Genomic DNA, 56,018 nt, shown 5'->3' on the forward strand with positions numbered 1-56,018 from the left:
CGCATCGACGCTTTCGAACAGTTCGTCAAACTGAACCCGGCCTACCAGAACAAGGTCACCTATCTTCAGGTCACGCCAAAATCACGCTCGGAAGTGCCGGAATACGAGCAGATGCAGCGCACCGTGGCCGAACAGGCCGGCCGCGTGAACGGCGAACTCGGACAGGTAGATTGGACACCGATCCGTTACGTCAACCGCTCGGTGGCACGGCCGCTGCTGGCCGGTCTCTACCGGCTTGCCAAGATTGGCCTCGTAACGCCGCTGCGCGACGGCATGAATCTCGTCGCCAAGGAATATGTGGCGGCACAGGACCCGGAAGATCCGGGCGTGCTGGTGCTGTCCCGCTTTGCCGGTGCGGCACGTGAGCTGAAGGGCGCACTGCTGGTGAACCCCTACGATATCGAGGGCACGGCGCATGCCATCGCACGCGGCCTCAGCATGTCGCTGGAGGAGCGCAAGCAGCGCTGGAGCGAGATGATGGACCATCTGCTGGAATATGACATCAACCGCTGGTGCGACGACTTTTTGAAAGACCTGACGGCGGATTGAGATATCCGGAATGCTTGACACCCACTTTTCGCGGGGCATTGTCTGGCAGCTTCAGACCATTTCGAGGAGAACATCATGAAGATCAGCGCACGCAACCGCTTCAAGGGCAAGGTCGTCGAAGTCACCAAGGGCGCCACCACGGCTCATGTCCGCATCGATCTCGGCAACGGCCTTGTCGTCACTTCCTCGATCACCAACGAGGCGGTCGACGAACTCCAGCTGACGGTTGGCTCGGACGCTTATGCCGTGATCAAGGCGTCCGACGTGATGGTCGCGATCGACTGAAACGGACGACGGGACTGGAGATGACCGTCCCGTCGAAATTTTCAATCGTTACGGATAGACCTTCAGCTGATGCAGCTTGAGCGGCTCGGCAAGGATTTCCTTGTGCAGTTCCACGAGGTCCCGCAGATAGGGCTCCGCAAAATGCGCGTCGAGCGCCGCCTGGTCGCGCCAGCTTTCACGAATAAAAAACGTGCCCGGTGCATCGGTATCTTCCAGAACGACAAACTGGATACATCCGGCCTCGCGACGGGTGGGCTCGACAATGGCCAGGGTTGCCGCACGCAATTGTTCTTCCTTGCCGGGCTTGGCCCGAAAAGCTGCAATAACTTCGATCATGACATTGTTCCTGATTGGGAGGGTGGACCTGCCGAAAAGGCTGGCCGGACATGCCGGGAGACGCGATGTCCAAGCTGAAAAGACGCCAAAAAACATTGGCATTCCAGAGATGTAGGGTTGCAATCACACCCTATTGAGAATGGACGCGGATGCCAGATCAGAGAGACAGGCCGGCAACGCGGTTGAGCACTCTTCCCTTCTCGCCACATCGGCGATAGTGCTCATGCATGTTCCAGCTCGTGCAAGCCGTCATATTCGAACAGACCTTCAAGAACAGTCGGTTTGCGGCCATCGCCCTTCCCGTTTCCAGCGAGGATGAGGCAAAAGCTGCCTTGGCTGAACACAGCTTTGCGGATGCCAACCACAATTGCTGGGCCTGGCGGATCGGTTCCGCCTATCGTTTTTCCGACGATGGCGAGCCGAGCGGTACGGCGGGCAAACCGATCCTTGCCGCAATCGATGGGCAATCGCTGGATCAGGTAATGGTGATCGTCACACGCTGGTTCGGCGGTGTTCTGCTCGGCAGTGGCGGGTTGGTGCGCGCTTATGGCGGCACGGCAGCGGCATGTTTGCGCGCTGCATCGCTTGTCGAGGTGAAACCCACCGTTCAGGGTTTTGTGGGGATCGAGTTTTCCGATCTCGCCCGCGTGAAGGCAAAACTTCTGGCGATCACCGATCTGAGCATTTTCGACGAACAGTTTTCGGCAACCGGCGCCGACCTTATTCTGCGCATACCGGAGGGGGAGATCGAAACCGTTTCACGGCTGATCTCCGACCTCACCAGCGGACGCGCCGAGCTGAAACTCGACGAGCCTTGAAAATCACGCCGCCTTGGCGACGTGATATTCCTTGATGGCGGCCATCTTGATGGCCGGATAACGTTCAGATTCATACCGCAGCGAAAATGAGTCCTGCGCCAGAAATACCGGATCGCCATCGAGATCGCGGGCGATATCGCCGCGCTTGACGGTGACGAATTTTTCCAGCTCCGCCTTGTCATCACACGACACCCAGCGGCAGACGGAGAAGCGTGACATTTCGAACGAGACCGGCAGCGAATATTCCGCCGACAGACGCTCCTTCAACACGTCGAGCTGCAGCGCGCCGACGACACCAACGATGGCGGGCGAGCCGTCTTCCGGCGAAAACAGCTGCACGACGCCTTCTTCAGCCATCTGCTGCAGCGCTTCCTTCAGCTTCTTTGCCTTCATTGCATCTTCGAGACGCACGCGGCGCAGAATTTCCGGCGAGAAGTTCGGGACGCCCTGGAAAACCAGGTTTTCGCCTTCGGTGAGCGTATCGCCGATACGCAGCGTGCCGTGGTTCGGGATGCCGACAACGTCGCCGGCGAAGGCCGTATCAGCGATATGACGCTGCGAGGCAAAGAAGAACTGCGGCGCGGTGAGGCCGAGCTGCTTGCCGGTGCGGGCCAGACGCGCCTTCATGCCGCGTTCAAGCTTGCCGGAGCAGATGCGCGCAAAGGCGATACGGTCGCGGTGGTTGGGGTCCATGTTCGCCTGGATCTTGAAGACGAAGGCGGTCATTTTCTCCTCGGCGGCATGCACCGTGCGGATATCGGCCACTTGGTCGCGCGGCGGAGGCGCGAAGTCGGCAAGCGCATTGATCAGATCGCGTACACCGAAATTGCGCAGAGCCGACCCAAAGAAGACCGGCGTCATATGGCCTTCGAGGAACGCCTGTCTGTCGAAAGGACGGCAGGCTTCCCTGGCCAGTTCCACTTCATCCACGAATGCAGCGCGTTCGTTTTCCGGCAGGCGATCCGCCACGGCCTGCGGGCCGTTGACAGTCACAGCCTCTTCGCTGTCCGGACCGCGCACCTTGTTTTCAGCGAGCTGATAAGATCCGCAAAAACTCTTGGAGCGGCCGATCGGCCAGGTGACCGGAGCCGTATCCAGCGCCAGCTTCTCTTCCACTTCGTCGAGAATCTCGAAAATGTCGCGGCTTTCACGGTCCATCTTGTTGATGAAGGTGATGATCGGAATGTCGCGCATGCGGCAGACTTCGAACAGTTTTAGCGTTCGCGGCTCGATACCCTTGGCGGCATCGATGACCATGATCGCCGCATCCACCGCCGTCAGCGTGCGATAGGTGTCATCGGCAAAATCTTCGTGGCCGGGCGTATCGAGAATGTTGAAGACCTTGTCGGCATATTCGAAGGTCATCACCGAGGTGACGACCGAGATGCCGCGCTCGCGTTCGATCTTCATCCAGTCGGACCGCGTCTGGATACGATCCTTCTTGGCCTTGACCTCACCGGCAAGCTGAATGGCGCCGCCGAACAGCAGCAGCTTTTCGGTCAGCGTGGTCTTGCCGGCATCCGGGTGGGCGATGATCGCAAAAGTGCGGCGGCGGGAAACCGCCTCTGCCAATGTTTCGGCCATTTTTGTCAAATCCTTTGAGTTGCCGCCTTCTAGCGGCTTAGTGGATAACTTTCAATTCGTGTTTGACCCCAGCAGTCGACGGCCTGCTAATAGACAGATGAATATTCACGCCCCCTCCTCGCCCGAACTGAAGCTCCTTCGCCTGCCGCATGGCGATGGACTGGAACTTCCATCCTACGAAACATCCGGTGCCGCTGGCATGGACCTGCGCGCAGCCATGGCCGAAGACGAGCCGATGACGCTCGCGCCCGGCAAGCGCACGCTTGTGCCGACCGGCTTCGTGTTCGAGATCCCGCATGGCTTTGAAGCGCAAATCCGTCCGCGTTCCGGCCTTGCCCTCAAGAACGGCATCACCTGCCTCAACACGCCCGGCACGATCGACAGCGATTACCGTGGTGAAGTGAAGGTCATTCTGGCCAATCTCGGCGACGAGGACTTTGTCATCACACGCGGCATGCGGATCGCGCAGGTGGTTATCGCGCCGGTGACGCAGGTTCGTGTGACCGAGATTTCCGAAACAACCGAGACCGCTCGCGGCGCCGGCGGTTTCGGTTCGACCGGCGTGTAATGGCCGAGCGCGCGGCTGGCCTTCAGGCGAATGGCCTGACGTTTCGGCAATACGACCTTGATGATGCTGCCCGCCGGGCAGAACTGGCCGCGCTTCTCAGCGATATTTTTGGCATCGACATTACCCCGCTCAACCATCTGGGTGGCCACGATGCCAGTAGCATGGCCTTCGGCTGGTTCGATGACGACGACCGGCTGATTGCCAATCTTTCCGCCTTCACCCTGGCGATGATGATCGATGGCCGGTCGGTGCGTGCCGCCGGGCTGCAATCCGGCGCAGTGCGGCCGGAATTTCGCGGACGCGGACTGTTTCGCGACGTGACGGAAAAGGCCCTGGCGTGGTGTGATGCACAGGCTTTCGAGACCGTGTTGCTCTATACGGAAAAACCGACGCTTTATGAAAAGCACGGTTTTGTGGTTCTGCCGCAAGCCAGGTTTCTTGCGGAGATGCCGACAGCCGGCGGGACAACCTCCTCTGTCCGCAGACTTGATCTCCACCAACCCGACGATCTTTCTCTTACCCGAAAGAAACTGGCGACGAGAACGCCCGTCTCCAACCAGTTTGCCGTGACAAGGCAGAGTGAAATGTTTCTCCTCAACGCCTGGCTGTCGGACGATGCCCACCTCGATTACCTGGAAAAGCTGGATGCGATCATTGCCTGGAGGTTCAACCGCGAGAACATGTTCGAATTGCTGGACATCGTGGCGCAAGACATGCCGACACTCGGCGCTGTCCTGTCCGCGATGGGTCGAACCCCGAGCCGTGTGCTGATCGATTTCGTGCCCGACCATCTCGGATGCGAATTCCTGACAGCGGCGGACGATGATCCGCTGGTGCTGATGATGCGCGGCCCCAAAACTCTCCGTCCCGCTGAACCAATCCGGCTGCCTGAACTGGCGCATTTCTAATTGTTAGAAATGGATGTCTGCGGCCGGTCGAATTACACGGTTAGGGTCGCTTCACAAGGCGGGTCAAGTTGCTGTTTATCAACACGCTTTGTGCCGGCGAAAGATTTAACCCGGAATGGCGGAAAAACAGAGTTTTTTTCTTCACCGGACAGAAGGTTCCGTCAGACTGTTCTCGCATAGGCGGACAAGAACACCTATTTTCCGATCACACGCCTGAACGGAGAAAAACAATGTCCGACAAGAAGCCCGGCCGCGGCCGCATCTATTCCTCCATCACCGACACGATCGGCGACACACCGCTGGTGCGGCTGGACAAGCTGGCGCGCGAAAAGGGTGTGAAGGCCAACATTCTGGCCAAGCTGGAATTTTTCAACCCGATCGCTTCGGTGAAGGACCGTATCGGGGTTGCCATGCTGGAAGCGGCGGAAGCGGCCGGCCGCATTGCGCCGGGCAAGACCACGCTGATCGAGCCGACGTCCGGCAATACCGGTATCGCACTTGCCTTTGCCGCCGCCGCCAAGGGTTACAAGCTGATCCTGACCATGCCGGAAACGATGTCGATCGAGCGCCGCAAGATGCTGGCGCTTCTCGGCGCCGAACTGGTGCTGACGGAAGGCGCCAAGGGCATGAAGGGTGCGATCGCCAAGGCCGAGGAACTGGCTGCTTCGACCCCGGATTCCATCATTCCGCAGCAGTTCGAAAACCCGGCCAACCCGGAAATCCACCGCAAGACGACCGCCGAAGAGATCTGGAACGACACCGATGGCAAGGTCGATATTTTTGTTGCCGGCATCGGCACCGGTGGCACGATCACCGGCGTCGGCCAAGTGCTGAAGGCCCGCAATCCGAACGTCAAGGTGATTGCTGTCGAGCCAAAGGAATCGCCGGTTCTTTCCGGTGGCGAACCCGGTCCGCACAAGATCCAGGGTATCGGCGCCGGTTTTGCGCCAAAGATTCTCGACACGGAGATCTATGACGAGATCGTCACCGTCGCCAGTGCCGACGCGCTGGAGGCCGCCCGCCATGTGGCGCGGCTGGAAGGCGTCCCAGTCGGCATCTCTTCCGGTGCGGCGCTGAAGGCGGCGATCGAAATCGGCAGCCGTCCTGAAAATGCGGGCAAGAATATCGTTGTGATCATTCCGTCTTTTGCGGAGCGTTATCTTTCGACGGCACTGTTCGAAGGACTGGGCGGTTAACACCCCAGAACGAATGCCGGGCTGTGCGAACGGCCCGGCTGTTGCGCACCATCACGCGGACGCCATCGCCATTCTTTCCCCGGCCATTCGGTAGGAAATTGCCTCGGCCAGATGGATACGCCCCACCGTTTCCTTGTCATCCAGATCGGCCAGTGTTCGGGCCACTTTCAGGACACGGTGATAACCACGCGCTGAAAATTTGAGTTTTTCGGCAGCATCGCGCAGCAATTGCAGGCCGGCCTGATCCGGCGCTGCGAATGTTTCAATCATCGAGGTCGAGCACCGGGCATTGGTGGTGATGCTCCCCTGCCCCGCAGCCTCGAACCGCTCCTGCTGCCGCGCACGGGCGCGGGCAACACGGCGGGCGACATCGGCGCTGCTTTCGGCGGCCACCGGGCGGATGAGATCCACGGCTGAAACCGCCGGCACATCAATGCGGATATCGATACGGTCCATCAGCGGGCCGGAAATGCGGGCCTGATAATCGGCAGCACAACGTGGGCCGCGGGCGCAGGTGTGGCCCGGTTCCCCCGCCATGCCGCAACGGCACGGGTTCATGGCGGCGACCAGCTGGATGCCTGCCGGATAGGAGACGCGATGATTGGCGCGGGCGATCACGCATTCGGCCGTTTCCAACGGTTGGCGAAGCGCATCAAGAACCTGCGGCGAAAACTCGGGAAACTCGTCGAGAAACAAAACGCCGTGATGGGCAAGCGACGCCTCTCCCGGCTTGGCCCGCAACCCGCCGCCGACCAAGGCTGCCATCGTGGCCGAGTGGTGTGGCGCTCGATAAGGGCGGCGATCCGACAGCTTGCCGCCCGACAACTGGCCGGCAATGGAATGGATCATCGACACTTCCAACAATTCAGGCGCAGACAGCGGCGGCAGGATGGAGGGAAGGCGCGCGGCGAGCATGGATTTGCCGGAGCCCGGCGGGCCGATCATCAGCAGATTATGGCCACCGGCAGCTGCCACTTCCAGCGCCCGTTTGGCGCTTTCCTGGCCCTTGATATCGGCAAGATCCGGCAGGTCGGTGGCAGGCGCACGAATGGCCGGTTGCGGGCGGGACAGAACCTGCGTGCCTCTAAAATGATTGGCGAGTGCGATCAGGCTGCGCGGTGCGAGAATATCGATCTCATTGCCGGCCCAGGCGGCTTCGGCACCGCTGTCCGCCGGGCAGATCAGCCCCTTGCCGAGCGCATTGGCGCCAATCGCGGCCGGCAATGCGCCGGCTACGGGCGCCAGCGTGCCATCAAGATTGAGTTCGCCAAGAACGACGTAGCCGGAAAGGGCATCCGCCGGGATGGCGCCGAGCACCGCCATCAGCCCAAGCGCAATCGGCAGGTCGAAATGCGAGCCTTCCTTGGGCAAATCGGCCGGCGCCAGATTGATGGTGATCTTCTTCGGCGGCAATGCCAGACCGGAAGCATGCAAAGCCGCCTGCACCCGCTCGCGACTTTCGGCCACCGCCTTATCCGGCAGACCGACGATATGCATATTGATCTTGCCCGGTCCGATCATGACCTGAACATCGACCGGAACGCCCTCTATGCCCTGAAACGCAACCGTACCGACACGCGCCACCATGACCATTGCCCCCAATACGCCAGTGCGAGGCCGCTACACGCCAGACACGACCCCGGATTGCAATCAAGCACAGAAGCTCACGCAAAACAAGAACAATCAGAGAACAATTTCCCGCATAACGTTTATTTCGATTGAAACAGGTTGTACTCGCAGAACAAAGGCGAAAAAGGACAGGAACGAACGGGAACGGCCCGCCCCTTTCGAAGCAGGCCGTTGATCAGTTTCAGTGATGGATCAGGCGCTACGCTTGGCTTCGATCGCGTCCCACAACAGGCTGGCGACATCGGCGCCGCCGAATTTTTTCACTTCGCGGATGCCGGTCGGCGAGGTGACGTTGATCTCCGTCATGTAGTCACCGATGACATCGATACCGACGAAGAGGAAACCGCGTTCGCGAAGCGCAGGCCCGATACGGGCGCAGATTTCACGCTCGCGCGCCGTCAGTTCGGTCGGTTCGGCGCGGCCGCCGACATGCATGTTGGAGCGGCTGTCGGTTTCGGCGGGTACGCGGTTGATGGCGCCCACCGGTTCGCCGTCGACCAGCAGGATGCGCTTGTCGCCCTTGCGAACCTCCTTGAGGTAGCCTTGAGCGATATAGGGTTCGCCGCGATAGAGCTGGCCGAACATTTCCAAAAGCGAGGTGAAATTGCGATCGTCGCGTGCCGAATGGAACACGCCAGCGCCACCATTGCCGTAAAGCGGCTTGAGGATGATGTCGCCTAATTCCTGCCGGAACGCGGCAATTTCCGTCGGGTCGCGCGAAATCAGCGTCGGCGGCATCAGGTCTGCGAATTCGGTGACAAAGATCTTTTCCGGCGAGTTGCGCACCCAGGCCGGATCATTGACGACCAGCGTCTTCGGATGGATGCGCTCCAAGAGATGCGTCGAGGTGATGTAGCCCATGTCGAAGGGCGGGTCCTGGCGCAGATGCACCACGTCGATGGTCGACAGGTCCACCCGCTCCTTTTCGCCAAGCGTATAGTGATCGCCCTTGACGTCGCGCAGTTGCATCGGCTCTACGGCGGCAAAAACCCTGCCGTCGCGCATGGTCAGCCGGTCAGGCGTGTAATGGAACAGCTGATAACCGCGGGTCTGGGCTTCCAGCGCCATGGCAAAGGTTGAATCTCCAGCAATGTTGATGCCGGAGACATGGTCCATCTGGAACGCGACTGTTTTGATCTTCGCCATAAGCCACCCTTTAAAAATGCCCGCCAGATGTAAGGCGGCACAGGCGGGATGGCAACTGCTTCGGGAGCCTTATTGTCCCAGGGTTTCAAGCCGCAAGCCCGGCCTTTTTCTTCGGCATGAGTTTTGCCCAGGCACGGAAAGCATAAGACAGCGGCATGGGCAGCGGCTTGCGCACGAAGGCAATCTTTTTCACGTAATTGTCGATATGCCAGGTCGCCCAGGTGCCGCCCCGGAAATAACCGACGTCGCCGGCACGCAGCGTGCGCTCGCTGCCATCTTCCGCGCGGATGTGGACCTCACCTTCGAGGATGACCACCGTTTCATCCCAGCCGAAAAACCAGCGGAACGTGCCGGCCGTGCAATCCCACACACCGGTCGAGGCAAATTTGTCGGCTGCCTGGGAATGGGCGCAGAAGCGCGCCTGTGGATCTCCTGATATCACCCAGCTCGGTTCGATCGGCAGCGATTTCATTTCCGCGCTGGCGGAACAGCCGCCAACGAAGGGCGAAAGCGGGCTGGCGAAAGGCGCCTGCCCCCTGTAGCGAATGCCGACGGCTGCAATAGCAAGCCCGAGATAATGCAAGGCCATGACAATCCCCTGATCCGTAATCGGGCGAACCCTACCGGAAAAGGGTAAGACGACGGTTGCGACGATCGCTAAAATTGCAACAACCGTCCAACTTCGCGCCAAATCAGCCGATGGGTGCCGGGCTTGGCACATCGGTTGCCGCAACGGCATGGTCAGCCGCGGTCAGCCGCTTGCCATCTCCGGCCGCAAAAAAATGCAGTTTTGCCGGATCGATGCCGACACGCATGCTGGCCGGTATTTCGCTTTCGCCCGACAACGCGATCGTCAGCGCCTGATCGCCGACGACGCCATGAACGAGACGCTGCGAACCGAGTTCCTCGACATATTCGACGGTAAAGGGCATGCCTTCGTCACCCGAGACCACACGCAAGTCTTCGGCACGTAGGCCGACGGTAACCGCCCCTGATGTGGGCGCAAAGCCATTCAGCGAAATCAGCGCCGGGCCGATGGCCAGCTTATCCCCCTGCAACTCGGCCTTCACGAGGTTCATGGCCGGCGAACCGATGAAGCTGGCAACGAAGGTGGAGGCTGGCGCATGATAGACTTCGAGAGGCGAGCCGACCTGTTCGATCTTGCCGCCGTTGAGAACCACCAGACGATCAGCCAGCGTCATCGCTTCCAGCTGGTCATGGGTGACGTAGATCGAGGTGGTGCCAAGGCGGCGCTGCAGGCGCTTGATCTCGCCGCGCATGGACACACGCAGCTTGGCATCGAGGTTGGAAAGCGGCTCGTCGAACAGGAAGACGGCCGGCTTGCGCACAATGGCGCGGCCCATGGCGACACGCTGACGCTGACCACCTGACAGGGCGCGCGGCTTGCGATCGAGATACTGGGTGATTTCCAGCATACGGGCGGCTTCTGCCACCCGGGCATCGATTTCGGCTTTTGGTGTCTTGCGGTTCTTCAGTCCGTATTCGAGGTTCTGGCGTACGGTCATATGCGGATAGAGGGCATAATTCTGGAACACCATGGCAATGTCGCGATCAGCCGGCTCAACCTGGTTGACGACACGCGGACCGATCTTGACCGTACCCTCAGAAATGGTTTCCAAGCCGGCAAGCATGCGCAGCAGCGTGGATTTGCCACAACCCGAGGGGCCGACCAGAACGATGAATTCGCCGTCCCTGATGGCGAGGTTGATGTCGGTGACGGCACGCACATTACCGGTATAGACCTTACCGACGCTTTCGATATCGATCGAAGCCATGATCATTTCTCCGTTTCGGTCAGGCCTCGGATAAAGAGGCGCTGCATGAATATGACGATGGCGACCGGAGGCAACATGGCCAATACCGAGGCCGCCATAACGAGGTTCCACTGGACTTCACCATCCTGCACGGCGACCATGCGTTTCATGGCCATCATCAGGGTGTAATAACCGGGATCGGTCGTTACCAGAATGGGCCAGAGATACTGGACCCAGCCGTAGATGAAGAGGATGACGCAAAGCGCCGCGATATTGGTGCGCGACAGCGGCAGGAGGATATCCTTAAAAAATTTCATCGGACCGGCGCCATCGACACGGGCTGCCTCCATCATCTCTTCCGGCACGGTCATGAAAAACTGGCGGAAGAGGAAGGTGGCGGTCGCAGATGCGACCAAAGGTACGATAAGTCCCGCCCATGAGTTCAGCATGCCGAGATCGGCGACAATCTTGTAGGTGGGCATGATGCGCACCTCGACCGGCAACATCAGCGTGATGAAGATGATCCAGAAGGCAAGCAGGCGAAAGCGAAAGCGGAAATAGACGATCGCAAAGGCGGACAGGATCGATATGATGATTTTGCCGACGGTGATGGCGACGGCCATGATCATCGAATTCATGGCCATCAGCGGATAGGATGGCAGACCATGCGCTGCTGAAGCGCTGGTGAAGATCTGCCGGTAGTTTTCGAGAAAATGCGAGCCCGGCAGCAGCGGCATGGTGGTTGACATCAACGTCTGCGCATCATGCGTGGAGGCAATGATGGCGACATAGACGGGGAAAGCCACGACCACGAAACCGCAAAGCAGAAACGCGTGGGTGAGGAATGTCAGAAAGGGGCGATTTTCGACCATGTTACCGGCTCCTCAATACTGCACACGCCGCTCGACGAAGCGGAACTGGACGAAGGTGAGCACGATGACGATCAGCATCAGAAGCACCGACTGGGCCGAGGACGAACCGAGGTTGAGGCCGAGATAACCGTCCTGATAGACCTTGTAGACAAGGATATTGGTGGACTGCGCCGGGCCGCCACCGGTGGTCGCATCGACGATCGAGAACGTATCGAACATCGTGTAATTGACGTTGACGATGAAGAGGAAGAACGTCGTCGGCGACAGAAGCGGCAGCGAGATGTCGAAGAAGCGCTTGACCGGGCCGGAACCATCGATGGCGGCGGCTTCCATCAGCGTATGCGGCACCGATTGCAGGCCGGCCAGGAAGAACAGGAAATTGTAGGAAATCTGCTTCCAGGCGGCAGCGATGATGATCAGGATCATCGCATGCGTGCCGTTGAGATTGTGATCCCACCTGATGCCGAAGAAGGACAGGTAATAGGGCAGGATGCCGGTGGACGAGTTGAACAGGAAGAACCACAACACGCCGGCAACGACCGGGGCAACCGCATAGGGCCAGACCAGCAACGTCGTGTAGACGCGCGCCGAGCGCATCAGCCGATCGACGGCGACGGCAAAGAGCAGGCCGAGCAACATCGAGATGACAGTAACCGCCACCGCGAAGACTGCGGTGCGCAAAAAGCTGTCGAGATAGTTCGGATCCTGCATCAGCCGCGCATAATGCTGCATGCCGACGAAGACCGTGGAAAAACCGAACGGATCCTCACGCTCGAAGGAAGATTTTACCGCCTGACCGGCCGGCCAGATGAAAAAGACCAGAGTGATGAACAGCTGCGGTGCGAGAAGCACGTAAGGCAGCCATTTGTTCTGGAATGTCGTGCGTTTGGTATCCATGTGTCCGTCCGCCGTTGCTGCACCGCCTGGTTGCGGTACCCTGCAAACAAGGAAAGGACCGGCGAGCGCCGGTCCCCTCCCTCATTTCAAAGCCAATGATCAGTTGGCAGCCTGGAACTCGCGCAGGATGGCGTCGCCACGTTCGACGGCGCTGTCGAGAGCCTGCTTGGCGTCCTTCTTGCCGGCCAGCAGCGCCTGGAACTCTTCGTCCACGACGGTGCGAACCTGAGCAAAGTTGCCGAAGCGAACACCCTTGGAGTTCGGGGTCGGCGTGCCGCGCATGATCTGCTTGATCGAGACGTCGGCGCCCGGGTTCTTTTCGTAATAGCCTTGGCTCTGACCAAGCTCGTAGGCAGCGTTGGTGATCGGCAGGTAACCGGTGAACTGGTGCCAGTCAGCCTGGACTTCCGGCTTCGACAGGTAGGAGAAGAATTTTGCGACGCCCTTGTAGGTCGCATCGTCCTTGCCGTTCAGGACCCACAGCGTTGCGCCGCCGATGATGGAGTTTTTCGGCTCCTTGGTTTCATCGTCATAATAAGGCAGCGGAGCAAAGCCCGGGGTAAAGTTCTTGGCATTGTTGATGACGCCAGCGCGGCCGGCCGACGAGTTCATCGTGATGGCGCATTCCTGGCTGTAGAACATGGTGGCCGCCTGATCGCCGCCGACCGGACCGCCGTACTTGAAGAGGCCCTCGTCCTGCCACTTCTTCAGGTTGGCCCAATGCTTGACCTGAAGGTCGCCGTTAAATTCGAACTTGGTGTCGAAACCGCCAAAACCGTTCTCGAGCGAGCCGAACGGCTTGTCATGGATGGCCGAGAGGTTTTCGGTCTGAACCCAGGTGATCCAGGCAGAGGTGAAGCCGCACTTGGCAGCGCCCGAAGTGACGATCTTCTTGGAGAAGTCAGCAACTTCAGCCCAGGTCTTCGGGGCAACTTCCGGGTCAAGGCCAGCCTTTTTGAAGACGTCCTTGTTGTAATACATGATCGGCGTGGAGGAGTTGAAAGGCAGAGACAGGATATTGCCTTCGGTATCCGAATAATAGCCGGTGACCGGTGCAAGGAAGGACTTGGTGTCGAAAGCTTCGCCCTGGTCAGCCATCAGCTTGTAGACCGGATAAACGGCGCCCTTGGCAGCCATCATCGTGCCGGTGCCGACTTCGAAAACCTGAACGATGGCCGGCTGCTGCTTGGCGCGGAATGCAGCGATGGCGGCCGTCAGGGTTTCCGGATAGGTGCCCTTGTAAACCGGAACGACCTTGTATTCCGACTGGCTTTCGTTGAACTTCTGGGCAACTTCCTCGAGCTTCTTGCCAAGCTCGCCGCCCATGGCGTGCCACCAGGTGACTTCGGTCGCGGCAAGCGACGTGGTTGCAGACAATGCGACTGCGGCTGCAGCCAGAACAAGCTTCTTCATCATGGGAAAGACCCCTCTCCGCCAGTTAATGGTGAGGGAGGGATAGTGGCCTTATGTGACAACTACATAACAGACTCATGACGGAATGATTACAGCGACTTAACCGTCATGCACAGCATTGCAATTGTTTCAGAATACCTCTTGAAAATGTTTGGGAAAACGTCGCGGAAGGACGGCGACGACATCATATCGGAGGCTTAGAAGATGAGCATCACGCCTGCGTGACAACCACTGATCGGAGGCGGAACGGATACGTCTTTGTGTTTCATACCCGACGGCATCGATGGCCAGACCTTCTTCCCGCCGCGCCTTGACCTCCACAAATACAACCAGATCACGCTTGCGGACGATGAGATCGATCTCGCCACCCTTGGTCTTGTAGCGCATGGCGAGGATGCGGTAGCCTTTCAGCAACAGAAAGGCTGCCGCCAGGTATTCGGACCAATGGCCCCGGCGTTCAGCACGACGGCGTTTTTGCCGCCGATCAGCTTTCTGGCTGGCCGGGCTCATCCTCTCCCTTCAGGGCAATGAGGCGCTGATAAAGATCCTTCTTCGACAGACCGGTCAGACGCGCCGCCTCGGCTGCCGCCTTCGATGTCTGCATCGTGGCCGCGAGTTCGCGCAAAAGCACATCTACCTCGACCGCGCCCGGCACGTCATCATAATCCGGCGGACCGACGACAAGCACGATCTCGCCCTTCACCGTGATGTCGTCGCCATTATAATGGTCAGCCAGTTCACCGAGCGTGCCGCGCCGGAACTCTTCGAATGTCTTGGTCAATTCACGGCAGACGCAGGCTTCGCGTTCCCGGCCCAGCACATCCGCGGCCGAGGAAAGCGTCGCGGCAATACGGTGCGGGCTTTCGAAAAAGATCAACGTCGACGGGATTTTCGACAATTCCGCGAGACGGTCGCGGCGGCCCTTTTCTTTCACCGGCAAGAAACCGGCAAACAGAAAGGCATCGGACGGCTGGCCGGAACCGACCAGTGCGGCAAGCGGCGCCGAAGCACCCGGAATGGGCACAACGCGGAAACCGGCGGTGATGGCCAGCTGACCGAGACGGTAACCGGGATCGGAGACAAGTGGCGTGCCGGCATCGGAGACCAGCGCCACCGACTTGCCGCCTTCAAGTGCCGCCAGCAGCTTTGGCCCGACCTCATCGGCATTGTGCTCGTGATAGGCGTAAGGCTTGTTGACGATGCCGAAACGGTCGAGCAGCACGCGGGTGACGCGGGTATCCTCGCAGGCAAGAACATCGGCGCCGGACAGCGTTTCGAGGGCGCGAAGCGTGATATCCCCGAGATTGCCGATTGGGGTTGCGACCAGATAGAGCGCAGGTTCCAGCGGGCGGGCGGGCACGAATGTGTTCGCGACCCGATAACCGCGCATTGCCGTCTTTGTCTCTTCGGTCACTGCGTTCTCACTTTCATTCCGTCTTTTCGCCTTTATGATCGACACGTTGGGCTTCGGCAAGCCGCAGCAAGCTCCGCTTTTCTGTGCGCATCATCGGATGCAACGCCGAAATGGTGCAGCCGCAGACAGTCTCCCTCTTGCGCTTGCGAACAAAACTCTGCCATTTTGCCCGTCCACATCCATCCCCTCCTGGGCGGACGACAATAACATACGGCCCGGTCTCCGGTCCGGCACGGTCGAAAGCGATAGCGTCCATGCGTATTACTCTTGAGCGATCCAACCTTCTGAAATCGCTGAACCACGTTCACCGCGTGGTCGAGCGCCGGAACACGATCCCGATCCTGTCGAACGTTCTGATGCGCGCGTCCGGCGCGAACCTCGAACTGAAGGCAACCGACCTCGATCTGGAAATTACCGAGGGCGTTCCGGCCATGGTCGAGCAGGCAGGCGCCACCACCGTTCCGGCGCATCTGCTTTATGAAATCGTCCGCAAGCTGCCGGATGGTTCCGAAGTGATGCTGGCCACCACGCCTGATGGCGGCTCGATGACCGTGCAGTCCGGCCGTTCGAAATTTTCGCTGCAGTGCCTGCCGGAATCCGACTTCCCGGACCTGACCGCCGGCACGTTCAGCCATACGTTCAAGCTGAAGGCGACCGATCTCAAAATGCTGATCGAGCGCACGCAGTTTGCGATCTCGACGGAAGAAACCCGTTATTACCTCAACGGCATCTTCTTCCACACGATCGAAGCCGGTGGCGCGCTGAAGCTGCGCGCAGTGGCGACCGATGGTCATCGTCTGGCCCGCGCTGATGTGGAAGCGCCGTCCGGTTCGGAAGGCATGCCGGGCATCATCATTCCGCGCAAGACGGTCGGTGAGTTGCAGAAGCTGGTCGACAACCCCGACCTCACTGTCACGATCGAACTGTCGGACGCAAAGATCCGCCTGACGATCGGCGAGATCCTGATGACCTCCAAGCTGATCGACGGCACTTTCCCGGATTACCAACGCGTCATCCCGACCGGCAACGACAAGGAAATGCGCGTCGATTGCCAAAGCTTTACACGCGCGGTCGACCGCGTCTCGACCATTTCTTCGGAACGTGGTCGCGCCGTGAAGCTGGCGCTGACGGAAGGCCAGCTGACGCTGACCGTCAACAACCCGGATTCGGGTAGCGCGACCGAAGAAGTTGCCGTCGGTTACGAAAACGATCCGATGGAAATCGGCTTCAACGCCAAGTACTTGCTAGATATCACCGCCCAGCTTTCGGGTGACGACGCCATCTTCATGCTGGCGGATGCCGGTTCTCCAACGCTCGTGCGCGACACAGCGGGCGACGATGCGCTCTATGTCTTGATGCCGATGCGCGTCTAGGATTGCCCAGAGATTGGTAAAGGCGGTCAGAGATGACCGCCTTTTTTCATGGTAATTTCCAGAAGCGACATTTTGCCTTGTTTTGGCGACATTTGCGCCCACATAAAACGCTGCGAAACAACGAGGAGACTTCACGGATGGAACTACGTTTGAAGGAACGGCTCGGCCGCAAGTTTGACGAGGAAATCCGTTTCTTTAAAGGCTGGATGGACGGCCCGAAAAGCGTCGGCGCGATCTGCCCCACCTCCTCCGTTACCGCCAAGCGCATGGCGAGCGTCATCAATCCATCGTCCGGCCTGCCGGTTCTCGAACTCGGCCCGGGCACCGGCGTCATCACCAAGGCGATCCTCGAGCGCGGCATTGCGCCGGAAAATCTGGTTTCGATCGAGTTCTCGACGGATTTCTACCAGAGCCTGATCAAGACCTATGAAGGCGTTCACTTCATCAATGGCGACGCCTTCGATCTGGACAAGACGCTCGGTGACAAGAACAGCGTGATCTTCGACAGCGTCATTTCCGCCATTCCGCTGTTGAGCTTTCCAATGGAGCGCCGTATCGCGCTGATCGAGGACCTTCTGAACCGCATGCCGGTCGGCCGCCCGGTGATCCAGATCACCTACGGACCGGTGTCTCCCGTTATCGCCAAACCGAGCAGCTACAAGATCAAGCACTACGACTTTGTCGTTCGCAACATCCCGCCGGCCCAGCTTTGGGTTTACACCCGCGGCTGACGCGCGTGGGCTTCGCGCTCTACATCACCCATCCGCAGGTGCGGATCGACCCCACCGTGCCGGTGCCGCTGTGGGGGCTATCCGATATCGGGCGGGCACGGGCCGAACAGGCCGCCCGCTCCGACTGGGCAAAGCAGCTGGGGCGCATCGTTGCCAGCGACGAGACCAAGGCGATCGAGACGGCGGAGATCCTGGCGGCCGCCAACGACATCCCGATCATGATCGCGCCGGACACACATGAGAATGACCGCTCGGCAACCGGGTTTCTGACGCAACCGGAATTCGAAAAGGCTGCCGCCTGGTTTTTTGCCAACCCACAGGAGAGCTTTCGAGGCTGGGAGCGGGCGGTTGACGCACAAGCCCGTATCGTTTCGGCCGTCGAGCGCATCCTGTCGGATCACAACCCGGACATGCCGATCGCCTTTGTCGGCCATGGCGGCGTCGGCACGCTTCTGAAATGTCATCTCGCCGGCAAACCGATCGCACGCGATGGCGACCAGCCGGCCGGCGGCGGCAATCTCTTCTGCTTTGATCTTGCGAACCGCGCCATCTCATGCGACTGGACCCCTATCGATATCTGGCAGGGAGTTTGAACCATGAGCGCGCGTGACCGACTGATCGTAGGCCTGGACATTCCCACCATTTCCGAAGCCGAAGCGATGGTTGCGACGCTCGGCGACAGCGTTTCCTTCTACAAGATCGGCCACCAGCTGGCCTTTATCGGCGGCCTCGAACTGGCCCGTGATCTCGCGAAAGACGGCAAAAAGGTCTTTCTCGACATGAAGCTGCTGGATATCGACAACACGGTGGCAAAGGGCGTCGAGGCGATTGCCGGCATGGGCATGACCATGTTGACGCTGCATGCCTATCCGAAAGCGATGCGGGCTGCCGTGGAAGCAGCGAAGGGTTCCGACCTCTGCCTTCTCGGCGTAACGGTGCTGACCTCGATGGATGCCGCAGACCTGACCGAAGCCGGTTATGCCCACACGCCGGAAGAACTGGTGCGCATTCGCGCGACACAGGCACGCGAAGCCGGCATGGGCGGCATCGTCTGTTCGGCGGAAGAATCCTCGGTCGTTGCCGACATCCTCGGCAATTCCGGCATGGCGATCGTGACACCGGGCATTCGCCCCAAGGGCGCTGACGCCGGCGACCAGAAACGTGTGGTGACGCCTTATGACGCACTGAAGGCCGGCTCGACCCATCTTGTGGTTGCCCGCCCGATCGTGAAAGCTGAGGAACCGAAAGCGGCGGCGGACGCCATTCTGGAAGAGATGCGGCAGGCTCTGTGGCCTGCAAACGACGCCTGAGCGTCGAACAGGGGGAGAAGACGACAATGCCGAAGGGATACTGGATTGCCCGCGTCGATGTGCGCGATGCCGAGCGCTACAAGGATTACGTGGCGACGGCCAAACCGGCCTTCGAGCGGTTTGGCGCGAATTTTCTGGCCCGTGGCGGGCCGGTGAGCCACCTTGAAGGCGAGGCGCGCAGCCGCAATGTCGTGATCGAATTCCCATCCGTTCAGGCCGCGATCGATTGCTACAACTCGCCGGAATATCAGGCCGCCGCCAAAATCCGACAAGAAGTGGCGGATGCCGATATGCTCGTCGTCGAAGGCGTCTGACCGAAACAGCGCCTTGAGAGGACGCGATTGTTTTTGCGCAAGATCAAGGTGCAACTCGAACGATCCCGCATTCTTGAAGGCGATGCCGGACATTGCGTCCGCCAGCGCTACGCAACCACTTCACCTGCCGTCGCGTTTCGGCTAAGAGAGTGCGACAACCCGCCACAGGCCCATTCCCGGAGCATGCCATGACCGTGTCCAATCTTCCGCCACTCGTCACCGTCTTTGGAGGTTCGGGCTTTGTGGGGCGATATGTGGTGCGGGCACTGGCCAAGCGTGGTTACCGTATTCGCGTCGCGGTTCGCCGCCCGGACCTCGCCGGTTTCCTGCGGCCTGACGGTTATCCCGGCCAGATCGCGCTGATGCAGGCCAACCTGCGCAACCGGCAATCCGTGGAGCGCGCCGTTGCCGGTGCCTCGCATGTGGTCAACTGCGTCGGCATCCTGTTCGAAAGCGGCAAGAACAAGTTCGACGCCGTGCAGGATCTGGGTGTCAAGGCCATAGCCGAAGCCTCAGCTGCCGCCGGCGCCAAACTGACCCATATCTCCGCTATTGGCGCCGACCCGAAATCTGCGTCCACCTATGCAAGCTCCAAGGGACGCGCTGAAGTCGCCATTCTGGATGCCCTGCCCGACGCGGTGATCCTTCGCCCGTCGATCGTGTTCGGCAAGGAAGACAATTTCTTCAACAAGTTTGCCGCCATGGCCCGCAACCTGCCCTTCCTGCCGCTGATCGGCGGTGGCAAGACAAAATTCCAGCCGGTTTTCGTTGGTGATGTGGCGGAAGCTGTCGCGCGCTCCGTTGACGGCAAGGTAGCAACCGGCAAAACCTATGAACTGGGTGGCCCGGAAGTCATGACCTTCCGCAACTGTCTCGAGACCATTTTGCGCGTCACCTGTCGCAAACGCAGCTTCGTTTCACTGCCCTTCGGCATTGCCTCGCTGATCGGCAAGATCGCGCAGTCGGTTCCGTTGATAACCCCGCCGCTGACGGGTGATCAGGTCACGCTGCTGAAGACGGACACTGTCGTGTCGGACGCCGCCAAGACCGAAGACCGCACGCTTTCCGGCATCGGCATCCAGCCGACACTGCTGAGCAACGTGCTGCCGCATTACGTGGTGCATTACCGCCCGCAAGGTCAGTTCACCAATACTGGCAAGGCTGCCTGAGCTTTTCAAAATACGGCGAAACAATGAGCGCAGGCAGACAATGCCTGCGCTTTGCACATTTATGTTGCGGCACAGTGTGGCACAAACCACGCATTGCGAAATAGCATCGCGTTAACCGCAGATTCAGTAGAATCCCCTATTGTATCTTTGAAATCCGCCGAATAAATCCCGGGCTTCAGGATTTCAGGAAAGACATTCCCACCGTGACAGACGTACCTTCCTCCGAAAGGCCAAATTCCATGGGCAAGTCCATCGCACTGTTTTTTGCGTGTGCGGCACTGATCATCCTCGCAGGTTCATTCATGGCGCCCGGTACGGTTGCCGCCAACAAGGGTTCTTGCGCTCCGGCCTACGGCGTCGACCCCTGCAGCACCGGTTCAATTGCTCACTGAGCAGAGACATCTGTTTCAGAACATAAAGGGTGAGTGGCGTGCCGCTCGCCCTTTTTCTTTGGGCGGAAGCCGACGGGATCGGCACGGTTAACGGCACCGCCGCATTCTTGATCATTTGTTAGAAAAATTAACTTAAAATGATGAGAATTGCCGTTCTGGCCGCTTGGTCTGGTAATTAGGCGGCATCGCCTTATGTCAGCCACATTCGGGACTTGGAGGTCATCTCCGACTTCCGCTGATAATTGCAGTACCAACAATCGAGTACCGATGCCCACGCTCTATCATCACCCCATGTCGTCTGCCTCCCGGTTCGTGCGGCTTATCCTTGCCGAATACGGTTTCCAGACCGATCTCGTGGAAGAGCAAACCTGGGAAAAGCGTCGGGAATTTCTGGCCCTCAATCCGGCCGGCACACTGCCCGTTTATGTCGATGACAATATGCGGGTGCTGAGCGGCCCGAATGTGCTGCTCGAATTTCTCGACGAAACCCATGGCGTATTGAAGCGCGAGCGCCGACTGCTGGCCGAAGATCCATTTCAGCGCGCCGAAATCCGCCGTCTGACCGAATGGTTTCTTGTGAAGATGGAACGCGACGTGACGCTGCCCTTGACGCGCGAACGCGCCTACAAGCTGCAGATGACGGCGGCACAGGGCGGCGGCGCACCGGATTCGAAAGTGCTGCGCACCTCGCGCGCCAACATTCGCCAGCATATGAAATATCTGTCCTGGCTAGCGGGTTCGCGGCCATGGCTTGCCGGCGAACGGCTGTCCTATGCCGATCTCGCAGCTGCCGCCTCGATCTCAGTGCTCGACTATCTCGGCGAGATCGATTGGCAGGAGACACCGATCGCCAAGGAATGGTATCAGAGGCTGAAATCGCGGCCTTCCTTCCGGCCGCTTCTGGCGGAACGTGTCCGCGGCCTAACCCCGGTGTCCCATTATGCGGATCTCGACTTCTGAGACAAAGCCCGATGTTGCAGGGGCAGATGCCCCGGCGCAGCAGGACGGCCGCTCGGAAAAGGACCGCCTACGCGCTGGCAAGCTGACGGCGCTGATCAAGACGGAAGCTGAAGCCCTCGGCTTCGATCTCTGTCGCATCACTTCACCTGACAGCATTCCACACGCCCCTGCCCGCCTTGTCGAATTTGTTGAGGCCGGACGGCATGGCACGATGGCGTGGATGGAAGAAACGCGCGAACGCCGCGGTGATCCCAAAGTGCTGTGGAGCGATGTGCGCTCGATCGTGATGTTCGGCATGAACTATGGTCCGGACGAGGACCCTCGCAGCCTGCTCGCAAAACCCGACAAGGGCAACATCTCCGTTTACGCCCGCAATCGCGATTACCATGACGTCATCAAGGGGCGGCTGAAGGAAATCGCCACGCGCTTCGCTGCTCGCGCCGGGGTCGATGTCAAAGTGTTCGTTGATACCGCGCCGGTGATGGAAAAACCGCTGGCCGCTGCCGCCGGTCTCGGCTGGCAAGGCAAGCATACCAATCTCGTCAGCCGCACGCATGGCTCGTGGCTGTTTCTCGGCAGCCTTTTTACGACGGCCGATCTGGATTTCGACGAGGCCGAGCGCGACCATTGCGGCAAATGCCGCGCCTGTCTCGACGCCTGCCCTACCAACGCTTTTCCGGCACCCTACCAGATCGATGCGCGGCGCTGCATTTCCTACCTGACGATCGAGCACAAGGGACCGATCGCCCATGAATTTCGCCCACTGATCGGCAACCGCATCTATGGCTGCGACGACTGTCTGGCCGCCTGTCCGTGGAACAAGTTTGCGGCAAGTGCCAGCGAGATGAAACTGCAGGCCCGCGAAGACCTGAAGGAGCCGTCGCTCGCCTTCCTGCTGACACTGGACGACGCGCAGTTCCGCAGCTTTTTTAGTGGCTCGCCGGTGAAACGTATTGGTCGCGACCGGTTTGTGCGCAACGTGCTGATCGCTGCCGGCAACTCGGGCGACCGCAATTTTATCGAGACTTGCACGATTCTGTCGCGCGATGCTGCACCCACTGTGCGCGCCATGGCCATCTGGGCATTGTCGCAACTGATGACGAAAGACGAATTCGAACGGTTTGCGTCCGATCGCGTTATCGATGAGGATGCCGAGGTCGAAGCGGAATGGAAAATGGCAGGAGGGGCGTGATGCAGGTGCTGATCTTTGGTGCGGGTTATTCCGGGCAGGCTATTGGCACGGAAACCTTGGCCGGAGGCAAGGCCGCGTTCGGTACCACCCGCAGCGCCGATAAGCTCCCCGAACTCGGCAGCCGGGGCATCACTCCTTATATATATGGTGGTGAGAATTTTTCGCCCGAACTGCGCCGCTCCATGCGCACGGCCACGCATCTTGTGCAGTCCATTCCGCCCGGCGCCGAAGGTGACAGCCTGCTGCGATTGACCCATCGCGATCTTAAGGAATGGTTTCCGGCTTTGACCTGGGTCGGATACCTGTCGACCGTCGGCGTTTACGGCAATCACGACGGTGCTTGGGTGGACGAAACAACGCCGTGCCATCCGAAATCGGCGCGTGCGCTCGAACGTGTCGCCGCCGAACGCGCATGGCAGGAGGCAGGACAGGCGGCCGATATTCCGATCGCCATTCTGCGGCTGGCCGGCATCTATGGTCCCGGTCGCAATGCCTTCGTCAATCTGGCCCGCGGCACGGCACATCGCATCATCAAGAAGGATCAGGTTTTCAATCGTATCCGCGTCGAGGATATTGCAGCGGCAACGCTGTTCCTCGCATCATCGAATACCAACGGCATCTTCAACATCACTGATGACGAGCCTGCACCGCCGCAAGATGTTGTGACGGAAGCGGCGCGCCTGATGGGCGTGGAACCACCGCCGGAACAGGCCTTCGAAACCGCTGAAATGCGCCCCATGGCGCGGTCCTTTTATGGCGACAACAAACGAATTTCCAATGCCGCCATACGCAACCTTGGATTTCAATTTTCACACCGCGATTACCGCGCATCGCTGTCAGAACTGTGGTCATCCGGCCGCTGGAAAGGCTGATCTACCGTCCTGACGCCGCTCCGTAAAAGCCGCAAGAACGGATGAAATTTCCTTCCAAGGCCGCCTCTCAGGTCATAAATTCTTAAGAATATGGGCAGCGCCTCACAAAAATTCCGCAAATTGGGCAGCAAAAATCGCCGTCGCGCAAAATTTTTTTCGCGATTTTTGTGATCACTGTGACAACCGCATGACAATCGGAATGGTTTTGCGGTTTTTACTGATTTTACTGCGATTCTTGCGTGTCCGTTAACGATTTGGCAACCTGCAGATTCATCACGCATGTTAACGTGTGAAATATTCCGTGATCGAAAAGCCCACTTTTTCGCCTTTTTTGCCCCTGCCTTAGCGTCGCCCACCGCAAGTGCGGCTCTTCGACCACTGGGGATACTCCGATTTGAACTTCGTCCGACGCTCACTTTCCATCGCAGCTGCCGTGGCTGCTATCAGCTGTCTCGGTGCTGCGCAGGCAAATGCTGCGCCCGGTTGTGGACATGCCTCCTGGTATGCACTCACCTCCAAAACCGCATCCGGTGAACGGATGAACGCCAGCCTCATGACCGCCGCCCATCGTTCGCTGCCCTTCGGCACCAAGGTTCTGGTGACCAACAAGCGCAACGGCAAAAGCGTCGTCGTGCGCATCAACGACCGTGGCCCATTCATTCGTGGCCGCATCATCGACGTTTCCAAGGCCGCCGCCAGGAACATCGGCATGGTCTCTTCCGGCACCGCACAGGTCTGCTATCAGATCGTCGACGGCGGCAACCAGAAGGTCGCGGCTAAGGGCGCCAAGGAAGGCTGATCCATCAGCCGCTTTCCGGCCGCCCCTTGCCCTGTCTCTCAAACCCCGGTAGGACCCCGGCCATACGGGTTCAACCGATACGGAGTTTGATATGCGACTGGGCGGACGAGTAGCCGGGGCAATAGAAGTACTGGCCGACATCGAGGCGCGCAGGCGCCCTGTCGCCGATGCCCTCAAGGACTGGGGCCTTGCCCATCGGTTTGCCGGATCAGGCGACCGCGCCGCGATCGGCAATATCGTCTATGATGCGCTGCGCATGCGCCTGTCGCATGCTTGGCTGATGGAAGACGACAGCCCGACCGCACTTGCCTTCGCCGTTCTGATCCGCCAGTGGGGTTTTACACCCGAGACGCTGGCGGCCGAACTGGAAGACGACAAGTTCGCTCCCGCCCTGCCTTCCTTCGAGCCGCTTCTCTCCCGCGACCTTGCCGACGCCCCGCTCCACATTCAGGGCGATATTCCCGACTGGGTGCAGCCATCCTTCGAAGCCGGTTTCGGCGAGGAGTGGCTGAAGGAAGCCCAGGCGCTGGCCGGGCGCCCGACGCTTGATCTGCGCGCCAACACATTAAAGGCGTCGCGAGACAAGGTGGTGAAGGCGCTCGACCGCTCCGGCGCCAGTGCTTCGCCTATTGCCCGTAACGGCGTGCGCATCGCCGCCGGTGAAGGCCCGTCACGTCTACCCAACGTCACGGCCGAGCTTTCGTTCCAGAAAGGCTGGTTCGAGGTTCAGGACGAAGGTTCGCAGATCGTTGCCGATCTGGTCATGCCGGCCGAGGGCGCGCAGGTTCTGGACTATTGCGCCGGTGGTGGCGGCAAGACGCTCGCCATGTCGGCTGCCATGCATAACAAGGGGCAGATCCACGCCTATGATACCGACCGCAAGCGGCTGGCGCCGATCATCGAGCGCCTGAAGCGCGCCGGCGTGCGCAACGCACAAGTTCATGACGATGTGCGCCGCATGGAGAACCTCAAGGCAAAACTCGATACCGTGCTTGTCGATGCGCCCTGCACCGGCACCGGCACATGGCGCCGCCGCCCGGACACCAAATGGCGGCTGACCCAGAAGAATATCGAGGAGCGCACCGGCCAGCAGCAGGAAGCGCTTGCCGAGGCCGCCGTTTACGTCAAACCGGGTGGCACGCTGATCTATGTCACCTGCTCGGTCCTGCCGGAAGAAAACGATCTTCAAGCCAAGCGGTTTGCGGAAAACAATCCCGAGTTTTCGATCGAGCCCGCAGCACCGGCATGGGATGCGCTGTTCGGCGAAAATGCACCGCGCCCGCATTCGCGTGACACCGCCACGCTGACGCTCACGCCGGCTTCGACGGATACGGACGGCTTCTTCTTCTGCCGCATGCGTCGCAAGGGCTGATTTCTGCCTCTGAAACATGGCTTGAACGGCCGATAACACAGGCCGTTCAAGCACATGCTGCTGTTTGGAAATACTCCAAACTAGATTGTTTGACACAAGTTAACAAAAGCGCGATGAAAACCGTCTCGCAGCCTTGCGATCAACAGGCTGCATCAGGAGGGACGATGATCCGCAAAACCTTGCTCGGCGCCACGTTTGCGCTGCTTTCCGCCTCGGCGGCCTTTGCCGCAACCGAACCGGCGGCCGTGATCAAGCATTACGCCGATGTGGCGCATGCCAAATACGAAGATTCGCTGACGACGGCCAAGGCACTGGATGCCGCCATCGACGCATTGATCGCCAAACCAGGCGACGATACGCTGAAGGCTGCCCGCGCGGCCTGGATCGCCGCCCGCGTGCCCTACCAGCAGAGCGAAGTCTATCGTTTCGGCAATCCGATCGTCGACGACTGGGAAGGCAAGGTCAACGCCTGGCCGCTGGATGAGGGACTGATCGACTACGTCGATGCCTCCTACGGCACCGAAAGCGATTCCAACGCCTATTACACCGCCAATATCATCGGCCACCCGACACTGACGGTGAACGGCGAGACGATCGACGCCAAGAAGATTACGCCGGAACTGCTGGAGAGCCTGCAGGAAGCCGGCGAGGTCGAGGCCAATGTGGCGACCGGTTACCACGCCATCGAATTCCTGCTCTGGGGCCAGGATCTGCATGGCACGGAGGCTGGTGCCGGTGAGCGCCCTTACACCGACTATGACAAGGCCAATTGCACCAATGGCAATTGCGACCGCCGCGGCGACTATCTGAAGGCAGCATCGACGCTGCTGATCAAGGATCTGCAGGAAATGGTCGATGCCTGGGCCCCGGCTGGCGAAGCCACCAAGAACGTCGAGGCCGATCCGAAGGCCGGCCTGACCGCCATCCTGACCGGCATGGGTTCGCTCTCCTACGGCGAACTCGCCGGTGAACGCATGAAGCTCGGCCTGCTGCTGCACGATCCGGAAGAAGAGCATGATTGCTTCTCCGACAACACCCATGCCTCGCACCTGAACGACGCGGTCGGCATCGCAGCCGCTTATACTGGCAACTATACCCGCGTCGACGGCACCAAGATGACCGGCCCGTCGATCTCGGATCTGGTCAAGGCCAAGGACGCCAAGATCGACAGCGAGATGACGGCCAAGCTGAACGCGACGTTGGCGGCAATGAATGCCATGGCCGATCGCGCCAAAACCGAAGCCTATGACCAGATGATCGGCGACGGTAACAAAGACGGCAACGCCGTGGTGCAGAAGGCGATCGACGGCCTGATCGACCAGACCAAGACGATCGAACGGGTAATCACCACGCTCGATCTCGGCTCAGTTTCGCTCGAAGGCTCCGACAGCCTCGACAACCCGGACGCCGTCTTCAAGTAAGCAGTCCAAGCTCAGGCATCCGCGACAAGATGCTTGTCGCGGATGCCATGAAAATGTCGGATCGTGCCCGCATGAGGCGAATTGTTCGCTGCCATGCGCGTTGCGTCGCGATCCACCCCGTTATGTGAGTTCCGTTCCATGAAGACGTCGAGGGCATTGCTTCTGGTGCTGCCGGTTCTTGCCGGTGCGCCCGTTCTGTTGTCTCCGCTGGTGATCTCGGCCGTTTCAGCACAGGATGCGCCTTCGGGCGGCACCCCCGTCATGCCCCTGGAACGCACCGATCTCACGCCAAAGGATCGCAAACGCGTAGACAGCGTCACGCGTCCGACCGATGGTTTTTCCAGGCCCGAACAGTTCGAAACCATGCAGGGCGGAGCCGCGACCACCAAGGCCACCGTCAACGGCAATATCTTTTCGCATTTTTCCACCAACCTGACCTTTCAGGAGGAGGAAAAATTCAAGATCGGCAATGCGTTGTTCACCAAGCTCTGGGTGGCAGCACCGTCTTCGACACAGGCATCGGATGGGCTCGGCCCCCTGTTCAACGCACGCGGCTGTCAGAGCTGTCACCTCAAGGATGGTCGTGGCCATCCGCCGGAAGGTGCACCGGATGCCACCTCGATGTTTTTGCGGCTGGCGCGACCGGCCAGAACCGAGACCGAAAAGACAGCAGTCGCTGCCCGCAAGGTGCTGAATTTTCCCGACCCGGTCTATGGTGAGCAGTTGCAGGATCTCGCCGTGCAGGATCTCGCCATCGAAGGCCGGATGGTTGTCACTTACGAAGAGGTTCCGGTGGAGCTGGCGGGCGGTGAAACGATGTCGCTGCGCAAGCCGACCTATTCCGTCTCCGACCTCGGTTACGGGCCGATGTATCCCGACACGACGCTATCACCGCGCGTTTCGCCACCGATGATCGGGCTTGGACTGGTGCAGGCGATCCATGAAGCGGATATTCTGGCGAACGCCGACCCGGACGACAGAGATGAGGACGGCATTTCCGGCAAACCGGCTTTTGTGCGCGATCATCGCACCGGCGAATTGAAGCTTGGACGGTTCGGCTTCAAGGCCCAGAATGCCTCGATCCGCGACCAGAGTTCATCTGCCTTTGCCGGTGATCTCGGCATTTCAACGCCGGATGCACCGCGCGATTTCGGCGACTGCACGCAGGCGCAGACCAAATGCCTGTCACTGCCGACCGGCGTGCAGGAACGGCTGGGACCGACCGAGGCACCCGATCCGGTGATGGATCTCGTTACCTTCTACTCCGAAAATCTGGCCGTGCCAGCCCGCCGCGACATCGACAGCCCGGCCGTTCTGCGCGGCAAGGAAATGTTTTACACATCCGGCTGCACCAGCTGTCACACACCAAAATTCGTGACGCGGCGCGATGCCGGCAACAAGGCGCAGGCATTTCAGCTGATCTGGCCCTACTCAGACTTCCTGCTGCACGATATGGGCGAAGGCCTTGCCGATGGCCAGCAGGTGGGCGATGCCGATGGCCGCGAATGGCGCACCCAGCCGCTCTGGGGCATCGGCTTGACGAAAACCGTCAACAACCACACGTTCTTCCTGCACGATGGCCGCGCGAGAAACCTGACCGAAGCGGTGCTCTGGCACGGCGGCGAGGCGGAAGCGGCACGCAATGCCTTTGCCGCCCTGCCGAAAGACGATCGCCAAGCCCTCATCACCTTCCTGGAGTCGCTGTAAATGCGCAAAATTTTCGCCGCCAGCCTTGCCCTTCTGATGCCGGCCACCGTTTTGGCGCAGGAGGCCGCCCCGGCGGTGACCCTGCCCGAGGCCAAGGTGAAGGCGGTGATGACGGCGGCGGTCGATGGTTTTATCAAGCCGGGTTACGACGCCTTTGCTGCGTCTGCCGCATCCACGACAAAGGTCGTTGGCACGCTGTGTGCCGAACCTTCGGACGCTAATTACAAGGCGGCGCAGCAGGCGTTTCGCGATACGGCGAAAAGCTGGGCGCATATCGAGATTGTCCGCACCGGCCCGATTATCGAACAGAACCGCTTCGAGCGCATCCTGTTTTACCCCGACCGAAAAAGCACCGGTCTGAAACAGGTGCAGGCGGTACTTTCCAAATCCGACGAGACCGCCACCGATCCCAAAACGCTCGGCACCAAGAGCGTGGCCACCCAAGGTTTGGGCGCACTGGAATATCTGCTGTTCGGCACCGATGCACAGTCGCTGGCGACGGCAGAAGAGAACAGCTTTCGTTGCCGTTATGCTGCCGCCGTTGCCGGCAACATCGCCAATGTGGCGGAGGAAGTCTCCGGCATATGGGATGCGCCCGACGGCATCCAGAAAGCCTGGGAAGAGCCGGGACCGGACAATCCCGCCTTCCGCACCGGCGGCGAGGCGATGACGGCGCTGCTTGGCATTCTCGTGCATGGCGCGGAAGCCGTGCGCGACCAGCGTATCGAGACCTTTTACAAGGGACCAGACAAGGCAAAGTTTCCCAAGCAGGCGCTGTTCTGGCGTTCGCAGACCACGTGGCCTTCGGTCATCGCCAATATCGAAAGCCTGAAATCGCTTCTGGCAACTTCAAACATGGTCGATCTGCTGCCGGAGAAGGACAGGCCGGTCGTGGCTGCGATCGACGCGCAGCTGACAGCCATGGCGGCAACAGCCGGCAGCGTGACGCCGGACCTCGAAAAGGCCGTGGGTGATGAGGGCGAACGCCAAAAACTCGACACGCTTCTGGCCGAGGGCAAGGATATCATCTCCAAATTGAACGATGGTTATGGCGGCGCGATCGGCCTCAGCTCCGGTTTTTCCTTCGCTGACGGCGACTGAAGCCATGGTCTGGCGCGGCGAAGCGATCGATCGGCGCAGTTTTCTGAAAGCCGCCGGCGTAGCCTTCACCGCCACGCTGACGCCCGGCTCGTTGCGAGCGCTGGAGCGCACTGACGCCATCTATGCCTCCGGCTTTCGCGCACCCGACGGTTCCTTCGGCATCGCCACCGTTTCCGAACGCGGCGAGATCATCGACCGTGCTGCCCTGCCCGCCCGCGCGCATGGTCTGGCGCATAGTATCGCGACGGGCAGAACGGTCGCCTTTGCACGCCGCCCCGGCACTTTTGCGATGATCTTTGATGCCTCACGGCAAAGCGAACCGATCATCATCACCGCGCCGGATGGTCGGCACTTTTACGGCCACGGCCATTTTTCGCCGGATGGCTCGCGCCTCTACGCCAGCGAAAACGACTTTGACGGCAATCGCGGCATGATCGGCATCTATGACGCCACCGATCGTTTTCGACGTATCGGCGAGTTTGATGCGCATGGACTGGGCACACACGACATGACTGTCTCCGACGACGGGTCGATGCTGGTCATCGCCAATGGTGGCATCGAAACCCATCCGGATTTCGGCCGCACCAAACTCAATCTCGACCATATGGAACCGTCGCTGGTTCTGCTCGATGCCCGCACCGGCGCACTGATCCAGAAACACACCCTGCCGGCATCCCTTTCCCAGCTTTCCACCCGCCACCTCGATATCGCCGACAATGGCCGCATCTGGTTTGCCTGCCAGTGGGAGGGTGCCCGCAACGAATTGCCGCCGCTGGCCGGCTGGATGTCCAAGGGCGAGGATATCGCCTTTCTCGACCTGCCGGAGAAAACCACGATCCGGCTTGGCAACTATGTCGGCGCGATCGCCGTCAACCGTCGCGAAGGGCTGGTGGGCCTTACCTCACCTGTGGGTGGTGCCGCTGTGACACTGGATGCCAAGACTGGGGCGGTTCTACTCGAAGAGATCGTTCGCGAGGCGGCCGGCGTGGCTCCCGCCCGGTCCGGCATTGCCGTTTCCAGCTATGACGGCCGCTTCAACGGCACCCGCAACGATGTTGCCTGGGACCAACATATCATTTCGCTAAAATAAGCTTTACTCTCGCTTTTGGCAGCCCTATGTCAGGCTTATGCGAAAACTGACAACCTATATTTTATTTGTTGCAGCATGCGTTGCCATCGGCGTTCTGAGCGGCATCGCCAACATGCCGGGCGAGTGGTATCAGGCGCTGGAAAAACCGCCGCTCAACCCGCCAAACTGGATTTTCGGGCCGGTCTGGGCAGCGCTTTACGTGATGATCGGCACGGCTTTGGCCGAAACATGGTTTGATGAGAATAATCGGAAACGGCTGATCGTGTTCGGCCTGCAGGGTATTCTCAACATCTGCTGGTCACCGGCATTCTTTGGCATGCAGAACCCGCCTCTGGGGCTCGCCATCATCCTGCCGATGCTGTTTTTCATTCTTCTGTTCATCGCCATGAGCTGGAATCCCAACCGCAAGGCGGCGCTGCTGTTCGTGCCCTATGCGATCTGGGTCAGCTTCGCGACCTACCTCAACCTTGCCATCGTCCTGTTAAATCCCTGATCTACCTCCCGTGAGGCAAGCCGCCGCTTGCGATTGGCGCCCACCTCGTGCAAACCTCGCGGCGACCAACAGGAGCAGACATGACGGTGATCGACCCCGGCGATTTTCAGACACGCATCGAAAAAAGCTTTGCCAGCCAGCAGGCCATGGCCATGCTCGGTGCCGAGCTGACACGGGTGGAGCGGGCAAGTGTCGAGATCGAGATGCCGTTCGATCCAAAACTCACCCAGCAGCACGGCTTTCTGCATGCCGGCGTGATTGCCGCCGGTCTCGATTCCGCCTGCGGTTACGCCGCCTATACGCTGATCGAGCCGGAAGCCTCGATCCTCACCATCGAATTCAAGATCAACCTGATGTCGCCGGGCCGTGGCGAACGTTTTCTGTTTCGCGGCGAAATCACCAAGCCGGGCTCGACCATCATCGTTGCCGACGGACGCGCCTATGCCCTGGGCGATGGGCCGGCCAAGCTGATCGCCTCGATGAGCGGCAGCATGATGGTGATCCGCGGTCGTCAGGATCTTGTCGAATGACCGCGCCCCTTGCGATTGCACCAACCAAACAGATTGCCGGAAAATCCGTTCTGTTCGTCATGGCGGTGGATGCGGAATATGGACCGCACCTCAAAAACCGCATCACGCCGCTGATGACCGGTGTCGGCCCGGTTGAGGCAGCCGCCGTTCTGTCCCGCGAACTGACGCTGCTGGAAACCGCCGGAGGCCTGCCGGATCTGGTCGTCTCCCTCGGTTCTGCCGGTTCCCGCAATCTCGAGCAGACCGGTGTCTATCAGGTCTCGTCGGTCGCCTATCGCGATATGGATGCCTCGCCGCTCGGCTTTGAAAAGGGTGCGACGCCGTTTCTCGATCATCCTGCGATCCTGCCGCTGCCGCTGACCATTCCCGGCATTCCGCAGGCATCGCTCTCCACCGGCGGCAATATCGTGTCCGGCAGCGCCTATGATCTCGTCGCCGCCGATATGGTCGATATGGAAACCTTTGCGGTGATGCGCTGCTGCCAGCTTTTCGACGTGCCACTGATCGGCCTGCGCGGCATTTCCGACGGCAAGGAAGAGCTGAAACATGTCGGCGACTGGACCGAATACCTTCATGTGATCGACGAAAAGCTGGCCGACGCCGTCGACAAACTGACAAAAGCCATCGAAAGCGGCAGCATTCCGCTATGAAGTCAGTGCGAATCCGCTATGCGCTGGCGGTTTTCTGCCTTTGTCCGGTTGCCAGAAATGCCAAGTTTCTCTAAAGGCTCGCCATGACCCAGATAGCTCATCCCGACAGCATCCTCATCATCGATTTCGGCAGCCAGGTGACGCAGCTGATTGCGCGCCGCGTGCGTGAAGCAGGCGTCTACTGCGAAATCCATCCCTTCCAGAGCGCCGCCGAGGCTTTTGACAAGCTCGCGCCCAATGGCGTGATCTTCTCCGGCGGCCCAGCTTCGGTCACCACCGAAGGCAGCCCGCGCGCTCCGCAGGCCGTGTTCGACTCAGGCGTGCCGATCCTCGGCATCTGCTACGGCCAGCAGACGCTCTGCACCCAGCTCGGTGGTGTCGTCGAAGGTGGCCATGCCGCCGAGTTCGGCCGTGCCGATGTGGAAGTGAAAAAGGCAAGCCCGCTGTTTGACGGTTTCTGGGAACAGGGTGGCCGTTATCCGGTATGGATGAGCCACGGCGACCGCGTCACCAAGCTTCCGGAAGGTTTTGAGGTTATCGCCACCTCGGAAAACGCACCGTTCGCCATCGCCGCCGACGAAAGCCGTCATTACTACACGACGATGTTCCACCCGGAAGTGGTGCATACGCCGGATGGTGCAAAGCTTCTCTCCAACTTCGTGCACAAGATCGTCGGCCTGAAATCCGACTGGACCATGGCCGCATACCGCGCCGAAATGATCCGTAAGATCAAGGATCAGGTCGGCAATGAACGCGTCATCTGCGGCCTCTCCGGCGGCGTTGACTCGTCGGTTGCAGCGATCCTGATCCATGAAGCGATCGGCGACCAGCTGACCTGCATCTATGTTGATCACGGCCTGATGCGTCAGGGCGAGACCGAGCAGGTCGTCGGCATGTTCCGCGACCATTACAACATCCCGCTCGTAGCTGTTGACGCTTCCGACCTGTTCCTGACCCAGCTTGCCGGCGAAAGCGATCCGGAAGTCAAGCGCAAGACGATCGGTCGCCTGTTCATCGAAGTTTTTGAAGCGGAAGCAGCAAAAATCGCTGCCGACGGTAAGGGCGCACCGCGCTTCCTCGCACAGGGCACGCTTTACCCCGACGTTATCGAAAGCGTCTCCTTCTCCGGCGGCCCATCGGTGACGATCAAGAGCCACCACAATGTCGGCGGCCTGCCCGAGCGCATGAACATGCAGCTCGTTGAGCCGCTGCGCGAACTGTTCAAGGATGAAGTCCGCGCGCTTGGCCGCGAACTCGGCATGCCGGATAGCTTCATCGGCCGTCACCCCTTCCCGGGTCCGGGCCTTGCCATCCGTTGCCCGGGTGGCGTGACCAAGGAGAAGCTCGACATCCTGCGCAAGGCGGATGCGATCTATCTCGACGAAATCCGCAAGGCGGGTCTCTACGACACGATCTGGCAGGCTTTTGCCGTGCTGCTGCCGGTACAGACCGTTGGCGTTATGGGTGACTATCGCACCTACGAGTTTGTCTGTGCGCTTCGCGCCGTCACCTCGGTTGATGGCATGACGGCGGATTTTTATCCTTACGACATGAACTTCCTCGGCCGCGCCGCGACCCGCATCATCAACGAAGTCCGCGGCATCAACCGCGTTGTTTACGATGTGACCTCGAAGCCGCCGGGCACGATCGAGTGGGAATGATCCCCCACCGGATCTGAAAAGCAGATCGTTTAATCGAATGCGGCGGCGCGAATGCTCCGCCGCATTTTTTATTGGCAGGGAACGGGCCGCTTATTTCTCCTTGCCTGCCGCAACCAGGATCAGATGCGCGATCTCCTTCGGATGGGAAACCAGCGACAGGTGACCGGAATCGAGTTCCACCGTCGTGGCGTTCATCCGCTTGGCGAGAAAACGTTCGAGATCGGGCGAGGTCGTCTCGTCGTTCTTCGAAACCGCATAAAAGGACGGCTTGTCCTTCCAAGCCGCAGCATTCGTCTTTCCGTTAAACAGCGTCGCGGAAATCGGCTGCTGCACGGCATAAAGGGTTTCCGCCTTTTCCTTCGGCAGGCCATTGGCGAAATGATCGACAAAGGCCTTTTCCCCTATGGTCTGGAAACCGTCATGCGTTTCCACACCGGCGCGAACCGGCATGGTCGGGAATTTTTTCGCCAATTCGACGAAATCTTCACCCGCATCTGGGGCGCGTGCCGCCACATAGACCAGGGCGCTGACCTTGGGATCGATGCCCGCTTCGCTGATGACGGTACCGGCATAGGAATGACCGACGAGCACGGTCGGGCCATTTTGCTGGGCAAGCGCGCGTTTGGTGGCCGCGACATCGTCGCCAAGCGAGCTCAGCGGGTTTTGTACCGATGTGACATGAAGGCCCGCTGCCTGAAGATAGGGAATGACTTCCGACCAGCTTGATCCGTCAGCCCAGGCGCCATGCACAAGCACGACATTGCTGGCCTGTGGCGGTTCCAGGGCCTTTGCCTGCTGCGCGGATGCGAACTGAATCGAACTCAGCAGGGCGCCGACGGCGACAAGAAGGCTGATGCTAGCTTTTTTCATGATGATGAGACTCCGTTGATGGAAGCTTCTGCTTCAAAAGTCTCTTTCGAACCGTGCCCTGCCGATGTTACGATGGGTCACGACCTCGTGAATACCGCGGCCTGCAAATATTTTTCCCAGATGATGTAACATCCGCCAGGGTCACAACGAATGACATGTCATGAACACGCGTGAACTGTCATGGGCAAGTGCAATGCAAGCCGAACGGCGGGGCGATGCCCAGGCCTACGAACGTTTTCTGACCGAGTTTGCCACCTCGCTGCGACGCATCGTCGGACTGCGTCTGACGATGCTGGGTTTGGGAGCGGCCGAAACCGAAGACATCATACAGGAAGTATTGATCGCCGTGCATTCACGGCGCGACCGTTGGGATACGGCGCGTCCTCTCATACCCTGGCTGAACGCAATCACCCGCTACAAAATGATCGACGCCGCCCGGCGACTGCGCCGGGACGCAAGGGTGCGCATCGAACTGAGCGAGGATGAATGGGGCAATCTTGCAGACCATGCCGAAACGACCAGTGCCGCTGGCGCGGCGGATGTGGAACGGCTGCTGGACAACCTGCCGGCGGGACAGAAATCCGTGGCGCACGCCATCGGTATCGAAGGCGCCTCACCGCGCGAGACGGCAGAACGGCTGGGCACCACCGAGGGCGCCGTGCGGGTGGCGTTTCACCGGGCCATCAAAACACTGGCCGCCGCCCACAAAAGAATGGAAGGATGATCGAAATGTCTGCAACGGAACCGACTCGCCTGGGTAAGAACAAGACAAGCGCGCTTATCCGGACACTCGCCCAACAGGCTGGCAGCCCCGCCGCGGAAGGGCGTCCAATAGGCGGTTTTCGCTTTTCCCTGGCGATGCCTGTGGCGGTCGTTCTTGCGATCATGGCCGCGCTGGTGGTCGTAATAACGGTCATCGGCCCACGACCGGATCTCGACAGCAATTTCTTCACCTGGATGTTTCAATTCAAGCTGGCATTGACGCTGCTTGCGGCCTTTGGGACCGGTCTTCTCGCACGCAACGCCGCGATTGCCGGTGCGCGCATCACAATCATCCCCATGCTTTTGCCTGCCGCAGCCCTCATGCTCGCAGGTATCCTGTTCGACAGTTCCGGTTTTCCGCTTCTGGGTATCCATACTTTGTCCGCGCCGCGTTGTCTGGTATCCATCGTCATCGCATCCCTGCCGGCCTTGGGTCTCATTCTGGCTGCCATGCGCCGGGGAATTCCGACACGCCCCGCCTTTGCCGGTGGTTTGGCGGGAGCCTTGGCAGGTTCTCTTGGTGCAATGGCCTATGCGATTGCCTGCGTGAATGACGGCACCAGCTTTGTTGCGGTCTGGTACACATCGGCCATTGCGATCGTGGCATTGATCGGCGCCGCCATAGGCGCGCGCGCTCTGGCTTGGTGAAACGGCCGGACGTCCATCTGCCCTTCACGCGTTGTCAGGGAAGGCTTGCCATCGCCCATCATTCCGGTCTAAGAACGCGCCATCACAGGGGTGCTCCGTAATGCCGGGGCTGAGATTTGGTCGTCATGACCATGGACCCTCAAGCTGATCTGGATAATGCCAGCGGAGCGAGGTAGAGCGATGTTTTCCGGCGCGCAGATTTCTTTGTATCCCATGACCGACGATTTCGTCGGCGTCATCACCAATGCACTGTCCGCGCTCGATCCCTATCGCGAAAAACTGCGGATCGAGACTGACGATATTTCCACGCTGCTCGTCGGCACACCCGATATCGTATTCGCCGCCATGCGCGACCTGTTTGCTTCGGCTGCGAAAAGCGGCAAGCATTGCACTCTGCATGCAACGATCTCGCGCGGTTGCCCGGGTGAACCAGACGACCCGATGTGTCAGGTGCCGGAATTTCTGGGCCCATGGGCGCCGCTCGATGAACGCAAGGCAAAGGCGCATGCTGCCGTGGCCGCCGCACCCGTCATCGGCCAGGAATCGGCTGCGCAGTTCTCGCTCTACACGCTCGGCATCGACGGCCATATGGACGAGATTTATGGCTGTATCGATTTCGTGAAAAACTCGGGCACGTTCGAGAAATCCAAGAACTTCTGCACAAAGCTGCGCGGCGATACCGGCGCGGTTTTCTCAACCGTGCATGAGGCTCTGGTGCGTTTCGGGCCGCCGGCCGGCCATGTGACGATCGACCTGACGGTTTCCGCCAACAGCCCTTCCAAGCGCTGAATTTTTCTTTTCGCGCCTATCGATCGGCCAAGGGCCCCATCATGTCGTTTTCACAGTATCTTCGCGAGCGGCTTTCCGCTCGGATCATCTCTCACCTCCGCCACACCCTGCCGGCCATTCTGGCCGTCGGCAGCCTTGTTCTCGCATGGGAGGGCTATGCGCAATTGTCCGGCGTCTCACCAACAACGCTGCCGGCGCCTTCGCGTGTTTTGCGCCAAGCATTCGAATACCGGCAGGCGCTGTTCGACAATGCCATTCCGACGCTACGCGCCACGTTGACCGGTTTTGCGCTGTCGCTGGCCGCCGCCTTTCTGTTGTCGGTCATCGTCGATTTCGTGCCGCGGCTGAAGCGAGCGCTGTTTCCTGTCTTCATCATCAGCCAGACCCTGCCGCTGGTGGCGATCGCGCCGCTGGTGGTGCTGTGGTTCGGCTTCGGTTTGCTACCAAAAATCCTGCTGGTGGCGCTGGTCACCTTCTTTCCCATGCTGGTGGCGCTTTCCAAGGGTTATGAGGCAACCGAGCCGGAACTCGAACAGTTGCTGAGTTCGATGGGCGCGCCACGCTGGAAACTGTTCTGGCTGGCCCGCCTACCCTCGTCCCTGCCCTTCTTTTTTGCGGGTCTGAGGATTTCGATCACCTACGCCGTCGTCGGCGCAATCTTTGCGGAATATGCCGGCGCCGCCAAAGGGCTCGGCATCTACATGCTGAATGCCAAGAACAATTTTCGCCCCGACCTCGTTCTGGCGGCCGTGCTGGTCAGTGCCGCGCTGACGCTTTGCCTGTTCGGACTGGCAGTTCTGGCAGAACGGCTGGCAATGCCGTGGACACGCAGGGTTTCAAGTGGAGGTGCGAGCCGATGAATGCGCCAAGGCTGAAGCTCGATCGGGTCGGCTACCGTTATGGCGATCTGCCGGTCCTCGAAAACATCTCCATGACCGTGCAGCCCCGCGAATTCGTGTCGATTCTCGGGCCTTCCGGATCGGGCAAATCAACTCTGTTTCGCCTGTTGACCGGCGCCATCACCGCTGAAACCGGAGCGATGGCGTTCGACGGAAAGCCGCTTGCCGAGTCTGGGCGTCCCTTTGCCTTCATGCCCCAGCGGGACGCGCTGATGCCATGGCGAAAGATTTTGGACAACACGACACTGGGCTTGGAAGTGCAAGGTATGAGCCGCAAAGCCGCCCGCGCCCGTGTCGCGCCGCTGTTTGCGGAGTTCGGGCTTTCCGGGTTCGAACAAAACTATCCGGCGGAATTGTCCGGCGGCATGCGCCAGCGGGCGGCGCTGTTGCGCACTGTCGTGCAGGACAAGTCGATGCTTCTGCTAGACGAACCATTTGGCGCGCTCGATGCGCTCACACGTGCCGGCATGCAGCGCTGGCTGGAGGGAATGTGGGCAAAACATCGCTGGACGGCGATGCTGGTGACCCATGATGTGCGCGAGGCGGTGCATCTTTCCGACCGCATCTATGTACTTTCGCCACGCCCTGCAAAGGTAATCCGCGAGATCAAAATCGACCTTCCGCGTCCACGCCGGCGTGATGCCAGCACGCAGGCGCAGGCAGCCGCGATTGAGGCGGATATTCTCGAGACACTTCTCAAGCCCTAGCACGACCATATCGGCAGCGCTGCTTCGCAACAGCCAGCCGCAATCTAAGAATTCGCGCGTTTCAGGAGGATTGAACGCCATGACCATGCTCACCCGCCGCACCGCCCTTGCCTCCACCGCAGGCCTTGCCCTTTCACCGCTTCTGGGCCTGCCAGCTTGGGCGGAAAACCAGACGGTCAAGGTGGCGCTCGACTGGACACCGAACACCAACCATATCGGCCTGTTCGTTGCCCGCGACAAAGGTTTTTACAGGCAAGCCGGTCTGGACGTCGAAATCCTGCCCTATACCGATACGTCGGCCGGCACGCTGGTCGCCAATCATGTCGCCGATTTCGGTGTGATCGGTTCGATCGGCCTGTTCACCCAGCATTCGGCCGGCGCCGACCTGATCGGAACCTATGCGATCGTGCAGCATGAGACCGGACGCATGGTCTTCAATGCCGATCGCGACGACATCAAGAGCCCGAAGGATCTGGACGGCAAGACCTATGGCGGCTTTGGCAGCGCCTGGGAAAATGCACTTCTCGTCGCAATGATCCGCCATGACGGCGGCAAGGGCGAGTTCGAGACGGTGACGCTCGGCACATCGGCCTATCAGGCACTGGCCAATGGTTCGGTGGATTTCACGCTGGAAGTCTACACCTGGGAGGGCGTTCAGGCCGAACTGGAGGGCCTGAAGCAGAAGGCTTTCCGGTATGCCGATTACGGTGTGCCGGACGAGCATACGGCGTTGCTTGGCTCCAGCCGGAAATTTCTCGATGCCAGACCGGATGCGGCCAAGGCATTTTTGCAGGCAACCCGGAAGGGTTACGCCTTTGCCGTTGAAAATCCGGACGAGGCAACCGACCTGCTGATCTCCGCCAACAAGGATGCGCTGACCAATCGCGCACTGATCCGCGCCTCGCTACAGGCCTTGATTGACGGGCATTATCTGCGCACGACAAGTGGTGTGATCGGAGAGATGGAGCCGGCCAAGATGGAGGCCATCGGCACCTATCTGTTCGACGCAAAAATCCTGAAGGACGGCGACGGCAAGGTGCTGGAGACCAAACCTGACATGACACGCTATTTCACCAATGAGGCACTCGGCGGCTAAAACACACTCCGTCGTGCCTTTGCGAATGCCTGCCACCCCTCAGGCATTCGCTGACATCCTCTCAGAGCATGCGGTCAGACAATGGCCATTTTTGCACTGCAGCAAGTTTACAAGTTTGGCTCGCGTCGATAGACCTCGATGCACGACAGATCGGGGACAATTGCATGCTGCGCAGACTCTACGACTGGACAATGGCGCTGAGCGCCCGCAAGGCCGCTTCTACCTGGCTTGCCGTCATCGCTTTCGTCGAAAGCTCGATTTTTCTGGTTCCCGCAGACGTGCTTTTCCTGCCGATGGCGCTATCGCGCCCGCATCGCGCCTGGCGTTATGCCCTGATCGCAACCGTTGCGTCCGTTCTGGGTGGAATTGCCGGCTGGTGGATCGGTTATTATGCCTTCGATGCGATCGCGAAACCGGTCCTGGAGTTTTACGGCAAATACGACACATTCGAGGAACTGCGCTCCGGCATTTCCTTCGAAATGGTCATCCTGTTTCTGGTGACATCGGGCCTTGCGCATCTGCCGCCAATCAAGGTCGTGACCATTCTGGCGGGGGCGGCACATGTGAACATATGGCTGTTCACGGCATCGGCGATTATCGCCCGTGGCGCGCGCTTTTATCTGCTGGCTTGGCTTTTGCGGCGGTATGGCGAAGGTATCCGCCATTTCATCGAGCATCGCTTGGGATTGATTACCGCAGGCGGCGCCGCTGTTCTGCTCGTGGCATATCTGGGCTACAAGTTCCTGACGCACTGATTGAAGCTCGTCAGGCAAACATGTCGCCCGGACTGCCCCTGCTCTATTCGGGGCAGTCAGATCATCAAAGTGTTGCTTAGAACTGTACGCGGTCGAAAGCCTTCGGGTCGATGCCGAGGGTCTTGAGGTCGCGGGCCTGCGGCTTGCGGCCGCCTTCAACGGCAGCAGAAGCGGCGGTGGCAGCACCGAAAACAGCGATTGCACGGCCAATAAAACCACCGCGCATGTTCTTGAGGTTCGTGGACATGTGCATCTCCTTTTGTTGATTAGAATATGCTCCCGAGCTGCTTTGCACACAATGCACAAGGTCAGATGGGAGCCATGCAAAACAACGCTGCCTGCCTGTATTTTCGCTTGTTCCCTGCCGGTTTTGGAGGCATTTCAATGATCGAATTTCGACAAGGAAGAGACCAGATGAGCGTCACCATTTTCGGCATCAAGAACTGCGACACGATGAAAAAGGCGCGCACCTGGCTGGACGAGCACGGTATCGACTACACTTTCCACGATTACAAAGCGTCCGGCATTGATCTGGCTCATCTGGAAAGCTGGACGGACAAGGCAGGATGGGAAACGGTGCTGAACCGCGCCGGCACGACCTTCAAGAAACTGCCGGACGAGGCCAAGGCTGACATGACACGCGAGAAGGCGATCGGCCTGATGCTGGAACAACCATCGATGATCAAGCGACCGGTTCTGGAGAAGGACGGCACGATACTGGTCGGCTTCAAGCCGGAGATTTATGCCGAAACCTTTGGCAGTTGAGGACAGACACGATGTCGAAGACGACGCGCGCCACCCAGACGCTTTCCAAGGCCGGTGTCAGTTTCGAGACCGTGACCTATGATTATGACCCTAATGCCGAGCGGGTCGGCCTGCAGGCGGCGGAAGCGATCGGCGAGGAGCCGCATCGGGTATTGAAAACGCTGATGGCCGAACTGGACGGCAAGCCGGTCTGCGTGGTCGTGCCGTCCGACCGGGAAGTCTCGATGAAAAAGCTAGCTTCCGCTTTTGGCGGCAAGTCGGCGCATATGATGAAGCCAGCCGATGCGGAACGGCTGACGGGCTATCATGTCGGCGGCATCAGCCCGTTCGGTCAAAAGAAACAGGTGCCGACCGCCATCGAGATCGCTTCGATGGATGAGCCGCTGGTCTACATGAATGGCGGACAGCGCGGATTGCAGGTTCGGCTGAACCCGAAGGATGCGCAGCGGGCACTGAAGGCAATTGTCGCGGCTCTGGTCGCGGACTGATCTTCAAATCCGTGGCCTGCAGGTCTATGTCTGTTTCATCGTTTTTTTTTGAAAACAGGCAGGCATCTCCATGAACATCCATTCCGATATCGCCACGGTCGACCCCAAGAAACTGGAAAAGCTCGCCGAGGTGGCCGTGAAGGTGGGCCTGCGGCTTGAAGCCGGCCAGGATCTGGTGATGACGGCACCGCTTGCCGCCATTCCATTGGTGCGACTGATTACCCGCCATGCCTATATGGCCGGTGCCGGATTGGTCACCACCTTCTATTCCGATGAAGACACCACGCTATCCCGTTATCGCCATGCACCCGACGCCAGTTTCGATAAGGCTTCCGGCTGGCTTTACGAGGGCATGGCCAAGGCCTTTGCCGGCAATGCCGCGCGTCTGGCGATTGCCGGCGACAACCCGATGATGCTGGCCGGTCAGGATCCATCCAAGGTGGCGCGTGCCAACAAGGCCAATTCGATGGCCTACAAGCCGGCGCTCGAAAAGATCTCCAATTTCGACATCAACTGGAACATCATCTCCTACCCCAACCCGGCCTGGGCGAAACAGGTGTTCCCGGAGCTTGGCGAGCAGGAAGCGATCAACAAGCTTGCTGATGCGATCTTCGCCGCTTCGCGTGTCGATCTTGATGATCCGGTTGCTGCTTGGACTGAGCACAATGCCAATCTGCGCAAGCGTTCCACCTGGCTGAACGGCGAGCGTTTTTCGGCACTCAAATTCACCGGCCCCGGCACGGATGTAACGATCGGTCTGGCGGACGACCACGAATGGCACGGCGGCGAATCCACCGCCAAAAACGGCATTACCTGCAACCCGAACATCCCGACCGAGGAAGTGTTCACCACACCGCACGCGCTGAAGGTGGAAGGGTATGTGTCGAGCACCAAACCGCTCTCGCATCAGGGCACACTGATCGACGGCATCCAGGTCAAATTCGAGGGCGGCCGTATTGTCGAGGCGAAAGCCACCAAGGGCGAAGAAGTGCTGAACAAGGTGCTGGATACGGATGAAGGTGCGCGACGCCTTGGCGAAGTGGCGCTGGTGCCGCATTCCTCGCCGATCTCAGCAAGCGGCATCCTGTTCTACAACACGCTGTTCGATGAAAACGCCTCCTGCCATATCGCGCTCGGCCAGTGCTATTCGAAATGTTTCCTCGATGGCGCATCGCTGACACAGGAGCAGATCACGGCGAAGGGCGGCAATTCCAGCCTGATCCACATCGACTGGATGATCGGTTCCGACAAGGTGGATATCGACGGTGTTCGTGCGGACGGTTCTACTACGCCTGTCATGCGCAAGGGTGAATGGGCCTGATCCCAAACCGTTGTTCAATACGAAAAGGGCCGGTCTGCTTTCGCGGACCGGCCCTTTCATTTTTCACGATTAACGCAGTGCCTGTCAGGCAGGCTTGTGACCTTTCAGGCCGTAATAGGCGATGTAGACATAGCAGACGATCGGCATGATGAAGGCCAGCTGGATGCCGATCGTATCGGCCAGTGCGCCCTGTACGAGCGGCAGGATGGCGCCACCAACGATGGCGAGGCACAGGATGCCCGAGCCCTGGCTGGTGTGACGGCCAAGGCCGTGCAGCGCCAGGGAGAAGATCGTCGGAAACATGATCGAGTTGAAGAGGCCGATGGCCAGAACAGCCCACATAGCGACCGCGCCAGAGGAAACGATGGTCACGATCAGCAGAACGATCGAGGCAACGGCGTTGAAGGCCAGTGCCTTGCCGTCATCGACGTAACGCATCACGGCAGCACCGATGAAACGACCAACCATGGCACCGCCCCAGAAATAGGCAACGTAATGGGCAGCGTCGGTTTCCGGGATGTTGCCGATGGTCGGCTCGGCCAGGAAGTTCACGAGAAAACTGCCAATCGAAACTTCAGCACCGACATAGACGAACAGGCCAATAGCACCGAGAACGAGGTGTCGATAACCCCAGGCAGAACCGCCCGCATGGCCGGCGGCTTCGGCAGTTTCTTCTTCCTGAACCTGCGGCAGTTTCAGGGCTGCGAAGATGGCGGCCAGAACCAGAAAGGCGACGGCGAGCATCATATAGGGGAACTGCACGGCGTTGGCTTCGGTGACGCGCAGGGCTTCGATCTGCTCCGGTGTGGCGTTTTCCATGCCGGCGGTTGCTGCGGACAGGATCAGCACGGCGCCGAACAGCGGTGCCAGCGTGGTGCCGAGCGAGTTGAAGGCCTGTGTCAGCGTCAGGCGGCTGGCGGCCGTTTCAGGCTTGCCGAGAACTGTTACATACGGGTTGGCGGCAACCTGCAGGACGGTGACACCGGCGGCCAGCACGAAGAGCGCGCCAAGGAAGAGCGCATAAACGCGGTAGCTTGCGGCCGGGATGAACAGCGCGCAGCCGATCGCCGCGATCACCAAACCAACGACGATGCCCCACTTGTAGCTGATGCGCTTGACCAGCGCGCCGGCCGGCAGCGAGACGATAAAATATGCACCGAAGAAGCACAGCTGGATCAGCATGGACTGCGTGTAATTCAGCGAGAACACGCTCTTCAGATGCGGAATGAGAATGTCATTCAGGCAGGTGATGAAACCCCACATGAAAAACAGCGATGTCAGAGCGACAAGAGCAAAACCATAATTGTCGGTGCTCGAAACGCCGGAGGAGCGAGCTCCACCGAGATCGGCCCCGTTGCCTGTATAACCAGCCACTTGGGAAAACCTTTCAACGCAATCAGGCAGCCAGACGCGACGTAATGTCGTGCTGCACTGCGGGACAAATTGCCCCTATAGGATGCCTATATGCTGCACTTGCACAGTTTTGGAAGTGATCCCTGTCAATTCCATTGGCAATACACCTAAATTTTGCGCTGCTGCATCCCACCTTCGTAAAGATTGCATTCAGTCTTTTTCAGTAATCTTCCGTTAGCACTGTCTCCAATGGTTCCGGTTTGCCGCTTCAGGCGCTGGACATGTGATGCGTACGGATACCGATGCATAAAGCGATCAAGCCTGCATTTTTCATGGCCACGCTGCTGTTGAGCAGCTGTTCATCGAGCACGACACCGGAATCCCTGGTGCCGACGCGGCCTTCCCGCGAACTGACCAGCTCCATCCAGCCGGCACCGCCGGTTCCAGCAGCCAGTGTCGGCGGGCCTTCCGTGACCGCGACACCGCAGCCGCAGCAGCAGGAAGTTCTGGCCTGGGCCGGACCGACGCCGAGTGGTCATGCATCCATGCCGGCGGCGCCGATGGAAACCATGGCGGCATCGCGCACGGCCCCTCTCCCGGCATCTGAAACGACTGTCGGCATGCCGGGAGCCCCACTGCCGCTGCAGCGCCCGGCCGGCATGATGGAAACCGCAGCACTTTCCTCCGGCACGATGAGCGCTGCCGCCCGCTCGCGTATCTACAGCCGCCAGTTCCGCGATGCCAAGCCAATCAATTTCGGCAGGGTGCAGCCGCGCCATTTCGCGGTTCACGGCGTCGATGTCTCCCGCTGGCAGGGTGAGATCGACTGGCCGAAACTGAGAACCCAGGGGGCCAACTTCGCCTATATCAAGGCGACCGATGGCGGCGACCATCTGGACCCGATGTTCAAAACCAACTGGCGTCGCGCCAAGGAAGCGGGCATTCGCCGGGGCGCCTATCATTTCTTCTACTGGTGCCGCACAGCGGGCGAACAGGCCGACTGGTTCATTCGCAACGTACCGCGCGAGCCCGATGCCCTGCCGCCGGTCATCGATGTCGAATATAATGGCGAATCCGCCTGCAAGATGCGGCTGTCCAAGGCGCGCGTCATCGAGAAAATGCAGGTCTTCATGGACAAGCTGGAACGCCATTATGGCCAGCGTCCGGTGATCTATACCGCGCCTGATTTCTACAAGGACAATCTGCGCGGCGAGTTTGAAAACTATCCGTTCTGGCTGCGCGCCGTCGCCCAGCATCCGTCTGTCGTCTATCCCGGTCGCAAATGGGTGTTCTGGCAATATTCGGGCTCCGGCCTGTCGCATGGCGTGACCGGCAAGATCGACCTCAATGTGTTCAACGGCAGCGAACAGCAGTGGCACAACTGGCTGAACCGCCAAAGCGGCTCGGGCACCATGGCCCGCCGCTAGAGCACCGGCAAACGAGCAAACACAAAAGAGGCGCCTGCGATACCGCAAGGCGCCTCTTTTCGTTTGTTCGGATGACTGACTTGCCGGATCAGCTCGCCAGCCTTCTCGGCCTGTTGCGCACCGCCAGTTCAGGCATTTCCTGCAGGAGTTCGGTTACCTGTTCTGCCCGCAGCGGGCGGGCGAGCAGAAATCCCTGAACCTCATTGCACTGATCGGCGGTGAGGATCGCCAGCTGTTCGTTGGTTTCGACGCCTTCGGCCGTGACTGATATGCCAAGCGCGCGGCCAAGCCCGAGAATGGCCTGTACGATAGGTCGGGCACTTTCCTTGCGGTCGAGATCCGACACGAAACTGCGATCGATCTTGATGACGTCGAACGGGTAGTTGCGCAGATAGCTCAGCGACGAATAACCGGTACCGAAATCGTCCATGGCAAGCGTCACGCCGACCTGTTTCAGTTCCTTGAGCAGGCTGACCGCGCGTTCGGCATCTTCCAGAAGAATGCCTTCGGTGACTTCCAGCTCCAGCAGCGAGGGTTCGAGCCCGGTTTCCGCCAGGCAATCACGGACCTTCTGCACGAAATCGGCATCACGGAACTGTACCGGCGACACGTTCACTGAAACACCGATACCATGCCAGTGCGTAGCGGTTTCGCAGGCCGTGCGCATGATCCAGTCGCCCAGCGGTACGATCAGGCCGTTCTGCTCGGCCAACGGAACAAATTCGGCTGGGCTGATGCGGCCACGTTCGGGATGCGCCCAGCGCACCAGTGCCTCGGCGCTGCGGATATGACGGCCGCGGGCGTCGAAACGCGGCTGATATTCAAGATAGAATTCGCCGGCCGCAAGGCTGTTACGCATGCCTTCGGTCATCTGGCGCTGCACCGCGACCTTGCAGTTCATGTCCGTCGAAAAGAAGCTGAACTGGCCGCGGCCGTTTTCCTTTGACTTGTACAGTGCCGCATCCGCTGCCCGCAGAAGCTCGTCCGGCGTTGTGCCGTCAGAGGGAGACATGGCGATGCCGATGGACACGCCCACCGACAGTTCGACACCCTCATGGCGGATCGGTGCCGTCACGATCTCATGGATATGCGAGCAAAAACGTTCGATTGCCTCGGTGGGCATGCCGGGGGCGGCAATGACGAATTCGTCGCCACCGACACGGGCGACGATCTGGTCATCACGCAAGGCGCGGCGCATGCGGTCAGCGACCTCACCCAGAACGCGGTCTCCCACGTGATGGCCGTAGGTATCGTTGATCGGCTTGAAGCGGTCGAGATCGAGATAGAAAACCACCATGCTGCCGGCGGGGCCTGCAAGGCAATTTTCCATGAAGGATGATAGTTTCACGCGGTTCGGCAGCGACGTGGCGGAATCGTGTTGGGCCTGACGGCGGGCATCATCGAAAGCGGCGGCCAGTTCGACGTTGGAGCTGACATCGGTCGCGTATTTGATGACCTTGGTCGGCTTGCCGTTAAGGTCGAAAATCGGATTGTAGCTGGCCTGGATCCAGATCTCGCGACCATCCTTGCCGACGCGTTTGTACATGCCGGAATGATAGCTGCCCGAACGAAGCTTGTCCCAGAACCCGACGTAATCGGCACCTGCGGCCTCGTCTCGCGCAATCAGCACGGAATGGTGACGGCCCCGGATCTCATCGAGTTCATACCCCAACATGTTGAGGAAATTCGGGTTGAGATCGATGACAGTACCATCAAGATCGAAAACAGCGACACCCTGCGACTTGTGGATCGCCTCGATCTGCCCCTGATAATCGGCCTGACGCAGTTTTGCCTCGGTAACATCGGTCGCGTATTTGACGACCTTGAAAGGCCGACCGTTCAAATCCTTGATCGGATTATAAGTCGCCTGAAGCCAGACTTCATGGCCGTTCTTGCCGATGCGCTTATATTCGCCGGCGCGGAAATTACCTTTGGCAATATCGGCCCAGAATGCTGCGTATTCCGCGCTTTCCGCCTCCTCCGTTTCGACGAACATGCGGTGATGCTGACCGCGAACATCGATGAACTTGTAACCGGTGGCGTTCAGAAAATTCTCGTTGGCCTCGATAATCGTGCCGTCGAGTTCGAAAGAGACCACACATTGGGCATTGTGAATGGCCGCAATCTGGCCTTCGTGTTCGGCCTGTACCAGCCGTTCGTCGGTGACAACCGACGCGTATTTGACGACCTTTACCGGCTTGCCATTGGCATCAAAGATCGGATTGTAGGTGGCTTGAAGCCAGATTTCCGTGCCGTCCTTGGCAAAACGCTTGAAAAGACCGGCGCGGTGGCGGCCCTTGCGAAGATCGCTCCAGAATGTGGCGTATTGCGTGCCGTGCGCATGCGAGCGCTCGACGAACATTTTGTGATGCCGACCCTGAACCTCTTCGAGCGCATAACCGACAGCTTCGAGAAACTGCTCGTTGGCATCGAGAATCGTGCCATGCATATCAAAGGTGATGACACTGTTGGACTTGTGAATGGCATTGATCTGCCACTCGTAATCGGCCTGGCGCAATTTCTGGCGGGTGACGTCGGTGGCATATTTGACGATCTTCATCGGGCGACCGGCGGGGTCCATGATCGGGCTGTAGAGAGCCTGCAGCCAGACATCCTCACCATTGCGACGGCGGCGGCGATATTCACCCGACTTGTGTTCTCCACGCCCGAGCGAGCGCCAGAATTCCCGGTATTCGACGGTATCCGCGTCATGCACGAAAATCGAATGATGCTGACCGATCACTTCCGACAGGGCATAACCGGTGGCATCGAGGAACTTGGCATTGGCGTCGAGCACAACACCCTCAAGCGAAAAGTGGATGACGGCCTGGTTGGCATTGATGGCGGCTATCTGGCCCCGTTCATCCGCCTCGCGCGCTTTCTCCCGGGTGACGTCGGTGACGATCTGCAGGATTTCGGTGACGGTACCGTCTTCCGCCTGAATCGGCACGTAGCGCGACTGCAGCCACAATTCGGCACCGAGCTTGGCGATCCACAGCGACGTCAGTTCGCGTTGCTCACCCCGGCGCAGACTGTCCCACAATTCGCTCTGGCGCGCGCGCGTGACCGCCTTCGACAGGAACAGACGATCCTGATTGCCGAGCAGTTCGGTGAGCTCATAACCCATCATGCGCAAAAAATGCGGATTGGCAGCAGTTATCTTGCCGTCGACATCATACTTCACCGTGGCAAAGAGTTGATTGAGGGCGCGAACCTCGGTCGAAAGGTTCAGATAATCGGCGACGGGCTGCGGCATCGGCGGGACACTGATTCGTTAAAACTGCCACCAGCCTATCGCGCACTCTCTAAAGTAGCGTAAACATTTGAATTCATTGTGTTTATAACTGTTTATCACCTTTTTATATTCTAAAAATAGAACATGAAAATGACAACCGCCATCAGTTGCAAACCAAATGATCGGCATTCTCGGGCGACACGGCATCGAACGATCAGGCAGAAACGGTCTCGTCAACAGTGTCGGCATCGGGAGCATTCTTCTTCACCGATTCGATGCAATTCTTGGCGCTGGCTTTCGACGCATAGGTTTCGGAGCGCACCATGGCCTCGCCGTTGGCGGCCTTGAACCGCACAAAATGTTCGCCGTTCTTGCTCTCAACGATCTCGAAACGATAACCCGACCCGGTCTCGTCCTTGGTGAGGTCGACCGTTACAGCACCCGGCGCATTCTTCTTGATGGACTCGATGCAGTTTTTGGCGCTGGCCTTGGAGGCGTAATTTTCCGACCAGACCATGACTTCGGCATTGTAGACGAACTGGACGCGGAACTGCTCGTTTGCAGCTTTCACGATCTTGAACCTGTGCATGCGACAACTCCCCATGAATCTGGTCATGAAACCGGTAAATCGCATGGCATTCAGCGCCATGTATCAGCAAGGTTTAATGCAGGCGGGGGTTAAGTCAAGGGAAGCCTGTCGGCGATGATCTACGTTTAAGAAGAGGAAACGATTGCGTTTCTGACCTGAGCAGGAGGTGTCTCGAGTGAAGCGGAATTTCATCTATGTCGGCAATGCCGCCAGCAACGATATCAGCGTGTTTCGGCTGGAAGAGGACGGACATGCCGTCCCCGTCCAGACAGTAGTCTTCGAGGGCATTGACGCGATCGGCAATGCGACGCCGCTGGCTGTCAGCCCCGACAAACAGTTTCTCTATGCCGGCATCCGCGCGGCACCCTTCACGGTCCTGACCTTCGCCATCGATGCCGACACCGGGCATCTGCGGCAGATCGGCCGTGCGGCGCTGGCCGACAGCATGGCCTATCTTTCCGCCGACCGAAGCGGACGATTTCTCTTCGCGGCGTCCTATGGCGGCAGCGTGATTTCCGTCAATCCGATCGGCGACGATGGCGTGGTGGGTGACCCCATGCAGGTGATCGAAACCGGGCTCAATGCCCATGCCATTCTCCCCTCGCCCGACAACCATTTTGTCTTTGCCAGCAATCTGGGCTCCGATCAGGTTCTGAGATTTCGCTTCGACGAAAAGACCGGCATCCTTTCCGATGGCGATCCCGCAAGAATAGCGTTCGAACCGAAATCCGGTCCGCGCCATTTCGTTTTTTCGCCGGATGGCCGGTTCACATTTGCCATTACCGAGCACAGTGCCGAGGTGATCTCCTTCGCGTATAATGCGACGAACGGGGATTGGAAAAAGCTGAATGCAGCCAGCATCCTGCCCGAAGGTTTTGCGGGTGTCAGCGCCAGTGCCGATATTCACGTCACGCCGGACGGGCGTTTCATCTATGCGTCCGAGCGCACATCCAGCACGCTCAAGCTTCTGCATTTCGATGACGTGACTGGCAAACTGCAAGCCCGCAAAAGCATTGTTACCGAAAAACAGCCGCGCGGTTTCACCATCGACCCGACCGGTCGTTTTCTGCTGGCTGTGGGCGAGCTTTCGCACCGGATGACCATCTATACAATCGATGCGGAGACCGGTGCGCTGAGCGCGGTGGCATCTCATCCGACGGGCCAGCAACCAAACTGGGTGGAGGTTGTTTCGTTGTAACATCGGCTGCCGCACCCTCATCGAAAAGGACGCCCGCACCAGGACAGAGTCCGCCCTTGGTGCGGGACGCTTTTTTAAATTTCGGCCGGGACACGGTTTGTGCCTCTGACTGAAATTATTAAATGACACGCGCCGTGCCCCGTTTCGGCGGTTTATGCCCGCGACTTCGGTTCCTCTGCCAAAGCCATCCCGGCGATTTGCCACCGGCTGGCGATCATGTGTGCCGCACAGGCACGCCCGGCGCGCGCTTTCGGGCCTCAGAGATGCTGTGAGGATTGACGCTCTCAACACCTCCCCCGTGTCGCCGGAGGGGAACCAGTTTCCGCGAACCCTGAGGATGGAGACTTACGTCTTTTCTCCACCACCAGCGCCGGCTCCACCTCGCCGGGACGCCTCCCGGTGTATCCGTGATGGAACGGGTGAAGGATCGCACGCTCTGAAAAGGCGGAGATGAAATTGAAGGCAAGATATTGATTTTGTTGAGCGGGATGGGGTCGGCGCGAGGAAAAAATGTTCTATTCGCGACATATTGTGCCGTTTCGGCAAAGCGATAGACTGCCGATGCATTCTCTTCGCCGTCATTCTCACCCGTGCGGGAAGAAGCTGAAGCGGTGACGCTTAAAGCCCCTTCGAATGCGCCTGCCTGATCGCGGCCTCAGCGACATAATGTCGGTAGACTTACCCCCACACAAAGGCCCATACCGGATTTCATCGGGTTGGAGGTTCAAAATTTCATGGCAGATGACAGTCTCACCGCGACAGCAGGAGGACGGGCGGAGTTCGGCCAAGGCCTGATGTGGATGGCCGGCAGCATGGCGTCCTTTATCGGCATGTCGATCGGCTCGCGCGAAATGGCAGCCACCATGTCGATCCAGCAGGTGATGTTTTTTCGCGCGCTGGTCGGGCTGCTGATCATCCTCGTGGTAGCACGCAAACTGTTCCCGGAAGTGCGGCAGATGAAGATGCTGAAACTGCATTTTCTGCGCAATGTCGTGCATTTTACCGCGCAATATCTCTGGACGGTCGGTATCGTGTTTCTGCCGCTCGCCTCGGTCTTCGCGCTGGAATTCACCATGCCGATCTGGGCAGCGTTTTTTGCCTGGATTTTCTTAAAGGAAAAACTGACGACGCCACGCATCATCGCCACGATCGGCGGTTTTATCGGCGTGCTGGTGATCGTCCGGCCGGGCCTTGCGATGATCCATCCCGCCGCCGGGCTGGTGCTGATCGCCGCTGCCGGTTTCGCCATCGCGCTGATCGTTGTGAAGGAGTTGACGCGCCATTGCTCGCCGGGCGTCATCGTCGTCTGGATGATTCTGATCCAGCTGCCGCTGGGTTTCGTGGTGGCATTGACCGACTGGCAACCGGTGCAGATGGTATCCGTGCCGTGGATGTTCGTCTCCGGCATCGGCGGTCTGACGGCGCATTATTGCCTCGCACAGGCGCTGAAACGGCTGGAAGCCTCCATCGTCATGCCGGTCGACTTTCTGCGCGTGCCGCTGGCGGCGATCGTCGGTTATTACGCCTATGCGGAAGCGATCGACCTTTTTGTCTTCCTGGGTGCTGCCATCATCGTTCTGTCGAACTATCAGGTGGTAATGACGGAGCGCAGGCGGGTGCGGTAATCTGATCTTGCGCAAACATTAGAAGTACTACCCATACAAATCATTAAATTTGCATCTGCATCTTGCAAATACAAAAAATATGACTTCATATCATTTTAAATTCAACAAAACAGAGATCAGCATATGTGTATGAAGTGGGCGGATCTTTTTAGTGAAGATCGAAATTACAAAAATACCTTCTCCAAAAACAAATCTGAAAGGGAAAAAATATTCTTAAATCACTATTCAAGAGATCCTGATAGGGTACTATTTTCTTCTTCTTTTAGAAGACTACAAGGCAAAACTCAGGTTTATATTTTCCCACAAACCGATTTTGTGAGAAACAGGCTAACGCACAGCCTAGAGGTTTCCAGCATTGGAAGAAGCCTTGCTAGGGGCATATTCCAGAGACTTTCCGTCGAAAACACAACTTACAGGAAGGAAGCTGCAGACATTAAAGCTGACGGCCGACAAATGCCGGACCTCAATGATATTTTAGATATTGTGGCCGCGGCCTGTTATGCCCACGACTTGGGTAATCCTCCCTTTGGGCATATCGGAGAATACGCCATAAGGTCATGGTTTAAGAATAAGAAAGAACAAATTGAAAATGAACACAACAACAAAAGCTCAGAAGAAACCAAATACAGTCATCAAAACGGACTATCTTCAATAATTAATGATAAAAAATACAATGATTTCATGTATTTTGATGGCAATGCGCAAGCATTTCGAGTGACAAACAGACTTGAAGCGTGGGGGTACCGAGACGGCGGCTTATGTTTAACAGCCGCAACAATTGGTGCCTTGATAAAATATCCGAACTCTTCTTCAACCAAAAGCAGATACAGTAAAAAAGATGGAAAATTCGGATATTACAACGCCGAAAAAATAATATTTGAGGATGTTTGCGAGAATCTTAAGTTAAAGAAAATATGTGAAGGATCATACGCGCGACACCCCCTAGCATACATTACAGAAGCAGCAGACGATATCGCGTACCTGACCTCAGACATAGAAGACGCCAGAAAATTCGGAATGATATCATACGATGAGGCTAAGGAATATCTACTCCCCGCAGCACGATTCTTGCATGATTTTGACATGGATAGGCTTGAGAAAATAATAAAACCAAAGAATAAGCTAAAATTTCTGAGGTCCGCAGCATCACTGGCAATGGTCGAGCGCTGCGTGGACGCCTTTATCACCAACGAAGACAGAATTTTGTCCGGAACAATGGACGGAACATTACTTCAAAATTCCGATGAACTACGAGAAATAGAAATAAAACTGCGAGAAGCCTGTGAGGAAAAAATATACCACAAATATAAAAAAATTCGATCCGAAGCAGGCGCCTACGAAATAATAAAAGACATTCTTTCTATATTCTCGGAAGCAATCGAAGAAAATTTATCAAGCAAAAAAAATTCACAAAAAAATATCACCATATCGGAAAGATCAATCAACCTTATCAAAATAATAGATCAAACCGGCAGAAACCTAATGGAAGAAACTGATGCCTACAACGCATATCTTAAATTAATAGATTATATTTCCGGAATGACAGACAAATATGCGATGGATATATTTGACACGCTCGCCGGAAAAAGGCTTGCGCTAGGTTATTGAACATCAATCGTCTTTCATCTTCAGCGCGGCGATGAACGCTTCCTGCGGAATGTCCACCTTGCCGAACTGGCGCATGCGCTTCTTGCCTTCCTTCTGCTTGTCCAGCAGTTTGCGCTTACGCGTGGCGTCACCACCATAACATTTTGCCGTCACGTCCTTGCGCATCGCCGAGATGGTTTCGCGGGCGATGACGTTGCCGCCGATCGCAGCCTGGATCGGGATCTTGAACATGTGCCGCGGGATCAGGTCCTTCAGCTTTTCGCACATGTCACGCCCGCGCTTTTCGGCAGCCGAACGGTGCACAAGCATGGACAGCGCGTCGACGGGCTCACCATTGACCATGATCGACATTTTGACGAGGTTGCCCTCGCGGTAATCCGACAGGTTATAGTCGAACGAGGCGTAGCCCTTCGAGATCGACTTCAGGCGGTCGTAAAAATCGAACACGACTTCGTTGAGCGGCAGCTCATAGGTGAGCATGGCGCGCTTGCCGACATAGGTGAGTTCCGTCTGGATGCCGCGACGATCCTGGCAGAGTTTCAGGATACCGCCGAGATAATCGTCCGGCGTCAGGATGGTGGCCTTGATCCAGGGCTCGCGGATTTCGGCGATTTTCACCACATCCGGCATGTCGGCCGGGTTGTGCAGCTCGCGTTCCGAACCGTCGGTCATGGTCATCTGATAAACGACCGAAGGGGCTGTCGCGATCAGATCGAGGTTGAACTCGCGCTCCAGACGCTCCTGGATGATTTCCAGATGCAGAAGGCCGAGGAAGCCGCAGCGGAAGCCGAAGCCGAGAGCGGCGGAACTCTCCATTTCGAACGAGAACGAGGCGTCGTTCAAGCGCAGCTTGCCCATGGCGGCGCGCAGGTCTTCGAAATCGGCCGCATCGACCGGGAAGAGACCGCAGAACACGACGGGTTGCGCAGGCTTGAAGCCCGGCAACGCTTTCGCGGTCGGCTTCTTGTCTTCGGTGATCGTGTCACCGACGCGGGTGTCAGCCACTTCCTTGATCGAACCGGTGAAGAAACCGATTTCGCCCGGACCGAGGCTATCGACGGCCAGCATCTTTGGCGTGAGCACGCCGACGCGTTCGACCTGATATTTTGCGTCCGTGCCCATCATGCGGATGGTCATGCCCTTGGAGAGCACGCCATCGAGGATGCGCACGAGAACCATGACGCCGAGATAGGTATCGTACCAGCTGTCGACCAGCAAAGCCTTGAGCGGGCCCTTTTCGCCGGCCTCGCTCTTGGGAGCGGGCAGTTGATGGACGATGGCTTCGAGAACATCCGGGATGCCCAGGCCGGTTTTTGCCGAGATCAGAACCGCCTGGCTGGCATCGATGCCGATGAC

57 protein-coding genes (2 of these 57 only partly in view) are annotated in these 56,018 nt (G+C 58.8%); 40 read left to right on the plus strand and 17 right to left on the minus strand.

The genetic code is table 11. The annotated features are described in order from the left end of the window. Both otsA and ACRQ1B_RS10625 read left to right on the plus strand, forming a co-directional pair. On the plus strand, positions 1-549 hold the final stretch of the coding sequence (gene otsA, locus ACRQ1B_RS10620; RefSeq protein ID WP_432293529.1) for an alpha,alpha-trehalose-phosphate synthase (UDP-forming). The gene continues 831 nt to the left of window position 1, outside the view; the window shows 549 of its 1,380 coding nt (coding positions 832-1,380); the start codon falls outside the window, past its left edge; its stop codon occupies positions 547-549. A gap of 75 nt (positions 550-624) precedes the next feature. Continuing rightward, positions 625-834 (plus strand): TOBE domain-containing protein, encoded by a 210-nt coding sequence (locus ACRQ1B_RS10625; RefSeq protein ID WP_432293530.1) that lies wholly within the window; start codon positions 625-627, stop codon positions 832-834. Positions 835-882: 48 nt separating this feature from the next. Here ACRQ1B_RS10625 and ACRQ1B_RS10630 read toward each other — a convergent pair whose 3' ends face one another. Continuing rightward, the gene (locus tag ACRQ1B_RS10630; protein WP_432293531.1) at positions 883-1,170 is read right to left on the minus strand and encodes a putative quinol monooxygenase; all 288 of its coding nucleotides are present in this window, start codon (positions 1,168-1,170) and stop codon (positions 883-885) included. 227 nt (positions 1,171-1,397) lie between these two features. On the opposite strand from ACRQ1B_RS10630, the gene ACRQ1B_RS10635 reads away from it, so the two are divergent. Continuing rightward, positions 1,398-1,988: an IMPACT family protein gene (locus ACRQ1B_RS10635; protein WP_432293532.1), complete on the plus strand. Its 591-nt coding sequence runs from the start codon at positions 1,398-1,400 to the stop codon at positions 1,986-1,988. A 3-nt stretch (positions 1,989-1,991) separates the two neighbouring features. Here the strand turns inward: ACRQ1B_RS10635 and ACRQ1B_RS10640 are convergent, their stop codons facing one another. Beyond that, complete coding sequence (locus ACRQ1B_RS10640) at positions 1,992-3,572, minus strand: peptide chain release factor 3 (RefSeq protein WP_306837830.1); 1,581 nt, start codon at positions 3,570-3,572, stop codon at positions 1,992-1,994. Between the two features lie 97 nt (positions 3,573-3,669). Between ACRQ1B_RS10640 and dut the strand changes: the two genes are divergently transcribed. From dut to cysK, 3 genes are all read left to right on the plus strand, one after another. Then, the gene (gene dut / locus ACRQ1B_RS10645) at positions 3,670-4,140 is read left to right on the plus strand and encodes a dUTP diphosphatase (protein WP_432293533.1); all 471 of its coding nucleotides are present in this window, start codon (positions 3,670-3,672) and stop codon (positions 4,138-4,140) included. Then, entirely contained in the window at positions 4,140-5,048 is a 909-nt protein-coding gene (locus ACRQ1B_RS10650) for a GNAT family N-acetyltransferase (RefSeq protein ID WP_432293534.1), read from the plus strand. Before dut ends, ACRQ1B_RS10650 begins: the two co-directional genes overlap by 1 nt. 230 nt (positions 5,049-5,278) lie before the next feature. Beyond that, positions 5,279-6,244, plus strand: coding sequence for a cysteine synthase A (gene cysK / locus ACRQ1B_RS10655; RefSeq protein ID WP_432293535.1), 966 nt, complete (start codon positions 5,279-5,281; stop codon positions 6,242-6,244). 51 nt (positions 6,245-6,295) lie between these two features. On the opposite strand, the gene ACRQ1B_RS10660 is transcribed toward cysK, so the two are convergent. The 9 genes from ACRQ1B_RS10660 to rsmI all read right to left on the minus strand — a co-directional run bounded on the left by ACRQ1B_RS10660 (position 6,296) and on the right by rsmI (position 15,366). Beyond that, complete coding sequence (locus ACRQ1B_RS10660) at positions 6,296-7,831, minus strand: YifB family Mg chelatase-like AAA ATPase (RefSeq protein WP_432293536.1); 1,536 nt, start codon at positions 7,829-7,831, stop codon at positions 6,296-6,298. Positions 7,832-8,065: 234 nt separating this feature from the next. Continuing rightward, a complete protein-coding gene (gene gshB, locus ACRQ1B_RS10665; protein WP_432293538.1) occupies positions 8,066-9,019 on the minus strand; it encodes a glutathione synthase in 954 nt (317 codons plus the stop codon). Positions 9,020-9,104: 85 nt separating this feature from the next. Continuing rightward, positions 9,105-9,608 (minus strand): cupin domain-containing protein, encoded by a 504-nt coding sequence (locus ACRQ1B_RS10670; protein WP_432293539.1) that lies wholly within the window; start codon positions 9,606-9,608, stop codon positions 9,105-9,107. 103 nt (positions 9,609-9,711) lie between these two features. Continuing rightward, positions 9,712-10,815 carry a sn-glycerol-3-phosphate ABC transporter ATP-binding protein UgpC gene (ugpC, locus tag ACRQ1B_RS10675; RefSeq protein ID WP_432293540.1) on the minus strand — a complete coding sequence of 368 codons (1,104 nt, stop codon included), beginning with the start codon at positions 10,813-10,815 and terminating at the stop codon, positions 9,712-9,714. 2 nt (positions 10,816-10,817) lie between these two features. Beyond that, positions 10,818-11,666, minus strand: a complete 849-nt coding sequence (gene ugpE, locus ACRQ1B_RS10680; protein ID WP_432293541.1) for a sn-glycerol-3-phosphate ABC transporter permease UgpE — start codon at positions 11,664-11,666, stop codon at positions 10,818-10,820. Positions 11,667-11,678: 12 nt separating this feature from the next. Further along, positions 11,679-12,563, minus strand: a complete 885-nt coding sequence (gene ugpA / locus ACRQ1B_RS10685) for a sn-glycerol-3-phosphate ABC transporter permease UgpA (RefSeq protein WP_432293542.1) — start codon at positions 12,561-12,563, stop codon at positions 11,679-11,681. 99 nt (positions 12,564-12,662) lie between these two features. After that, positions 12,663-13,979, minus strand: coding sequence for a sn-glycerol-3-phosphate ABC transporter substrate-binding protein UgpB (gene ugpB / locus ACRQ1B_RS10690; RefSeq protein WP_432293543.1), 1,317 nt, complete (start codon positions 13,977-13,979; stop codon positions 12,663-12,665). A 126-nt stretch (positions 13,980-14,105) separates the two neighbouring features. Continuing rightward, positions 14,106-14,486 (minus strand): YraN family protein, encoded by a 381-nt coding sequence (locus tag ACRQ1B_RS10695; RefSeq protein WP_432293544.1) that lies wholly within the window; start codon positions 14,484-14,486, stop codon positions 14,106-14,108. Continuing rightward, the gene (gene rsmI / locus ACRQ1B_RS10700; RefSeq protein WP_432293868.1) at positions 14,461-15,366 is read right to left on the minus strand and encodes a 16S rRNA (cytidine(1402)-2'-O)-methyltransferase; all 906 of its coding nucleotides are present in this window, start codon (positions 15,364-15,366) and stop codon (positions 14,461-14,463) included. Before rsmI ends, ACRQ1B_RS10695 begins: the two co-directional genes overlap by 26 nt. 278 nt (positions 15,367-15,644) lie before the next feature. Here rsmI and dnaN point away from each other — a divergent pair, with 278 nt between their 5' ends. From dnaN to guaA, 20 genes are all read left to right on the plus strand, one after another. Beyond that, the gene (gene dnaN / locus ACRQ1B_RS10705) at positions 15,645-16,763 is read left to right on the plus strand and encodes a DNA polymerase III subunit beta (RefSeq protein WP_432293545.1); all 1,119 of its coding nucleotides are present in this window, start codon (positions 15,645-15,647) and stop codon (positions 16,761-16,763) included. Between the two features lie 137 nt (positions 16,764-16,900). Further along, on the plus strand, positions 16,901-17,494 hold the full coding sequence (gene pmtA / locus ACRQ1B_RS10710; protein ID WP_432293546.1) for a phospholipid N-methyltransferase PmtA: 594 nt from the start codon (positions 16,901-16,903) through the stop codon (positions 17,492-17,494). A gap of 5 nt (positions 17,495-17,499) precedes the next feature. After that, positions 17,500-18,087, plus strand: a complete 588-nt coding sequence (locus ACRQ1B_RS10715) for a histidine phosphatase family protein (protein ID WP_432293547.1) — start codon at positions 17,500-17,502, stop codon at positions 18,085-18,087. Between the two features lie 3 nt (positions 18,088-18,090). Further along, complete coding sequence (gene pyrF, locus ACRQ1B_RS10720; protein ID WP_432293548.1) at positions 18,091-18,804, plus strand: orotidine-5'-phosphate decarboxylase; 714 nt, start codon at positions 18,091-18,093, stop codon at positions 18,802-18,804. Positions 18,805-18,830: 26 nt separating this feature from the next. Next, on the plus strand, positions 18,831-19,118 hold the full coding sequence (locus tag ACRQ1B_RS10725; RefSeq protein ID WP_132276346.1) for a DUF1330 domain-containing protein: 288 nt from the start codon (positions 18,831-18,833) through the stop codon (positions 19,116-19,118). Positions 19,119-19,306: 188 nt separating this feature from the next. Then, positions 19,307-20,287 carry a complex I NDUFA9 subunit family protein gene (locus ACRQ1B_RS10730; RefSeq protein ID WP_432293549.1) on the plus strand — a complete coding sequence of 327 codons (981 nt, stop codon included), beginning with the start codon at positions 19,307-19,309 and terminating at the stop codon, positions 20,285-20,287. 239 nt (positions 20,288-20,526) lie between these two features. Further along, entirely contained in the window at positions 20,527-20,679 is a 153-nt protein-coding gene (locus tag ACRQ1B_RS10735) for a hypothetical protein (protein WP_432293551.1), read from the plus strand. Between the two features lie 267 nt (positions 20,680-20,946). Continuing rightward, positions 20,947-21,639 (plus strand): glutathione S-transferase family protein, encoded by a 693-nt coding sequence (locus ACRQ1B_RS10740; protein WP_432293552.1) that lies wholly within the window; start codon positions 20,947-20,949, stop codon positions 21,637-21,639. Further along, positions 21,620-22,831, plus strand: a complete 1,212-nt coding sequence (gene queG, locus ACRQ1B_RS10745) for a tRNA epoxyqueuosine(34) reductase QueG (RefSeq protein WP_432293553.1) — start codon at positions 21,620-21,622, stop codon at positions 22,829-22,831. The genes ACRQ1B_RS10740 and queG overlap by 20 nt, the downstream gene beginning before the upstream one ends. Next, positions 22,831-23,703, plus strand: a complete 873-nt coding sequence (locus ACRQ1B_RS10750; RefSeq protein ID WP_432293554.1) for an SDR family oxidoreductase — start codon at positions 22,831-22,833, stop codon at positions 23,701-23,703. Before queG ends, ACRQ1B_RS10750 begins: the two co-directional genes overlap by 1 nt. Positions 23,704-24,097: 394 nt before the next feature. Continuing rightward, the gene (locus tag ACRQ1B_RS10755) at positions 24,098-24,502 is read left to right on the plus strand and encodes a septal ring lytic transglycosylase RlpA family protein (protein WP_432293555.1); all 405 of its coding nucleotides are present in this window, start codon (positions 24,098-24,100) and stop codon (positions 24,500-24,502) included. 91 nt (positions 24,503-24,593) lie between these two features. Then, complete coding sequence (locus ACRQ1B_RS10760; RefSeq protein ID WP_432293556.1) at positions 24,594-25,874, plus strand: RsmB/NOP family class I SAM-dependent RNA methyltransferase; 1,281 nt, start codon at positions 24,594-24,596, stop codon at positions 25,872-25,874. 164 nt (positions 25,875-26,038) lie between these two features. After that, positions 26,039-27,295: an imelysin family protein gene (locus tag ACRQ1B_RS10765; protein ID WP_432293557.1), complete on the plus strand. Its 1,257-nt coding sequence runs from the start codon at positions 26,039-26,041 to the stop codon at positions 27,293-27,295. A gap of 138 nt (positions 27,296-27,433) precedes the next feature. Further along, positions 27,434-29,002 carry a di-heme oxidoreductase family protein gene (locus tag ACRQ1B_RS10770; RefSeq protein WP_432293558.1) on the plus strand — a complete coding sequence of 523 codons (1,569 nt, stop codon included), beginning with the start codon at positions 27,434-27,436 and terminating at the stop codon, positions 29,000-29,002. Further along, positions 29,003-30,103 (plus strand): imelysin family protein, encoded by a 1,101-nt coding sequence (locus ACRQ1B_RS10775; protein ID WP_432293559.1) that lies wholly within the window; start codon positions 29,003-29,005, stop codon positions 30,101-30,103. Positions 30,104-30,107: 4 nt separating this feature from the next. After that, positions 30,108-31,193 carry a DUF1513 domain-containing protein gene (locus ACRQ1B_RS10780; RefSeq protein ID WP_432293869.1) on the plus strand — a complete coding sequence of 362 codons (1,086 nt, stop codon included), beginning with the start codon at positions 30,108-30,110 and terminating at the stop codon, positions 31,191-31,193. Positions 31,194-31,230: 37 nt separating this feature from the next. Then, on the plus strand, positions 31,231-31,686 hold the full coding sequence (locus ACRQ1B_RS10785) for a TspO/MBR family protein (RefSeq protein ID WP_432293560.1): 456 nt from the start codon (positions 31,231-31,233) through the stop codon (positions 31,684-31,686). Positions 31,687-31,766: 80 nt separating this feature from the next. Beyond that, positions 31,767-32,216 (plus strand): PaaI family thioesterase, encoded by a 450-nt coding sequence (locus tag ACRQ1B_RS10790; protein ID WP_132276322.1) that lies wholly within the window; start codon positions 31,767-31,769, stop codon positions 32,214-32,216. Next, positions 32,213-32,866, plus strand: coding sequence for a 5'-methylthioadenosine/S-adenosylhomocysteine nucleosidase (locus tag ACRQ1B_RS10795; protein WP_432293561.1), 654 nt, complete (start codon positions 32,213-32,215; stop codon positions 32,864-32,866). Before ACRQ1B_RS10790 ends, ACRQ1B_RS10795 begins: the two co-directional genes overlap by 4 nt. 83 nt (positions 32,867-32,949) lie before the next feature. Further along, on the plus strand, positions 32,950-34,527 hold the full coding sequence (gene guaA, locus ACRQ1B_RS10800) for a glutamine-hydrolyzing GMP synthase (RefSeq protein WP_432293562.1): 1,578 nt from the start codon (positions 32,950-32,952) through the stop codon (positions 34,525-34,527). A gap of 90 nt (positions 34,528-34,617) precedes the next feature. Here the strand turns inward: guaA and ACRQ1B_RS10805 are convergent, their stop codons facing one another. After that, positions 34,618-35,397, minus strand: a complete 780-nt coding sequence (locus ACRQ1B_RS10805) for an alpha/beta fold hydrolase (protein ID WP_432293563.1) — start codon at positions 35,395-35,397, stop codon at positions 34,618-34,620. Between the two features lie 193 nt (positions 35,398-35,590). Between ACRQ1B_RS10805 and ACRQ1B_RS10810 the strand changes: the two genes are divergently transcribed. From ACRQ1B_RS10810 to ACRQ1B_RS10840, 7 genes are all read left to right on the plus strand, one after another. Beyond that, positions 35,591-36,121: a sigma-70 family RNA polymerase sigma factor gene (locus ACRQ1B_RS10810; RefSeq protein ID WP_432293564.1), complete on the plus strand. Its 531-nt coding sequence runs from the start codon at positions 35,591-35,593 to the stop codon at positions 36,119-36,121. 5 nt (positions 36,122-36,126) lie between these two features. Beyond that, complete coding sequence (locus ACRQ1B_RS10815; RefSeq protein ID WP_432293565.1) at positions 36,127-36,807, plus strand: NrsF family protein; 681 nt, start codon at positions 36,127-36,129, stop codon at positions 36,805-36,807. A 180-nt stretch (positions 36,808-36,987) separates the two neighbouring features. Then, positions 36,988-37,596, plus strand: a complete 609-nt coding sequence (locus ACRQ1B_RS10820) for a YkoF family thiamine/hydroxymethylpyrimidine-binding protein (RefSeq protein ID WP_432293566.1) — start codon at positions 36,988-36,990, stop codon at positions 37,594-37,596. 41 nt (positions 37,597-37,637) lie between these two features. Beyond that, positions 37,638-38,456 (plus strand): ABC transporter permease, encoded by an 819-nt coding sequence (locus tag ACRQ1B_RS10825; RefSeq protein WP_432293567.1) that lies wholly within the window; start codon positions 37,638-37,640, stop codon positions 38,454-38,456. Continuing rightward, the gene (locus ACRQ1B_RS10830; protein ID WP_432293568.1) at positions 38,453-39,202 is read left to right on the plus strand and encodes an ABC transporter ATP-binding protein; all 750 of its coding nucleotides are present in this window, start codon (positions 38,453-38,455) and stop codon (positions 39,200-39,202) included. Before ACRQ1B_RS10825 ends, ACRQ1B_RS10830 begins: the two co-directional genes overlap by 4 nt. A gap of 79 nt (positions 39,203-39,281) precedes the next feature. Next, positions 39,282-40,298, plus strand: a complete 1,017-nt coding sequence (locus ACRQ1B_RS10835; protein WP_432293569.1) for an ABC transporter substrate-binding protein — start codon at positions 39,282-39,284, stop codon at positions 40,296-40,298. 164 nt (positions 40,299-40,462) lie between these two features. Next, positions 40,463-41,053, plus strand: a complete 591-nt coding sequence (locus tag ACRQ1B_RS10840; RefSeq protein WP_432293570.1) for a YqaA family protein — start codon at positions 40,463-40,465, stop codon at positions 41,051-41,053. Positions 41,054-41,129: 76 nt separating this feature from the next. On the opposite strand, the gene ACRQ1B_RS10845 is transcribed toward ACRQ1B_RS10840, so the two are convergent. Further along, a complete protein-coding gene (locus ACRQ1B_RS10845; RefSeq protein ID WP_306837796.1) occupies positions 41,130-41,300 on the minus strand; it encodes a hypothetical protein in 171 nt (56 codons plus the stop codon). A gap of 167 nt (positions 41,301-41,467) precedes the next feature. On the opposite strand from ACRQ1B_RS10845, the gene ACRQ1B_RS10850 reads away from it, so the two are divergent. The 3 genes from ACRQ1B_RS10850 to ACRQ1B_RS10860 all read left to right on the plus strand — a co-directional run bounded on the left by ACRQ1B_RS10850 (position 41,468) and on the right by ACRQ1B_RS10860 (position 43,627). Continuing rightward, on the plus strand, positions 41,468-41,818 hold the full coding sequence (locus ACRQ1B_RS10850; RefSeq protein ID WP_432293572.1) for an ArsC family reductase: 351 nt from the start codon (positions 41,468-41,470) through the stop codon (positions 41,816-41,818). Positions 41,819-41,829: 11 nt separating this feature from the next. Next, positions 41,830-42,306: a Cys-tRNA(Pro) deacylase gene (ybaK, locus tag ACRQ1B_RS10855; RefSeq protein ID WP_432293573.1), complete on the plus strand. Its 477-nt coding sequence runs from the start codon at positions 41,830-41,832 to the stop codon at positions 42,304-42,306. Between the two features lie 70 nt (positions 42,307-42,376). Next, the gene (locus ACRQ1B_RS10860) at positions 42,377-43,627 is read left to right on the plus strand and encodes an aminopeptidase (RefSeq protein WP_432293574.1); all 1,251 of its coding nucleotides are present in this window, start codon (positions 42,377-42,379) and stop codon (positions 43,625-43,627) included. Positions 43,628-43,711: 84 nt separating this feature from the next. On the opposite strand, the gene ACRQ1B_RS10865 is transcribed toward ACRQ1B_RS10860, so the two are convergent. Next, positions 43,712-45,001 carry a sugar MFS transporter gene (locus ACRQ1B_RS10865; RefSeq protein ID WP_432293575.1) on the minus strand — a complete coding sequence of 430 codons (1,290 nt, stop codon included), beginning with the start codon at positions 44,999-45,001 and terminating at the stop codon, positions 43,712-43,714. 281 nt (positions 45,002-45,282) lie between these two features. Here ACRQ1B_RS10865 and ACRQ1B_RS10870 point away from each other — a divergent pair, with 281 nt between their 5' ends. Further along, the gene (locus ACRQ1B_RS10870; RefSeq protein ID WP_432293576.1) at positions 45,283-46,407 is read left to right on the plus strand and encodes a glycoside hydrolase family 25 protein; all 1,125 of its coding nucleotides are present in this window, start codon (positions 45,283-45,285) and stop codon (positions 46,405-46,407) included. An 88-nt stretch (positions 46,408-46,495) separates the two neighbouring features. On the opposite strand, the gene ACRQ1B_RS10875 is transcribed toward ACRQ1B_RS10870, so the two are convergent. Further along, entirely contained in the window at positions 46,496-49,663 is a 3,168-nt protein-coding gene (locus tag ACRQ1B_RS10875; protein ID WP_432293578.1) for a PAS domain S-box protein, read from the minus strand. 193 nt (positions 49,664-49,856) lie between these two features. Beyond that, complete coding sequence (locus ACRQ1B_RS10880) at positions 49,857-50,231, minus strand: YegP family protein (RefSeq protein WP_432293579.1); 375 nt, start codon at positions 50,229-50,231, stop codon at positions 49,857-49,859. 175 nt (positions 50,232-50,406) lie between these two features. On the opposite strand from ACRQ1B_RS10880, the gene ACRQ1B_RS10885 reads away from it, so the two are divergent. The 3 genes from ACRQ1B_RS10885 to dgt all read left to right on the plus strand — a co-directional run bounded on the left by ACRQ1B_RS10885 (position 50,407) and on the right by dgt (position 54,662). Then, positions 50,407-51,429, plus strand: coding sequence for a lactonase family protein (locus ACRQ1B_RS10885; RefSeq protein ID WP_432293581.1), 1,023 nt, complete (start codon positions 50,407-50,409; stop codon positions 51,427-51,429). 734 nt (positions 51,430-52,163) lie between these two features. Continuing rightward, positions 52,164-53,054 carry a DMT family transporter gene (locus ACRQ1B_RS10890; RefSeq protein WP_432293582.1) on the plus strand — a complete coding sequence of 297 codons (891 nt, stop codon included), beginning with the start codon at positions 52,164-52,166 and terminating at the stop codon, positions 53,052-53,054. 129 nt (positions 53,055-53,183) lie between these two features. Continuing rightward, a complete protein-coding gene (gene dgt / locus ACRQ1B_RS10895) occupies positions 53,184-54,662 on the plus strand; it encodes a dGTP triphosphohydrolase (protein ID WP_432293583.1) in 1,479 nt (492 codons plus the stop codon). 3 nt (positions 54,663-54,665) lie between these two features. Here the strand turns inward: dgt and lepA are convergent, their stop codons facing one another. Beyond that, positions 54,666-56,018: the 3' portion of a translation elongation factor 4 gene (gene lepA / locus ACRQ1B_RS10900; protein ID WP_432293584.1), read on the minus strand. Its footprint extends 474 nt past the window's final position; 1,353 of the gene's 1,827 nt are visible here — the last part of the coding sequence; the start codon falls outside the window, past its right edge — the gene reads right to left on this strand; the stop codon is at positions 54,666-54,668.

Source organism: Endobacterium panacihumi, from assembly GCF_050847465.1.
In the GTDB taxonomy this organism is placed as follows: Bacteria; Pseudomonadota; Alphaproteobacteria; order Rhizobiales; family Rhizobiaceae; genus Neorhizobium; species Neorhizobium panacihumi.

Bases quoted from the DNA above. Each gene is read 5' to 3' on its own strand.
- ACRQ1B_RS10625 (WP_432293530.1), top strand. From the start codon at position 625: ATGAAGATCAGCGCACGCAACCGCTTCAAGGGCAAGGTCGTCGAAGTC.
- ACRQ1B_RS10630 (WP_432293531.1), bottom strand. From the start codon at position 1,170: ATGATCGAAGTTATTGCAGCTTTTCGGGCCAAGCCCGGCAAGGAAGAA.
- ACRQ1B_RS10635 (WP_432293532.1), top strand. From the start codon at position 1,398: ATGTTCCAGCTCGTGCAAGCCGTCATATTCGAACAGACCTTCAAGAAC.
- ACRQ1B_RS10640 (WP_306837830.1), bottom strand. From the start codon at position 3,572: ATGGCCGAAACATTGGCAGAGGCGGTTTCCCGCCGCCGCACTTTTGCG.
- dut (WP_432293533.1), top strand. From the start codon at position 3,670: ATGAATATTCACGCCCCCTCCTCGCCCGAACTGAAGCTCCTTCGCCTG.
- ACRQ1B_RS10650 (WP_432293534.1), top strand. From the start codon at position 4,140: ATGGCCGAGCGCGCGGCTGGCCTTCAGGCGAATGGCCTGACGTTTCGG.
- cysK (WP_432293535.1), top strand. From the start codon at position 5,279: ATGTCCGACAAGAAGCCCGGCCGCGGCCGCATCTATTCCTCCATCACC.
- ACRQ1B_RS10660 (WP_432293536.1), bottom strand. From the start codon at position 7,831: ATGGTGGCGCGTGTCGGTACGGTTGCGTTTCAGGGCATAGAGGGCGTT.
- gshB (WP_432293538.1), bottom strand. From the start codon at position 9,019: ATGGCGAAGATCAAAACAGTCGCGTTCCAGATGGACCATGTCTCCGGC.
- ACRQ1B_RS10670 (WP_432293539.1), bottom strand. From the start codon at position 9,608: ATGGCCTTGCATTATCTCGGGCTTGCTATTGCAGCCGTCGGCATTCGC.
- ugpC (WP_432293540.1), bottom strand. From the start codon at position 10,815: ATGGCTTCGATCGATATCGAAAGCGTCGGTAAGGTCTATACCGGTAAT.
- ugpE (WP_432293541.1), bottom strand. From the start codon at position 11,666: ATGGTCGAAAATCGCCCCTTTCTGACATTCCTCACCCACGCGTTTCTG.
- ugpA (WP_432293542.1), bottom strand. From the start codon at position 12,563: ATGGATACCAAACGCACGACATTCCAGAACAAATGGCTGCCTTACGTG.
- ugpB (WP_432293543.1), bottom strand. From the start codon at position 13,979: ATGATGAAGAAGCTTGTTCTGGCTGCAGCCGCAGTCGCATTGTCTGCA.
- ACRQ1B_RS10695 (WP_432293544.1), bottom strand. From the start codon at position 14,486: ATGAGCCCGGCCAGCCAGAAAGCTGATCGGCGGCAAAAACGCCGTCGT.
- rsmI (WP_432293868.1), bottom strand. From the start codon at position 15,366: ATGCGCGGTTATCGGGTCGCGAACACATTCGTGCCCGCCCGCCCGCTG.
- dnaN (WP_432293545.1), top strand. From the start codon at position 15,645: ATGCGTATTACTCTTGAGCGATCCAACCTTCTGAAATCGCTGAACCAC.
- pmtA (WP_432293546.1), top strand. From the start codon at position 16,901: ATGGAACTACGTTTGAAGGAACGGCTCGGCCGCAAGTTTGACGAGGAA.
- pyrF (WP_432293548.1), top strand. From the start codon at position 18,091: ATGAGCGCGCGTGACCGACTGATCGTAGGCCTGGACATTCCCACCATT.
- ACRQ1B_RS10725 (WP_132276346.1), top strand. From the start codon at position 18,831: ATGCCGAAGGGATACTGGATTGCCCGCGTCGATGTGCGCGATGCCGAG.
- ACRQ1B_RS10730 (WP_432293549.1), top strand. From the start codon at position 19,307: ATGACCGTGTCCAATCTTCCGCCACTCGTCACCGTCTTTGGAGGTTCG.
- ACRQ1B_RS10735 (WP_432293551.1), top strand. From the start codon at position 20,527: ATGGGCAAGTCCATCGCACTGTTTTTTGCGTGTGCGGCACTGATCATC.
- ACRQ1B_RS10740 (WP_432293552.1), top strand. From the start codon at position 20,947: ATGCCCACGCTCTATCATCACCCCATGTCGTCTGCCTCCCGGTTCGTG.
- queG (WP_432293553.1), top strand. From the start codon at position 21,620: ATGCGGATCTCGACTTCTGAGACAAAGCCCGATGTTGCAGGGGCAGAT.
- ACRQ1B_RS10750 (WP_432293554.1), top strand. From the start codon at position 22,831: ATGCAGGTGCTGATCTTTGGTGCGGGTTATTCCGGGCAGGCTATTGGC.
- ACRQ1B_RS10760 (WP_432293556.1), top strand. From the start codon at position 24,594: ATGCGACTGGGCGGACGAGTAGCCGGGGCAATAGAAGTACTGGCCGAC.
- ACRQ1B_RS10765 (WP_432293557.1), top strand. From the start codon at position 26,039: ATGATCCGCAAAACCTTGCTCGGCGCCACGTTTGCGCTGCTTTCCGCC.
- ACRQ1B_RS10770 (WP_432293558.1), top strand. From the start codon at position 27,434: ATGAAGACGTCGAGGGCATTGCTTCTGGTGCTGCCGGTTCTTGCCGGT.
- ACRQ1B_RS10775 (WP_432293559.1), top strand. From the start codon at position 29,003: ATGCGCAAAATTTTCGCCGCCAGCCTTGCCCTTCTGATGCCGGCCACC.
- ACRQ1B_RS10780 (WP_432293869.1), top strand. From the start codon at position 30,108: ATGGTCTGGCGCGGCGAAGCGATCGATCGGCGCAGTTTTCTGAAAGCC.
- ACRQ1B_RS10785 (WP_432293560.1), top strand. From the start codon at position 31,231: ATGCGAAAACTGACAACCTATATTTTATTTGTTGCAGCATGCGTTGCC.
- ACRQ1B_RS10790 (WP_132276322.1), top strand. From the start codon at position 31,767: ATGACGGTGATCGACCCCGGCGATTTTCAGACACGCATCGAAAAAAGC.
- ACRQ1B_RS10795 (WP_432293561.1), top strand. From the start codon at position 32,213: ATGACCGCGCCCCTTGCGATTGCACCAACCAAACAGATTGCCGGAAAA.
- guaA (WP_432293562.1), top strand. From the start codon at position 32,950: ATGACCCAGATAGCTCATCCCGACAGCATCCTCATCATCGATTTCGGC.
- ACRQ1B_RS10805 (WP_432293563.1), bottom strand. From the start codon at position 35,397: ATGAAAAAAGCTAGCATCAGCCTTCTTGTCGCCGTCGGCGCCCTGCTG.
- ACRQ1B_RS10810 (WP_432293564.1), top strand. From the start codon at position 35,591: ATGCAAGCCGAACGGCGGGGCGATGCCCAGGCCTACGAACGTTTTCTG.
- ACRQ1B_RS10815 (WP_432293565.1), top strand. From the start codon at position 36,127: ATGTCTGCAACGGAACCGACTCGCCTGGGTAAGAACAAGACAAGCGCG.
- ACRQ1B_RS10820 (WP_432293566.1), top strand. From the start codon at position 36,988: ATGTTTTCCGGCGCGCAGATTTCTTTGTATCCCATGACCGACGATTTC.
- ACRQ1B_RS10825 (WP_432293567.1), top strand. From the start codon at position 37,638: ATGTCGTTTTCACAGTATCTTCGCGAGCGGCTTTCCGCTCGGATCATC.
- ACRQ1B_RS10830 (WP_432293568.1), top strand. From the start codon at position 38,453: ATGAATGCGCCAAGGCTGAAGCTCGATCGGGTCGGCTACCGTTATGGC.
- ACRQ1B_RS10835 (WP_432293569.1), top strand. From the start codon at position 39,282: ATGACCATGCTCACCCGCCGCACCGCCCTTGCCTCCACCGCAGGCCTT.
- ACRQ1B_RS10840 (WP_432293570.1), top strand. From the start codon at position 40,463: ATGCTGCGCAGACTCTACGACTGGACAATGGCGCTGAGCGCCCGCAAG.
- ACRQ1B_RS10845 (WP_306837796.1), bottom strand. From the start codon at position 41,300: ATGTCCACGAACCTCAAGAACATGCGCGGTGGTTTTATTGGCCGTGCA.
- ACRQ1B_RS10850 (WP_432293572.1), top strand. From the start codon at position 41,468: ATGAGCGTCACCATTTTCGGCATCAAGAACTGCGACACGATGAAAAAG.
- ybaK (WP_432293573.1), top strand. From the start codon at position 41,830: ATGTCGAAGACGACGCGCGCCACCCAGACGCTTTCCAAGGCCGGTGTC.
- ACRQ1B_RS10860 (WP_432293574.1), top strand. From the start codon at position 42,377: ATGAACATCCATTCCGATATCGCCACGGTCGACCCCAAGAAACTGGAA.
- ACRQ1B_RS10870 (WP_432293576.1), top strand. From the start codon at position 45,283: ATGCATAAAGCGATCAAGCCTGCATTTTTCATGGCCACGCTGCTGTTG.
- ACRQ1B_RS10875 (WP_432293578.1), bottom strand. From the start codon at position 49,663: ATGCCGCAGCCCGTCGCCGATTATCTGAACCTTTCGACCGAGGTTCGC.
- ACRQ1B_RS10880 (WP_432293579.1), bottom strand. From the start codon at position 50,231: ATGCACAGGTTCAAGATCGTGAAAGCTGCAAACGAGCAGTTCCGCGTC.
- ACRQ1B_RS10890 (WP_432293582.1), top strand. From the start codon at position 52,164: ATGGCAGATGACAGTCTCACCGCGACAGCAGGAGGACGGGCGGAGTTC.
- dgt (WP_432293583.1), top strand. From the start codon at position 53,184: ATGAAGTGGGCGGATCTTTTTAGTGAAGATCGAAATTACAAAAATACC.